The following is a 52,278-nucleotide window of genomic DNA, read 5'->3' as shown; positions in this document are numbered from 1 at the left end:
AGAACAGCATCAGCAGGGCGTAGGCCATCAGCGTCACCAGCGCCGTGCCGATCAGGTTGAGCGCGAAGCCGGCGCGGATCATCGACTGGATGCGCAGGTGCCCGGTGGCGAAGACGATGGCGTTGGGCGGGGTGGCCACCGGCATCATGAAGGCGCAGCTGGCGGCGATGGCCGCGGGCACGGTGATCAGCAGCGGCGAGATGTCCAGAGACAGGGCCAGCGCGCCCAGCAGCGGCAGGAAGGCCGCGGCGGTGGCGGTGTTGGAGGTGATCTCGGTGAGGAAGATGATCACCAGCACCACGCTGCCGATCAGCGCCAGCAGCGGGAAGACCGCCAATCCGCCGAGCTGGTCGGCGATCCACTCCGCCAGCCCCGAGCGGCTGATGGTGCCGGCCAGGGCCAGGCCACCGCCGAACAGCAGCAGGATCCCCCAGGGCAGCTCGCGGGCCTCTTCCCAGCTCATCAGTCGTTCGCCGGGGGCGCGCCCGGCCGGCGTCAGGAACAGCAGCAGGCCGGCGGCGATGGCGATGCCGGTATCGGAAAGCCAGTCGAGCCCCGCATCGTTGAGCAGCGGGCGGCCGACCCAGGCCGCGGCGGCCAGCAGGAAGAGCGTGCCCACCCGGCGCTCCGGCGACGTGATGCCGCCCAGCCGGTCGAGCTCGTCGTCGATCAGGGCGGCGCTGTCCTCGCCGGCCGTCAGGGCGAAGCCACGGCGGGTCAACCACCACCAGGCGCAGGCCATCATCGCCACGCTGATCGGCAGGCCGACCAGCATCCACCGGGCGAAGCCCAGGTCGATGCCCCGCTCGTCGGCCAGGTAGCCGGCGAGCAGGGCATTGGGTGGGGTGCCGATCAGCGTCGCCACGCCGCCGATGCTCGCCGAGTAGGCGATGGCCAGCAGCAGGGCGGTGGCATAGCGCCCCAGTGCCTCGGGGTCGCTGTCGTCGAGCAGGCTGACCACCGACATGCCGATCGGCAGCATCATGATGGTGGTGGCGGTATTCGAGACCCACATGCTGAGAAACCCGGTGGCCAGCATGAAGCCGCCGATCTGGCGCCTCGGGTGGCGCCCCACGACCCGCAGCACTCGCAGGGCGATCCGCCGGTGCAGGTTCCAGCGTTGCATGGCGATCCCCAGCAGGAAGCCGCCGAGGAAGAGGTAGATGATGGGGTTGGCGTAGCTCGCCGCGGTCTCGCGGATCTCGCCGATGCCCAGCGCGGGAACCAGCACCAGGGGCACCAGCGCGGTGGCGGGAATCGGGATCGCTTCCGTGGACCACCAGGTGGCCATCAGCAGGGCCAGACCGACACAGGACCAGGCCGGCTCGGGCATTCCCGCCGGGGCCGGGGCGAGCAGGCAGATCACCAGCCACAGCGGGCCCAGCCAGAGGCCGATCCGGCCGGCACGCGAGGGCGGCGACGGCGTCGGGCTGCCAGTCGACATGCGGTTCTCCTCGTCTCGCGGCCGCCGGTCGGGGCGCCGCCCTGCGGCGCTTTCCGGGGGCCGGCGGCCGGGTGGCGGGCAAGCACATGGCAATCAAGGGTTTGGGACGCATCCCCCGGCAGTATAGAATGCGCTGTCCATGCAACGCTCGTCGGGAAGCTATCCATGACCACCACCACCGCGCTGATCCTGCTCGGCCTTGCCCTGGCCGTCGTGGCCGGCCTCGGGGCCTATGCCGTCACCCTGTGGCGGGAAGTGAAACGCCGCCGGGACTTCCGCGAGGAGGAGCTGCGCCGGGCCCACGAGAACTGTCTCGAGAACCTCGAGCTGGTCGCCTCGGCCCTGATGCAGCAACAGGTGGACATCACCGAGGGCGCCTGGCGCTGCAAGACCCTGCTCGAGATCCTCGACCCCAGCCTGATCGAGCGTCCCGAGTTCCGCGCCTTCGGCGAGGTGCACAGCCGCACCCGCCACCTGCATACCCATTCCGCCCGCCAGGCCCTGAGCCCCAAGGCCCGCTTCCACGAGGACCGCGAGCGACTGGCCGTCGAGGACGAGCTGCGCGATGCCGTGCTCGAGGCGGCCGGCGCCGTGGTCAGCTTTCGACGGGGCTGGCCCGGGTCGCTGCATTGATCCCGGTCAAGGCCGTCGATATTCGTGCTCGATGGCCCTTTTGATTGCATCATCCGCCAGACTTCGGCAAGCTTGCCACCGAGCCGTAGATGGCTGAAATGTGGAAGGAGTCCGCAGTCATCTCGCGGCATTGACTGGCTGAAAAGGCATATCCGTGCTTTCTTGGTCGGGGAGGGTGGGGTTTGCTCGCCTCGCCTGAAATTGCAGATCGGACCCACTGCTTACTGGATGGTTTCGCTGACGTTGCCCATACCAGATTTGTGTCAAGAAGGAGTCTTACATGAAGAAATCAACGACTGGCTTACTGCTCGGTTCCGCTCTGGTTGTCGGCCTTTCCGGCTGCGCCAGCTCGGCCTCTCAATCCTCCGGCATGGGGGATTCCGCGTCCTCCGATCGTGCCTGGTACAAGCACCCCTTCGTCTGCGGCCTGGCCGGCGGCGTGGTCGGTGGCGGCATCGGCTATGCCACCAGCAGTGAGTCCGACGAGGACCAGGGGGCGGCCATCGGCAGCACCGCCGGTGCCACCATCGGTGCGCTGCTGTGTGCCGAGCCCAACCGCACTCCGGCGGCCGAGCGCGAGGCGCGCGACACCGATGGTGACGGCGTCATCGATGCCAACGACCAGTGCCCGGGTACCCCGGCCGGTGTGGCCGTGGATGCCGTCGGCTGCCCGCTGGATTCCGACGGCGACGGCGTGCCGGACTTCCAGGACCAGTGCCCGGGTACCCCGGCCGGTGCCGAGGTCAACGCCCTGGGCTGCGAGGAAGACCTGGTGCTGCGTGACGTCAACTTCGAGTTCGACTCCGCCACGCTGACCATGGGCGCCGAGCAGATCCTGGCCGGTGTCGCCGAGAAGCTGCGTGCCAACGAGAACGTTCGCGTGCGTGTCGAGGGTCACACCGATTCCGTGGGCAGCGATGCCTACAACGAGGATCTGTCCCAGCGTCGTGCCGACTCCGTCGCCGACTACCTGGCGACCCAGGGTGTCGACCGCAACCGCATGCGCACCATCGGCTATGGTGAGTCGCAGCCGGTCGCGACCAACGATACCGATGCCGGCCGCGCCGAAAACCGCCGCGTGGAGCTGGGCGAGTGGGAGTGATCCCGCGCTGAGCCCCCATGCCCCGACGAGCCGGGGCATGGCGAGTCTCCGGGAGGCGCCTTCGGGCGCCTCTTTTCGTGCCGCCTCCCCGCCGGCCATGGCGTCGAGGGGGGGCGTCTGCTAGGCTAGGCGGCGCTTTCTCGAGCGCCCCGACGACCATTCTTTCTGGCGACACGTGATCCCTGGTATGGATCACCACTGCGCACAAGGAACCTCTTCATCATGCCCATCGTGACCCTGCCGGACGGCAGCCAGAGATCCTTCGACGAACCGCCCAGCGTGATGCAACTGGCCGAGAGCATCGGCACCGGCCTGGCCAAGGCCTGCGTGGCCGGCCGCATCGATGGCGTGCTGGTGGATGCCGCGGACGTCATCGACCATGACGCCGAGGTGGCCATCATCACCGCCCGTGACCCGGAAGGGCTGGAGATCATTCGCCACACCTGTGCCCACCTGGTCGGCCACGCCGTCAAGCAGCTCTATCCCGATGCCAAGATGGCCATCGGGCCGGTGATCGAGGACGGGTTCTACTACGACATCGACTTCGGCCGCTCGGTGACCCCCGAGGACCTCGAGGCCATCGAGCAGCGCATGAAGGCGCTGATCGAGACGGGCTATGACGTGGTCCGCGAGTACGTCGACCGCGACCAGGCCATGCTGACCTTCCTGCACCGCGACGAGCCGTACAAGCAGGAGATCGTCCGTGAGATTCCCGAGGGCGAGACCATCCGCCTCTATCATCACGAGGAATACACCGACATGTGCCGGGGCCCCCATGTGCCCAATACCCGGCACCTCAAGGCGTTCAAGCTCACCAAGCTGGCCGGTGCCTACTGGCGGGGGGACGCCGAGCGTCCCATGCTGACCCGTATCTACGGCACCGCCTGGGGCGACAGGAAGCAGCTCAAGGGCTACCTCAAGCGCCTCGAGGAGGCCGAGAAGCGCGACCACCGCAAGCTGGCGCGCAAGCTCGATCTCTTCCATATGCAGGAAGAGGCCCCCGGCATGGTGTTCTGGCATCCGCGGGGCTGGACGCTGTGGCAGGTGGTCGAGCAATACATGCGCCAGGTCTACAAGGATGGCGGCTATCAGGAGATTCGCTGCCCGCAGATCATGGATGTGTCGCTGTGGAAGAAGTCCGGCCACTGGGACAACTACGCCGACGGGATGTTCTTCACCGAGTCGGAAAAGCGCGAATACGCGCTCAAGCCGATGAACTGCCCGGGGCATGTGCAGGTGTTCAACTCCGGCCTGCGCAGTTACCGCGAGTTGCCGGTGCGCTACGGCGAATTCGGCGGCTGCCATCGTAACGAGCCGTCCGGTGCCCTGCATGGCCTGATGCGCGTGAGGGGCTTCACCCAGGATGATGGCCACGTCTTCTGCACCGAGGGGCAGATCGAGTCGGAGGTCACCAGCTTCCACCGCCAGGCCCAGAAGGTGTATGGTGACTTCGGCTTCGAAGACATCGACGTGAAGCTGGCGCTGCGCCCCGATAAGCGTCTCGGCGACGATGACGTGTGGGATCGCGCCGAGGACGCCCTGCGCAGCGCACTCAAGGCCTGCGGCGTCGCCTGGGACGAGTTGCCGGGGGAGGGCGCCTTCTACGGTCCCAAGATCGAGTACCACATGAAGGACTGCCTGGGCCGGGCCTGGCAGGTCGGCACCATGCAGGTCGATTTCATGATGCCCACCCGCCTCGGCGCCCAGTACGTGAACGAGGAGGGCGATCGCCGTGCCCCGGTAATGCTGCACCGCGCCATCGTCGGCTCGATGGAGCGCTTCATCGGTATCCTCATCGAGCACTATGCCGGCGCCATGCCGCTGTGGCTGGCCCCGCAGCAGGCAGCGGTGTTGACCATCACCGATGCCCAGCGGGATCATGCCCTCGACCTCGAGCGGCGCCTGCAAAAAATCGGCCTTCGCGTCAAGGCGGACTTGAGGAACGAGAAGATCGGCTTTAAAATCCGCGAGCATACGTTGCAGAAGGTCCCCTATCTCCTGGTGGTGGGAGATAAGGAAGTCGAGGCCGACTCGGTCGCCGTGCGCACCCGCAGCGGCGAAGATCTCGGTATCATGACGGTGGACGCCTTCATCGACCTGGTACGGGCCGAGCGGCAATAGCGACATCTTCCTTAGGCGAAAGTGGAGACGGAACCATCAAGCGAAGCAACCCTAGAGGGCGCCCGCAGGACAAGCGCCCCCCGATGAACGAGCGCATTACCGAGGATCAGGTTCGCCTGATCGACAGCGACGGCGAGCAGCTGGGCATCGTGCCCACCAGCGAAGCGCTGGAGCGTGCCGAAACGGCCGGTTTGGACCTCGTCCAGATTTCCAATGCCGATCCCATCGTCTGCAAGATCATGGATTACGGCAAGTTCGTCTTCGAGCAGAAGAAGCAGAAGGCGGCACAGAAGAAGAAGACGAAGCAGATTCAGGTCAAGGAAGTCAAGTTCCGGCCTGGCACCGACGAGGGCGACTACCAGGTGAAGATGAAGAACCTGGTGCGTTTCCTCGAAGGTGGCGACAAGGGCAAGGTCACGCTGCGCTTCCGCGGTCGCGAGATGGCCCATCAGGACCTCGGTCGCAAGCTGATGGAGCGGATCGCCGCCGATCTCGAGGAGATCGGTACCGTGGAGTCCTTCCCCAAGATGGAAGGGCGCCAGATGATCATGATCATTGCCCCCAAGAAGAAGTGATCCGACGGCCCGGTCAACGGGTGGCCGGCGAGACGCCGGCCATCGGCCCCGGATTTTCTAAAGAATCTCGAGCGGAGTTCATCTCATGCCGAAAATCAAGAGCAACAGCGGCGCTGCCAAGCGCTTCAAGAAGACGGCCAACGGCTTCAAGCACAAGCAGTCGTTTCGCAGTCACATCCTGACCAAGAAGTCCACCAAGCGGAAGCGTCAGCTGCGTGGGATGAAGCAGATCCACGACGCCGACAAGCAGCTCGTGCAGCGCATGCTGCCGAACCTGTAACCCCTTGGTCGCAACCCTTTACCGTCAGGAGTAAGCCATGACTCGCGTCAAGCGTGGCGTCGTTGCACGTCGCCGTCACAAGAAGATCCTCAAGCAGGCCAAGGGCTACTACGGTGCCCGTTCACGCGTCTTCCGCGTGGCCAAGCAGGCCGTCATCAAGGCCGGTCAGTATGCCTACCGTGACCGTCGCCAGCGCAAGCGCCAGTTCCGCGCCCTGTGGATCCAGCGCATCAACGCCGGTGCCCGTCAGCACGGTCTGTCCTACAGCCGCTTCGTCGGCGGCCTGAAGAAGGCCGGCATCGAGATCGACCGCAAGGTGCTCGCCGACCTGGCCGTTCACGAGAAGGCTGCCTTTGCCGCCATCGTCGAGAAGGCCAAGGCTGCCCAGTAAGTGATCTCGATTCCGGGAGGGCGCGGACCACGGTGCGTGCCGTCCCGATGATCGTCGCAGGGGAAGAGCAGCCGCTCTTCCCCTGTTTTTTTTCGCATGCGACAAAGCAAGCTCACTACTTCGGAGCATCAACGGATGGACCACCTTCCCACTCTGGTCGCCGAGGCCCGCGACGCCATCCACGCCGCCGACGGCATGGCCGCGCTGGACGAGCTGCGCGTGCGTTATCTCGGCAAGAAGGGCGAGATCACCGCGCTGCTCAAGGGCCTCGGCAAGCTGCCGGCGGAAGAGCGCCCGGCCGCCGGCGAGCGCATCAACCAGGCCAAGCAGGCCCTGGCCGAGGAACTCGACGAGCGCCGTCAGACCCTGGAGAAGGCCGCCCTGGAAGCCCGCCTGGCCGCCGAGCGCGTCGACGTGACCCTGCCCGGTCGCGGCCAGCCGAGTGGCGGCCTGCACCCGGTGACCCGGACCCTGGAGCGCATCGAGGGGCTGTTCACCCGCATCGGCTACGACGTGGCGGTGGGCCCGGAGATCGAGGACGACTACCACAACTTCGAGGCCCTCAACATTCCCGCCCACCACCCGGCGCGGGGCATGGCCGACACCTTCTACTTCGATGCCACCCGGCTGCTGCGCACCCATACCTCGCCGGTCCAGGTGCGCACCATGAAGGAGGCCGAGCCGCCGATCCGCATCGTCTGCCCGGGGCGGGTCTATCGCAGCGACTCGGACCTGACGCATACCCCGATGTTCCACCAGGTCGAGGGGCTGCTGGTGGACGAGGGCGTCAGCTTCGCCGACCTCAAGGGCACCATCGAGGACTTCCTGCACGCCTTCTTCGAGCGCGAGGATCTCTCGGTGCGCTTCCGCCCGTCCTACTTCCCGTTCACCGAGCCGTCGGCGGAGGTGGATATCCAGTGCGTGATGTGCAACGGCGACGGCTGCCGGGTCTGCTCGCAAAGCGGCTGGCTGGAGGTCATGGGCTGCGGCATGGTGCATCCGGAAGTCTTCCGCCACTCCGGCATCGACACCGAGCGCTACACCGGCTTCGCCTTCGGCATGGGCGCCGAGCGCCTGGCCATGCTGCGCTATGGGGTCAACGACCTGCGGCTGTTCTTCGACAACGACCTGCGCTTCCTCAAGCAGTTCGCCTGACCGTCTCAAGAACACAGCGATAGGATTTGTCATGAAATTTTCCGAACAGTGGCTGCGTGAATGGGTCTCCCCGGCGCTGGCGACCCAGGCCCTGGCCGACCAGATCACCATGGCCGGCCTCGAGGTCGATGCCATCGAGCCCGTGGCGTCCGCCTTCGAGGGCGTGGTGGTGGCCGAGGTCGTCGCCAGGGCTCCGCACCCGGACGCCGACAAGCTCAGTGTCTGCCAGGTCGACGACGGCAGCGGCGAGCCGGTGCAGGTGGTCTGCGGCGCGCCCAACGTGGCCGAGGGCCAGAAGGTGCCCTTCGCCCGGGTCGGCGGGGTGCTGCCTGGCGACTTCAGGATCAAGAAGGCCAAGCTGCGCGGCGTCGAGTCCCGCGGCATGATCTGCTCCGCCTCGGAGCTGGGCCTGACGGAGGAGGCCTCCGAAGGCATCCTGGTGCTGCCGGTGCAGGCGCCGGTGGGCGAGGACGTCCGCGACTTCCTGGCCCTCGATGATCACACCATCGAGGTCGACCTCACGCCCAACCGCGGCGACTGCCTGAGCGTCAAGGGCATGGCCCGCGAGGTCGGCGTGCTCAACCGCCTGGCGGTCGAAGGGCCGAGTATCGCGCCGGTGCCCCCGGCCCACGACGAGACCTTCCCGGTGCGCGTCGAGGACGCCGAGGGCTGTCCGCGCTACCTGGGCCGGCTGATCAAGGGCGTCGACGTGACCGCCGAGACGCCGCTGTGGATGGTCGAGCGGCTGCGCCGTGGCGGCATCCGTGCCATCGACCCGGTGGTCGACGTCACCAACTACGTGATGCTCGAGCTCGGCCAGCCCCTGCATGCCTTCGACCGCGCCAACCTGCAGGGCGCCGTGGTGGTCCGCCAGGCGCGAGAGGGCGAGCGGCTGGTGCTGCTCGACGGCCAGGAGATCACCCTGAGCGGCGGGACCCTGATCATCGCCGACGAGCGCGGCCCGCTGGCCATCGCCGGCGTCATGGGCGGCGAGCACTCCGGCGTGAACGCCGAGACCCGGGACATCTTCCTCGAGTCGGCGCACTTCTCGCCGCTGGCCGTGGCCGGCCAGGCCCGCGCCTACGGCCTGCACACCGATGCCTCCCATCGCTTCGAGCGCGGCGTCGACTCGACCCTGGCCCGCGAGGCGGCCGAGCGGGCCACGGCCCTGCTGCTGGACATCACCGGCGGCGAGGCCGGGCCGCTGGTCGAGGTCGTCGACACCGACCGCCTGCCCGGCGAGCGCGAGGTGCTGCTGCGCCGGGCGCGTCTCGACCAGGCCCTCGACAAGGTGCTGCCCGCCGAGGACGTCGGCGAGATCCTCGAGCGTCTCGGCATGGCGGTGGAAGCCGGCGAGGAGGGCTGGCGCGCCCGGGTGCCGAGCTGGCGTTTCGATGTCGCCATCGAGGAGGACCTGATCGAGGAAGTGGCGCGCATCCACGGCTACAACCGCCTGCCGGTGCGCCGTCCCCAGGCGCGACTCGGCCTGCGCCCCGACCACGAGGCGCGTACGCCGCTTTCACGACTGCGTCGCCAGCTGGTGGCCCGGGGCTACTTCGAGGCGGTGACCTACAGCTTCGTCGCCCCCGAGCTGCAGGCGGCGCTGCTGCCCGAGGCGGTCTCGCCGACGCTGGCCAACCCGATCTCCAGCGATCTCTCGGTGATGCGGGCGAGCCTCTTCCCGGGCCTGGTGCGGGCCCTGCAGCACAACCTGAACCGCCAGCAGAGCCGGGTGCGGCTGTTCGAGACCGGCCTGGTGTTCCGCGGCGAGCTGGATTCGCTGAGCCAGGTGCCGATGCTCGGCGCCCTGGTCTGCGGCGCCCGCGAGCCCGAAGGCTGGAGTGGTGGCAAGGACAAGGTCGACTTCTTCGATCTCAAGGGCGACCTGGAAAGCCTGCTGGCCATGGGCGGCGAGCCCGAGGCCTGGCGCTTCGAGCCCGGCGAGCATGCCGCCCTGCACCCGGGGCAGTGCGCGCGCCTCCTCTACCGCGGCGAGGAGGCCGGCTGGATCGGCACCCTGCATCCGGCGGTACGCGCCAGGCTGGGGCTGAAGGTGGACGCGCTGCTCTTCGAGGTGCGCCTGGACGCCTTGACCCATGGCAAGGTGCCGGCCTTCCAACCGCTGTCGCGTTATCCGGAGGTGCGCCGCGACCTGGCCTTCCTGGTCGATGCCGACCTGCCGGTGCAGTCACTGCTCGACACCCTGCGTGCCCAGGCCGGGGAGTGGCTCGTGGAGGCGCGGCTGTTCGATGTCTACCAGGGCCAGGGCGTGCCGGAGGGGCGCAAGAGCGTGGCCCTGGGCTTGACCTGGCAGCATCCTTCGCGCACGCTAAATGACGAGGAAATCAACCAGTTGGTCGATGCCATCGTCGAGGAGTCACGGCTGCACCTGGGTGCCGAGCTTCGCGCATGACGACGAGGGAGGTCGGCCATCAGCGTGAGGAAAGCGACATGGGGGCGTTGACCAAGGCCGAACTGGCCGAACACCTGCACGCCGAACTCGGCCTGTCCAAGCGCGAGGCCAAGTCCATGGTGGAGGCCTTCTTCGAGGAGATCCGCGGCTGCCTGCGCGAGAACGAGCAGGTCAAGCTGTCGGGTTTCGGCAACTTCGACCTGCGCGACAAGCGCGAGCGGCCCGGACGGAATCCCAAGACCGGCGAGGAGATCCCCATCTCGGCCCGGCGCGTGGTGACCTTCCGGCCGGGTCAGAAGCTCAAGACCCAGGTCGAGGACTACCACCCCGAGGAGCGCTGACGCCCCGGCCATGGACGACGACGCCACCCCGCGGGGTGGCGTCGTCATTTCCTCGTCCTGCGACGCGCCTAGACGAGGCCGTTCTCCAGGGCCCAGCTGACCACCACCTTGAAGACATAGCCGAGCATGCCGGCGCCGAGCACCACGAAGAGCATGAGGGTGCCGAAGCGACCGGCCCGGGACTGCTTGGCCAGGTCCCAGATGATGAAGCACATGAACAGCATCAGTCCGCCGATCATCAGCGGGGTGATCCAGGCTTCGAAGGTCTGTTGCATCTCGCCTCCGTGGTGAGGGGGAATCAAGGCGAAATATGATACTCGTTCTTGCTGGCATTCGCAGGGGGCCAGGCGCGGCATGCTGCCTCAGCCCCGGGATGCGAGGCGGGGCCGCCCCGTGTTAGTATCCGAGCGAAATTCTCAGGTAATTCCACGACATGCCCATGCTGAAGATATTCGTCGGTACCATGTACGGCGGCGCCCTTGACGTGGCCGAGCAGGTCACGCCGCTGTTCGAGGAGGCCGGCTACCAAGTCGCCATCTACGACCAGCCGACCCTGGACGACCTGACCGGGTCGCCCACCGACCTGGCGCTGTTCTGCGTCTCGACCACCGGCAGTGGCGACTACCCCGGCAACATCGTGCCCTTCGTGCGCGAGCTGGAGAGCCAGAGCCCCGGCCTGGGGACGCTGCGCTACGGGCTGATCGCGCTCGGCGACAGCTCCTACGTCGACTCCTACTGCGGGGCCGGTCGCAGCCTCGACGAGCTCCTCCAGGGCCAGGGCGCGTCGCGCCTGGGCGAGCGTCTCGAGGTGGACGCCATGGAGACCTTCATGGCCGACGACGAGGCCCTGCCCTGGGTCGAGGAGTGGATCGAGGCCCAGCAGCTCAAGGTCGCCTGAGCATGGGCGCCTCGCCGACGCCGGAACGCCTGAGCCTGCTGGTGGGGCTCGCCGTCGTCATGCTGGTCAGCCTGCCGCGCTACCTGATGGACGGCCAGCAGAGCCGCCTGACGCTGCTGGGGATCGCCCTGGTAGTGGTGATCGGCGTGGCGCTGGCCCAGTGGCGCCTGCTGGCCGCCGAGGCTCGCGGGCGCCTGCCCGTCCTGCTCCGGCGCCTGGTGGTCTGCCTGGTGGCCGGGGTCCTGGTCACCGCGGGCTGGCAGCTGCTGGCGGCCGGCTGGCGAGGCTGGGCGCTGCTGGTCTCCCATGGCGCCACCGCGGGGTTGCTGCTGCACGCCCTCGGCCTCTGGTGGAAGCCGGCCGACGAGAGATAAGGCGTAACAGGGAAGAAGGAAGAAGAGCGAAGAGTCGAGAACCGCGATCGGCAGGGCTCTCCTGCCTGCTTCACGCTTCACGCTTCACGCTTCACGCTTCACCCTTCACTCCTCACTCCTCACTCCTCACTCCTCACTCCTCACTCCTCACTCCTCATTCCCTACGCTTAGCCCAGCGTATAGCAGGGCTCGTACTGGCCGGCGAGCTTCATGCGACCCTGGGCCACGAAGGAGCCCAACAGCTCGTCCAGCCGGGCCATCAGCTCGGGCTCGGCGCTGAGTCGGAAGGGGCCATGGGCCTCGATCAGGCGAATGCCGCGTTCCTTGACGTTGCCGGCGACGATGCCCGAGAAGGCCCGGCGCAGGTTGGCGGCGAGCTCGTGTACCGGCTGGTTGCGGTGCAGGGCCAGGCCGGCCATGGACTCGTGGGTGGGATCGAAGGTCTCCTGGAAGTCCCGGGCCACGGTCAGCCGCCAGTTGTAGTAGAAGGCGTCCTGGCGGGCGCGGCGGTACTCGGTGACGTCGTCGATGCCCTTGCGCATGGTGCGAGCGACCTCGATGGGGTCGTCGATGATGATGCGGTACAGGCGGCGCACGGACTCGCCCAGGGTGTAGACCAGGAATTCGTCGATGCGCCTGAAGTAGTCGGCGGAGTCCGCGGGACCGGTCAGGATCACCGGCAGCTCCATGTCGGCGTTGTCCGGGTGCAGCAGGATGCCGAGCAGGTAGAGGATCTCCTCGGCGGTGCCCACGCCGCCGGGGAAGACGATGATGCCGTGACCCAGGCGCACGAAGGCCTCCAGGCGCTTCTCGATATCGGGCATCACCACCAGTTCGTTGACGATCGGGTTCGGCGCCTCGGCGGCGATGATGCCGGGCTCCGAGACGCCGAGGTAGCGGCCCTCGCTGCGGCGCTGCTTGGCGTGGGCCACGTTGGCACCCTTCATCGGCCCCTTCATGGCGCCCGGTCCACAGCCGGTACAGATGTCCAGTTCACGCAGGCCCAGGTGGTAGCCGACGTGCTTGGTGTAATCGTATTCCTCGCGGCTGATCGAGTGCCCGCCCCAGCACACCACCAGGCTGGGGTCGCGGCTCGGTTTCAGGGTGCCGGCCTTGCGCAGGATGTGGAACACCGCATTGGTGGTGCCCTCGGCGCTGGTCAGGTCGAAGCGGTGGTGGGTCTGGATCTCGTTGTAGACGTAGACGATGTCGCGCAGCACCGAGGACAGGTGCTCGCGGATGCCGCGGATCATCTTGCCGTCGACGAAGGCCTCGGCGGGGGCGCTGGTCAGCTTGAGGCGCACCCCGCGATCCTGCTGGAGCACCTCGATGTCGAAATCGGGGTAGGTCTCCATCAGCGCGAGGCCATCGTCGGTGGGGTTGCCGGAGTTGAGCACGGCCAGGGCGCAGCTGCGCAGCAACTCATGGAGGCCGCGGCGGGAGGTGTCATGCAACCGGTTGACCTCGTGCTGCGAGAGGATCTCGAGGCTGCCTTCCGGGGAAATGGTGCTGGAGATGGTGTCGGCCATTCAGGGCGTCCGTGTCACTGGGGATAGAAGCGGGCGGGTAGGGCCCGCGGCTTGGCCCGCCGACCCTTGCGGCGGCGCCAATGGATGATGCCTTCATGCTACCACGCCGCCTGGCCGCGGGCAGCGCTGCGGTGCGGGGAGCGAGCTGGTAGAATGATGGCGTCCGGTCCCTGCCAGCGACGCTCGTGCCATGTTCAACGCCCAGTACTTCCGTACCTTCATCACTCTCGTCGAGACCGGCAGCTTCACGCGCACGGCCCGGCGCCTCGAGATGACCCAGCCGGGCGTCAGTCAGCATATGCGCAAGCTCGAACAGTACCTGGGCAAGCCGCTGCTGGACCGCCAGGGCCGGCGTTTCGTGCTCACCGAGGCGGGGCGGCGCGCCCATGACTATGCCCTGAAGCTGTTCGCCGAGCACGAGCAGTTCCGCCACTCCCTCGACGACGAGAGCCTCGACAGCGGCGAGTGTCGCCTCGCCTCGCCGGGCAGCGTCGGCCTGATGCTGTATCCCTTCATCCTGGGGCAGCAGCAGATGCACACCGGGCTGACGGTCAGCTACAGCTTCGCCTTCAATCACGACATCGTCACCGACGTGCTGGCCGGACGTCATGATCTGGGCATCGTCACCGAGGCCGTGCGCCACCCGGATGTCGACTGCGAGGCGTGGCACCAGGAACCCTTGTGCCTGGTGGTGCCGGCGGACTTCGCCGGCACCGGGCTGGCCGACCTGATGGGCATCGGCTTCATCAGCTATTCCGATGGCGTCAACCATGCCGGGGTGCTGCTTCGCCACAACTTCCCGGCGGAGTTCCGCTCGATGAGCCACTTCCCCCGCCAGGGCTTCACCAACGAGGTGAGCATGGTGCTGGACGCCGTGGCGCGGGGCCTGGGCTTCAGCGTGGTCTCGCGCCTGGTGCTGGAGACCTCGCCCTGGCAGCGCCAGGTCAAGGAGCTGTCGTTGCCCCATCCGATCCACGAGACCCTCTACCTGGTCACCCGGCGGGGCAGCCGCATGCCGCGGCGCTATACCCGACTGCTCGAGGCCTTCCGCGAGCATCGCCGCCACGAGCGCTACGGGCACGGCAAGCCGCCGATGCCCGAGGCCGGCGAGCGTCTGGGCTGAGTCGTCGCCTCCCGATCCTCCCGCCACGAAAAAGCCCCGCCATGGCGGGGCTTCTCGTTGCTGGGCGCCGGGCTCACTCGCGGTAGGCGTCGATGCTCGGGCAGGAGCAGATCAGCTGGCGGTCGCCGAGCACGTTGTCGACCCGGTTGACCGCCGGCCAGTACTTGGCGGCCTTGACCGACGCCGAGGGGAAGGCGCCGAGCTCGCGGGAGTAGGGGCGCTCCCAGTCGGCGTCCATCAGGTCGGCCATGGTGTGCGGGGCATGGACCAGCGGGTTGTCGTCCGCCGGCCACTCGCCGGCCTCGACCCGGGCGACTTCCTCGCGGATGGCGATCATGGCGTCGCAGAAGCGGTCCAGCTCGCAGCGGGACTCCGACTCGGTGGGCTCGATCATCAGCGTGCCCGGCACCGGGAAGGACATGGTCGGGGCATGGAAGCCGTAGTCCATCAGGCGCTTGGCGATATCCTCCTCGCTGATCCCCGAGGCCGCCTTGAGCGGGCGGATGTCGATGATGCATTCGTGGGCCACGGTGCCGTTGGCGCCCTTGTAGAGCACCGGGTAGTGCTCGCCGAGGCGGTGGGCGATGTAGTTGGCGCCGAGGATGGCCAACTCGGTGGCCTCGCGCAGGCCCCGCGCGCCCATCATCTTGATGTAGGCCCAGGAGATCGGCAGGATCGAGGCGCTGCCGAACGGCGCCGCCGCCACCGCGCCGGAATCCGCCTCGACGCCGTCCAGCGGGCGCACCACGTGGTTGGAGACGTAGGGCGCCAGGTGGGCCTTGACGCCGATCGGCCCCATGCCCGGGCCGCCGCCGCCGTGGGGGATGCAGAAGGTCTTGTGCAGGTTGAGGTGGCTGACGTCGCCGCCGAAGTCGCCGGGGCGGGCCAGGCCGACCTGGGCGTTCATGTTGGCGCCGTCGATGTACACCTGGCCGCCATGGCGATGCACGATCTCGCAGGCCTCGCGCACGCCTTCCTCGAAGACCCCGTGGGTGGACGGGTAGGTGAGCATGATCGCCGAGAGGGCCTCGCCGTGCTGCTCGGCCTTGGCGCGCAGGTCATCGAGGTCGATGTTGCCGTCCGCGTCGCACTCCACCACCACCACCTTCATGTGGGCCATGGCCGCCGACGCCGGGTTGGTGCCGTGGGCGGAGCTGGGGATCAGGCAGACGTCACGGTGTCCCTGGCCCTGGGCCGCCTGGTAGCGACGGATCGCCACCAGCCCGGCGTATTCGCCCTGGGCGCCGGAGTTGGGCTGCATGGAGATATGCTCGTAGCCGGTGATCTCCACCAGGAAGGCGGCCAGCTCGTCGATGATCTGCTTGTAGCCGGCCACCTGGTCCTTGGGCGCGAAGGGATGGATGCGCGCGAGCTCCGGCCAGGTGATGGGGATCATCTCGGTGGTGGCGTTGAGCTTCATGGTGCATGAGCCCAGCGGGATCATGGCGTGAGCCAGCGACAGGTCCTTGTTCTCCAGCCGCTTGAGGTAGCGCAGCATCTCCGTCTCGCTGTGGTAGCGGCGGAAGGTCGGGTGCGTCAGGAACTCGGACTCGCGGCGGCTGGCCGCCGGGATGCCGCTGCTGCCCTGGGCGACGATCTCGGCATCGAGGGCGGCCACGGACAGGCCATGCTCCTCCCCCAGCAGCACGTCGAACAGCAGGTAGAGGTCGTGGGCGGTGGTGGTCTCGTCGAGGCTGATGCCCACGTCGCCGTCCGCAAAGTAGCGCAGGTTGACGTCGTGAGCCATGGCGCGACCGTGGATCTTGAAGGCGTCCGCGCCGGTCAGCCGCAGGGTGTCGAACCAGCTGTCGTGGGCCAGGCTGATGCCGCTGCGCCTCAGGCCCTCGGCGAGGATGGTGGTCAGGCGGTGGATGCGCCCGGCGATGGTGCGCAGTCCCTCGGCACCGTGGTAGACGGCGTAGAAGCCGGCGATGTTGGCCAGCAGCGCCTGGGCGGTGCAGATGTTGGAGGTGGCCTTCTCGCGGCGGATATGTTGCTCGCGGGTCTGCATGGCCATGCGCAGGGCGGTGTGGCCGCGGTTGTCCCGGGAGACCCCGATGATGCGGCCGGGGATCGAGCGCTTGAGCTTGTCGGTGGTGGCGAAGAAGGCGGCGTGGGGGCCGCCGAAGCCCATGGGCACGCCGAAGCGCTGGGAGGAGCCGACTACCATGTCGGCGCCCAGGGCGCCGGGCTCTCGCAGCAGCACCAGCGACATGATGTCGGCGGCCACGCAGGTCATGATGCCCTTGCCCTTGGCCGCGGCCAGCAGCGGGGCGAGGTCGTGGACCTTGCCGCCGTCGCCGGGATACTGCAGCAGGGCGCCGAAGACCTCGTGGGCGGCCAGTTCCTCGGCCGGGCCGACGATCAGCTCGAAGCCGAAGTAGTGGGCCCGGGTGCGCACCACGTCGAGGGTCTGGGGGAAGACGTCGTCGGCGACGAAGAAGGCATCGCTCCTGGCCTTCTTGTTGGCACGCCGACACAGCGCCATGGCCTCGGCGGCGGCGGTGGCCTCGTCGAGCAGCGAGGCGTTGGCCAGGCTCATGCCGGTGAGGTCCATGACCATCTGCTGGAAGTTCAGCAGGCCTTCCAGGCGACCCTGGGAGATCTCCGGCTGGTAGGGGGTATAGGCGGTATACCAGCCCGGGTTCTCCAGCACGTTGCGCTGGATGACCGCCGGCAGATGGGTATCGTAGTAGCCTTGGCCGATGTAGCTCTTGGCCACGCGGTTCTGGCGGGCCAGGCGATAGAGATAGTCCAGGGCCTCGGCCTCGCTGCGCGGCGGATCCAGGTCCAGCTCACGGCCCAGGCGGATGCCTGCCGGCACGGTGCGCTCGATGAGGCTGGCCATGCTGTCCATGTCCAGCGTCGCCAGCATGGCGGCCACGTCGGCAGCCTCCGGGCCGTTGTGGCGACGGATGAAAGCATCATGATTGGCCAGGTCGGCCAGGCGGCGTTTGTCGAAAGCCATGGAATACCCTGTTTACGTTTCGTCACCCGAGTCCGGGCAGGAGAGCGGCAAGCGCGGACCCGGCCGCCGGCCGGGTCCGCCGGGAGGGATCAGTCGTCAGCGTCGGCCAAGGCCTGGTAGGCGTCGGCGTCCATCAGGTCGTCGAGGGCGGCGGCGTCCTCGATGCGCACCTTCATGATCCAGGCGTCCTCGTAGGGCGACTCGTTGATGGACTCCGGCGCGTCCTCGAGGGCCTCGTTGATCGCCACCACCTCACCGGACACCGGGGCATAAAGGTCGGATGCGGCCTTGACCGACTCGACGACCCCGAATTCGTCCCCCTTGGCCAGGGTGGCCCCGACGTCGGGCAGTTCGACGAATACCACGTCGCCCAGCGATTGCTGGGCATGATCGGTGATGCCGATGGTCACGGTGCCGTCTCCGTTGTCCAGCACCCACTCGTGGCTTTCGGCATAACGCAGGTTGGCGGGGATAGAGCTCATGACGATTTCCTATACGAAAAAGGTTTTCTGATGCGGGGGCATCCTAACGCCCTCGTGGCCGTTTGGCGAGCCCCGGCGCGCCTGGATTCCCCGTGACGGGGAGGGTCCACCCCCAGCTTAGGTGCCCGTCGCGGGTCTTGCCCAGTTCCGTGATGCCCCGGTGCGCCGGGCGCGGACGCCACGCCGTGCGTGGCCAGTCCTTGCCCTGGTGGAATCCCACGGCTAGAGTGGCAGCGTTTCCGATAAGAAACAAGTTTCTCCTCGGCGCCGCCGAAGGCCCTGGCTCCCGCCCCTAGGGCGGCCTCCAGGCCCGGAACGTGCAAATGAACAACGGGCCATGGCGCGGTTGTGACTATACTTTGTCCTGCCGGATCGAGAAATCACCAAATTTTCCAATAGGAGACTGGAGCGCCAACGGAAGTATCCGCTATGGTACGCGTGTTCGTATCAGCGTGGTTTCACCCGACCGCGAGCACATGCACGTTGGTGCATAACAACAACCAGTATAGGGAGACGAGACGTGGAAACCTTGACCAATCTACTGTCAGCCATCGAGGGGGTCGTATGGGGCCCCTTGATGCTGGTACTGCTGCTGGGCGTCGGCCTGTATCTGCAGGCGGGCCTGCGCTTCCTGCCCATCCGCAAGCTGGGCATGGGCTTCAGGCTCCTGTGGCAGGGACGTACCACCGCCAAGGGCGAGGAGGGAGAAGGTGAGGTATCGCCCTTCAACGCCCTGATGACCTCGCTGTCGGCGACCATCGGTACCGGCAATATCGCCGGCGTCGCCACCGCCATCTTCCTGGGCGGTCCCGGCGCGGTGTTCTGGATGTGGATCACCGCCCTGGTGGGCATGGCCACCAAGTTCGCCGAGGCGGTGCTGGCGGTGCGCTACCGTCAGGTGGACGCGGCCGGCGATCACGTCGGCGGTCCGATGTACTACATCCGCAATGGCCTGGGCAGGAAGTGGGGCTGGCTGGGCGGTGCCTTCGCGCTGTTCGGTGCCGTGGCCGCCTTCGGCATCGGCAATACCGTGCAGTCCAACTCCGTGGCCGACGGCCTGGGTGAATCCATCGGCATGCCGCACTGGATCACCGGCCTGGTGATCATGGTGCTGGCCGGTGCGGTGATCCTCGGCGGCATCAAGCGGATCGCCAAGGTGGCGGGCAAGCTGGTGCCGATCATGGCCATCGCCTACGTCGTGTGTGGCTTGCTGGTGCTGTTCATCAACGCCGACCAGGTCGGCAGCGCCCTGGGCATGATCTTCGGTCACGCCTTCACGCCGATCTCCGCCGCCGGCGGCTTCGCCGGGGCCGCCGTGGCCAAGGCGATCCAGTTCGGCGTCGCCCGCGGGGTCTTCTCCAACGAGGCGGGCCTGGGCAGCGCGCCCATTGCCCATGCCGCGGCGCAGACCAAGAACCCGGTGCGCCAGGGCCTGATCGCCATGCTCGGGACCTTCATCGACACCATCGTGGTCTGCTCGATCACCGCCCTGGCGATCCTGACCACCGCCTGGACCTCCGGCGAGACAGGGGCGGCCCTCACGGCCCTGTCCTTCAACGAGGCCCTGCCGGGTATCGGCCAGTACGTGGTGTCCTTCGCCCTGGCGGTGTTCGCCTTCACCACCATCCTGGGCTGGGCCTTCTACGGCGAGAAGTGCTTCGAGTACCTGTTCGGCGTGGCCTCGATCAAGTACTACCGGGTGGTCTACATCCTGGCGATCTTCGTCGGCTCCGTGCTGCCGCTCGGCTTCGTGTGGCTGCTGGCCAGCGTGTTCAACGCCATGATGGCCATTCCCAACCTGATCGCCCTGGCGCTGCTGTCGCCGGTGGTGTTCCAGCTGACCAAGGACTACTTCGAGGGCAAGCCGGTGCTGCCGGGCGAGGACCTCAACAAGTGAGCGACGGCGTGGCCGGCCCGGTGCCGGCCACGCCCGCTTTCCACTCATGGCAAGGGTGAAACGATCCGATGACCGAACAACGCAAGACCCCGCTTTACGATCTGCACGTCGAACTGGGCGGCAGGATGGTGCCCTTCGCCGGCCATGCCATGCCGGTGCAGTTCCCCCTCGGCGTGAAGAAGGAGCATGAGCACACCCGCCAGGCCTGTGGCCTGTTCGATGTCTCGCACATGGGGCAGGTGCTGCTGCGCGGGCCCGAGCCGGCCAAGGCGCTGGAGACCCTGGTGCCGGCGGACCTGGTCGGCCTGGCCGAGGGCATGCAGCGCTACGGGCTGTTCACCAGCGAGGAGGGCGGCATCCTCGACGACCTGATGATCGTCAATGCCGGCGACCACCTCTACCTGGTGGTGAACGCCGCCTGCAAGGAGCAGGACATCGCCCACCTGCGCCGCGGCCTGGCCGACCACGAGGTCGAGGTGCTGGACCGCGGTCTGCTGGCCCTGCAGGGGCCGAAGGCCGCCGCCGTCATGCGGCGCCTGTGTCCCGACGCCTGCCGGATGGTCTTTATGCAGCACGGCAAGTTCACCATCGAGGGAATCGAGGTGTGGATCAGCCGCAGCGGCTATACCGGCGAGGATGGCTTCGAGATCTCGGTCGCCGCCGAACAGAGCGAGGCCCTGGCGCGACGCCTGCTCGCCGAGGACGAGGTCGAGCCGATCGGCCTGGGCGCGCGGGATTCACTGCGCCTCGAGGCGGGGTTGTGCCTGTACGGCCACGATATCGATACCAGCACCACCCCGGTGGAGGGGGGCCTGATCTGGGCCATCGGCAAGCCGCGCCGGCGGGGCGGCGAGCGCCCCGGTGGCTTCCCGGGGGCCGACCTGATCCTGCACCAGGTCGCCGAGAAGGACCACCAGCGCAAGCGGGTGGGCCTGCTAGGGGAGGGTCGGGCGCCGGTCCGCGAGGGCGCCGAGCTGTTCGACGCCGAGGGCAATCGCATCGGCGCGGTGACGTCGGGCGGCTTCGGCCCCAGCGTCGGCAAGCCGGTGGCCATGGGCTACGTGACCATCGCCCAGGCCGAGGTCGGCACCGTCGTGCATGCCGAGGTGCGCGGCAAGCGGTTGCCGATGACGGTCAGCAAGATGCCCTTCGTCACGCCGGGCTACTATCGCGGCTGAGCTTATACCGTTATCTTGCAATGGCGCTACCTGCGGCCATCCCGAGCGGGGTGGCCGCTTTCCGTTGTGTCGCTGGCGTGGATCGGGGCGCCCCATCAGGGGCCGGCCGGCGTGATCCAGCGAAAGGTCAGGCCGATGCGCAGCTCATCGCCCCGGCGTGGCAGCAGGGCATGCTCGAGCGCCGCCTGGGTGCCGGGGCCCATCAACAGCAGGCTGTCGTGGGGCTGGTCCACATTGAACGCCGGGGCGCGGCGGTCCTTCCAGCGGAAGCGCAGCGGGCGGTCGGCGCCCAGCGACACGCCCACGATCAGCGGTGCGGGACCCAGCTCCGGCTCGTCATCGCTGTGCCAGCCCATGCGCTCACGGCCGTTGGCATAGCGGTTGAGCAACACGCTGTTGAAGCGGGCCGGGTAACCGGCCACGGCCAGGCGCCGGATCACGGCATCGCGGATGGCCACGACCGTCGGGTGCCAGGGCGCCGGGTGGAAGTCGCGACCCGAGTAGCGATAGCGGGCGTCGCCCATCCACACCTGGCGGCGCGGGATCGGGTGCTCGCGGCCGTAGAGGCGCAGCCGTGGTTGCTGCCAGTCCAGCTCGCGGTCCAGGCGGGCGAGGGCGCGGTCCGCGGCGGGGTCGCCGAGCAGGTCGGTGAAGCGAATCAGCGCCGGCGAGGCCAGCAGCGCCGCGCCGTGGGGAGGATCGATCGGGGCCATGCCCCGAGCATGCCAGCCCGCCGGCTAGCCGGCCAGGGCCAGGCTCGCCTGGGCGAAGGCATAGCCGATCGCCGCCCCGGCGGCCACGTCGCTGAGGTAGTGCAGCCCCAGGCCGACCCGCGACACCGCGATCAGCGCCACCAGCGGCACCAGGGCGGGCAGCAGGGCGGGGCTGTGGGCCGCGACCAGGATCAGGAACATCACCGCGTGGATGGTGTGCCCGCTGGGGAAGCTGTAGCGGTCCAGGGCGGGTTCCTGGCAGCGGATGGTGGTGAAGGTAATGAAGGGGCGTTCGCGGCACAGGCGGGTCTTGACCAGGCGATAGAAGACGATGGCCGCCACGGCCGTCAGGGCATACTGGCCGGCCAGTCGCCAGCCCGCCTGGCCGTGCAGCCAGGGCTGGGCGAGGATCACCGCGACCCAGAGCGGCCAGTCGCCGAGCTTGCTGGCCAGGCGCAGGGTGGCGAGCCAGGGCCGGTGGATGCTGAAGCCGGCCAGTCGCTGGCAGAGTTGCCACTCCAGCAGGTCGAGGCGTTCAAATACCGCAGGGGCGCGTGGTTTCATCGGACATCTCCCGGGCAAGGTTCAGGGCGGCGAGGAAGTCGTCGGTGATGGCCGGCCAGCGGTAGTGCAGCGCCCGCTCCCGGGCGGCACGCCCCAGCCGGCCATAGCGGGCCGGCTGCTGGCACAGCGTGACGGCGGCCTCGAGGAAGCCGGTCTCGTCACCGACGGTCAGGCTGACGCCGTTGACCTCATCCTCGATCAGCTCGGCGCCGGCGGCGTGGCGGAAGGCCACCGTGGCCAGGCCGCTGGCCATGGCCTCGAGGAGCACATTGCCCCAGGTCTCGGAAATGGACGGGAAGATGAAGAGGTCGGCGCTGGCATAGTGGCGCGCCAGGCTCGCGGCGTCGATGAAACCGGTGAAGTGGACCTCGGGCAGCGCCTTCTCCAGCGCCGCCCGGCCGGGGCCGTCGCCGACCGCGACGAGGGTCATGTCCGGGCGGGCGGCGAGCATGGCCGTGAAGGTGTCGCGCAGCAGGGGGAGGTTCTTCTCGGGGGCCAGCCGGCCCACGTAGAGGGCCACCGGCCGATGCTCATCGCTGCCCCAGGCCTCGCGCAGGGCCGGGTCCCGGTGGCGGGGCGAGAAGTGCTCGCCGTCGATGCCCCGCGCCATCACCCGCACCCGTTCGAAGCCCCGGGCGCTGAGGCTGCGGGCCTGGGCCCGGGTGGGCACCAGGGTGGCCCCGCAGCGGTTGTGGAAGCGCCGCAGCCGCCGGGTGACCAGGGAGGACAGCCAGCCGACGCCATAGTCGCGGCAGTAGTGGTCGAAGTTGGTGTGCCAGCCGCCGACCACGGGGATGCCCAGTCGCTCGGCCACGCCCAGTGCCGACCAGCCCAGCGGCCCCTCGGTGGCGAGGTAGACGACGTCGGGGCGCTCGGCCTCCCACAGGCGACGGATGCGGCGCGCCGCGGGCAGGCCCAGGCGCACCTCCCGGTAGCCGGGCATCGATACGCCGCGGACCTGGAGCTCGGCGGCAATGCCCTCGGCGACATGCGGGCCAGCGGCGGGGCGCGGACGGATCAGCTGCAGCGTCTTGCCGCGCCGCCGCAGGTCGTCGCTGAGGCGGCCCAGGGTATGGGCCACGCCATTGATATCCGGTGACCAGGTTTCGCTGACCAGGCAGATGCGCATGTCGTCCCTCGTGGCGTCGCGGGCCGGGATGGCCCCCGTCAATCACGACGATGCCCGAGGCGCGTGACAGCGGGGCGACAGCGCGGTGAAGCGGCGATGACAGCCCCGTCGGCTCAGCGCAGCACCGTGGTCGGGTCGATGGGCTTGCCGCCGTGGCGCATGTCGAAGAGCAGGTCATGGCGTCCGCTGGCGGCATGCCGGCCGACTTCGCAGAGCGGCGCGCCGCGACGGACCTGCTTGCCGCTCTCGACCAGCAGCGTCTCGCACAGGGCGTAGACGCTCTGCAGGTTGTCGGGGTGATGGACGATCACCACCCGGCCCAGCTGGCGCATGCTGCCGGCGAAGCGCACCTGGCCAGCGGCGACGGCCTTGGCCCGGGCGCCCTCGTCGGTGGCCAGCAGCATCGGCTGAAGGGTGCCGCGGGCATCGGGGCCGAAGCGCCGGGCCACCCGGTAGTCGTCGAGGGGCCAGGGCCAGCCGCTGGCCTGGCGGGGCACCTCGCCGGGGTCCGGCAGCCGGGCCCGTGACGGACGGGACGCGGCCGGCTTGGTCGTGGGCCGGGCGGCCCGGCGGGCACCGCCCAGCGGCACCTGGATCAGCTGCCCGACCCTGAGGTCGGTGGCCGCGATACCGGGGTTGGCCGCCTCCACGCGGCCGGGGACCGTGCCGAAGCGCCGGGCGATGGCGGTATAGGTATCGCCGGGGCGCACCTGATAGCGGTAGGGGCCGCCGGAGGGCGCCCGCTCGCGGCCGCTGGGCACCAGGATGCGTTGCCCCACGGCGAGTCGACGGGGATCGACGCCGGGATTGAAGCGGCGCAGGCGGACCAGCGGCACCTCGGCGCGCCGGGCGATCTCGCCGAGGGTATCGCCGCGCTGGATGGTGATCCAGCTGCCGGCCAGCGGCGCGCCGCCGCGCAGGGCGCCCGAGGGCGTGCCGGCACAGCCCGCCAGCAGGATGACCAGCAGGATCAGGGCGAGTCGAGGGCGGCGTCCTTGGCCTGCCACAGGGCGTTGAGCCATGAGTGGAAGCGTTCCTTGTAGGTCGGGTCTTGGTGGTAGTCGCCTTGCTGCATCCAGGCCGGCACCGCCAGGCGCCGGGCCCGCAGGTGGATGGTTCGCTCGCGGCCGCAGAGGAAGTCCCAGAAGCGGGGGTCGGGATTGTCGTAGCTGATCGTCACGTCGAGGATGCCGCCGAGGCGGTCGCCGAGCAGGCCGAGGACCTGGGCGATGCCGCCGGCCCGGGGCGGCAGCAGGTGACGATAGGGGCTGCGCCGGGCGGCATGCTTGGCCGGCGTGAAGCGGGTGCCCTCGACGAAGTTGTAGATGGCGATGGGGCGCTCCCGGGCCTGGCGGCACATGCGCTCGGTCGCCTCCCGGTCGCGACGGGCCAGGTGCGGGTGACGTTCGCGCTGTTCCCGGGTCATGCGCCGCAACATGGGAAACTCCAGGGCCCAGAAGGCCAGGCCGACCACGGGCAGCCAGATCAGCTGGCGCTTGACGAAGAAGTGGGGCATGGGAATGCGCCGGTGCAGGGCCATGAACAGCACGAAGATGTCGGTCCAGCTACGGTGGTTGGAGAGCACCAGCCACCAGTCGTTGCGGGTCAGGCCGTCCGGCAGGTCCAGGCGCAGGTCGGGACCTATCCAGTGGCGCATCCACCAGAGGTTGACGTCGACCCACCAGCGGGCGACGGCGTTGAGGCCGGCGAGTACCCGGCGACGCAGGGGACGTCCCGGCGTGACCAGCTTGAGCAGGGTGAGCGCGATCAGCGGCACCGCCCAGAACAGGGTGTTGAGGGTCAGCAGCAGCAGGCTGACGATCCCCCTGAGGGTCGACATGCCGGTCTCCTTCGTCGTCATCGGGAAAGGCAATGCTAATGGATCACGGCGAGGGTGCCCAGAGGCGCGGGCAAGGCCCCCCGTCGGGGGCTCAGCGCTGCAGCTCGGGGAGGTCCCGGAACGCCTCCAGGGCCTCGGGGTTGGCGAGCGCCTCGCGGTTCTTCACCGGCTGTCCGTGGACGACGCTGCGCACGGCCAGCTCGACGAGCTTGCCCGAGCGGGTGCGCGGCAGGTCGTCGACCTGGAGGATCTTCGCCGGCACGTGCCGTGGCGTGGCGTTGGCACGGATGGTGTCGCGGATGCTCTGGCGCAGGGCGTCGTCCAGGGTCAGCCCCTCGCGCAGGCGCACGAAGAGTACCACCCGCACATCGTCCTGCCACTGCTGACCGATGCACAGCGACTCGAGAACCTCCTCGACCTTCTCCACCTGGCGGTAGATCTCGGCGGTGCCGATGCGCACCCCGCCGGGGTTGAGCACGGCGTCGGAGCGTCCGTGGATGATCAGGCCGTCCTCCGCGGTGATCTCGGCGAGATCGCCATGGGCCCAGATGCCGGGATAAGTGGCGAAGTAGGCGTCGTGATAGCGCCGGCCATCGGGATCGTTCCAGAAGCCGAGGGGCATCGCCGGGAACGGCCGGGTGCAGACCAGCTCGCCCTTCGCTTCGCGCAGCGGCCGGCCGTCGTCGTCGAGGACGTCCACCGCCATGCCCAGCCCGCGGCACTGCAGCTGTCCGCGGTAGACGGGGCGGATCGGGCAGCCCAGGGCGAAGCAGGAGACGATGTCGGTGCCACCGGAGATGGAGGCGAGCAGCAGGTCGGTCTGGATGTCGCGATATACATAGTCGAAGGACTCATGGGCCAGCGCCGAGCCGGTGGAGAGCACCGCGCGCAGCCGGGAGAGGTCGTGATCCCGGCCCGGGGCGAGGCCTTCCTTCTCGCAGGCCGCGAGATACCGGGCGCTGGTGCCGAACACCGTCACCCCCTCGCGTTCGGCCATCGCCCAGAGGGCATCGGGTGACGGCGCGAAGGGGGCGCCGTCGAACAGCACCAGGGTGGCGCCGCTGGCGAGTCCCGAGACCAGCCAGTTCCACATCATCCAGCCGCAGGTGGTGTAGTAGAAGAAGACATCGTCCGCGCCCAGATCGGTATGCAGGCGATGCTCCTTGAGGTGCTGGAGCAGGGTGCCGCCGGCGGCGTGGACGATGCACTTGGGCGTGCCGGTGGTGCCCGAGGAGTAGAGGATATACAGCGGCTGGTCGAAGGGCAGCGAAGCGAAGGCCAGGGTGTCCGCGTCTTCGGCCAGGAAGTCGTCCCAGGCCACCGCGCCCGGGATGTCAGCGAGCTCGGGTCGGTCGTCGAGGAAGGGGAAGACCACCACGGCCGCCAGGCCCTCGAGCGCCTCGGCGACCCGCGCCAGCCGCGGGCGGATATCGATCGCCTTGCCGTTCCAGGTGTAGCCATCGGCGGCGATCAGTACCCTGGGCGCGATCTGGCCGAAGCGGTCGAGTACCCCCTGGACGCCGAAGTCGGGTGAGCAGGAGGACCAGACCGCGCCGAGGCTGGCGGTGGCCAGCATGGCGATCACCGCCTGCTCCGCATTGGGCACCAGGCCGGCGACCCGCTCGCCGCGCGTCACGCCGCTGGCACGCAGCGCCGCGGCCAGGCGCGCCACCTGTCGATACAGCTCGCCGTAGCTCAGGGTACGCCGCCGGCCGCGTTCGTCCAGGGCGAGCAGGGCCGGGTGGTCGTCCCGGCGGCGCAGCAGGTTGGCGGCGAAATTCAGCCGGGCGTCCGGGAACCAGCGGGCGCCGGGCATCGCCTCGGGATCGACCAGCACCCGTTCGCCGCGGTGCTCGGCGACGATATCGAAGGTCTGCCACAGCAGCGACCAGAAGGCCTCGGGGTGGGCGAGGCTCCAGGCGTGCAGGGCCCCGTAGTCGCCCAGGGTATCGCCATGGGCGTCCTCGATGCGGCGCATCAGGTCCGTCATCTGGGTGGCCGCAATGGCCTCGGGGGACGGTTGCCAGACTGGGGTGGCCATACGCTTCCCTCCCGCGCCGTGCCGCGATGTCTACCCAGAGCTTAGCACCGGGGTCGACACGCTTTCCTGCAGCACCTCGCGCAGGGCCTGGGCGGCCACCGAGAGGTCATCGGCGCTGGGCGAGAGGATGCCCACCGCCCGCTCGATGATCGGCGCGTGCAGCGGCAGGCAGCGCGCGCCGAGTTCGTGCATCTGGTGGATACACAGCGAGGGGACGGCACTGACACCGAGACCGCTGGCGACCATGCGCCCGACGGTGGCGAGCTGATGGCTCTCGAAGGCCACCGGCAGCTCGATCCCCTGCAGGCGCAGCTGCTGCTCGAGGAGCCGGCGGACCATGGAGGGGCGCTGCAGGGTGATGAAGTCCTGGGTCAGCAGGGCCGGCCAGTCGATCGCCGTGCGCGCCGCCAGTGGCGAGCCGGCCGGGACCACGGCGACGAAGCGGTCCAGGTACAGCGGGGCGAAGTGCAGTGACTGGGCGGCCTCGGGCTCGAAGGCGATGCCCAGCTCGACGCGTCCCTGGTGGACCATGTCGATGACCTGCTCGTTGATGACGTCGTGGACGGTCACGTTGATGCGCGGATAGCGCCGGCGGAAGGCCATCAGCACGTCGGGCAGCAGGCTGCCGGCGAAGGACGGCATGGCGGCCACGGCGACGCGGCCCAGGCGCAGGGTGAAGCGCTGGCGCAACAGCTCCTCGGTGTTGTCCCAGTCGGCCAGCAGGCGCTTGGCCAGCGGGACCAGGGACTCGCCTTCCGGGGTCAGTCGCACGCTGCGGGTGCTGCGGGTCAGCAGTCGTCCGCCCAGGCTTTCTTCCAGGCCCTTGATGGTCAGGCTGAGGGCCGGCTGGGAGAGGTGGAGCCGCTCGCAGGCCTGGGTGAAGCTCAGGGTCTGGGCCACGGCGAGGAAGGCCCGGAGTTGCTTGACGGTCATGGGTGGCCTCCGCGGCGGCGTCGATTGATATGAAATATAAAATAATCGATAAGAAAAACAAACTTAACAAATATATTGCCTGCCGCGACACTGCCAGGACCGCGATAACAACCATCCTCCAACCATCTGAGGCAGCGATATGGCCGGATTCGACAAGCGTGTGCATTCCTATGAAGAGGCGATGGCCGGCATCGAGAGCGGTATGACCGTCATCGCCGGTGGCTTCGGGCTGTGCGGGATCCCCGAGAACCTGATCGCCGAGATCAAGCGGCGGGGCGTCAAGGGCCTGACCGTCTACTCCAACAACTGCGGCGTCGACGGCTTCGGCCTGGGCCTGCTGCTGGAAGACCGCCAGATCGGCACCATCCATGCCTCCTATGTGGGCGAGAACGCGCTCTTCGAGCAGCAGATGCTGGAAGGCGAGATCGAGGTGGTGCTGACCCCGCAGGGCACCCTGGCCGAGAAGATGCGGGCGGGCGGCGCCGGGATTCCCGCCTTCTACACCGCCACCGGTTACGGCACCCCCATCGGCGAGGGCAAGGAGGTCCGCGAGTTCGCTGGCCGGCACTATATCCTCGAGGAATCCGTGGTGGGGGACTTCGCCATCGTCAAGGGCTGGAAGGCCGACCGCTACGGCAACGTCGTCTATCGCGACACCGCCCAGAACTTCAACCCGCTGGCCGCCACCGCGGGCAGGATCACCGTGGTCGAGGTCGAGGAGATCGTCGAGCCCGGCGAACTCGCACCGGATCAGATCCACACCCCGGGCATCTACGTCGATCGCATCATCCAGGGCAGTTTCGAGAAGCGCATCGAGAAGCGCACCGTCCACCAGGGCTGAGCGCGGCACGCGACCCCGCGGCCGGCCACCGGCCGGCGGCTTCTCCCACCAGAGACAAGAGGCAACAAGATGGCACTGACTCGCGAACAGATGGCAATGCGCGTGGCGCGCGAACTCGAAGACGGCTTCTACGTCAACCTGGGCATCGGCATTCCCACCCTCGTCGCCAACCATGTCCCGGACGACATCGACGTGATGCTGCAGTCCGAGAACGGCCTGCTCGGCATGGGGCGCTTCCCCACCGAGGAGGAGGTGGATCCGGACATGATCAACGCCGGCAAGCAGACGGTCACCGCCCGGCCGGGCGCGGCGATCTTCTCCTCGGCGGAGTCCTTCGCCATGATCCGTGGCGGCCACGTGGATCTCACCGTGCTGGGCGCCTTCGAGGTCGACCAGCACGGCAACATCGCCTCCTGGATGATCCCGGGCAAGCTGATCAAGGGCATGGGCGGCGCCATGGACCTGGTGGCGGGAGCCGAGAACATCATCTGCACCATGACCCACGCCTCCAAGCACGGCGAGTCCAAGCTGCTGGAGCAGTGCAACCTGCCGCTCACCGGTGCCGGCTGCATCAACCGGGTGCTCACCGACCTCGCCTACCTGGAGATCGAGAACGGTGCCTTCGTGCTCAAGGAGCGCGCCCCGGGCGTGTCCGTCGAGGAGATCGTCGAGAAGACGGCCGGCAAGCTGATCGTGCCGGATCACGTGCCGGAGATGACCTTCGCCGACTGACGAGGCTCGTCTCGTCTCGCCTCGGCCCGGACTCCGTGTCCGGGCCGAGGCGTGTCGAGATGTCGAAAAGATGACCATCCCAAGCGATACCCCGCTGCCAGGCCGGTCCCGGACGCTTGTCCGTCCCCGGTGCACAGCGTTATCCACAGAATCTGTGGATGGTCCGCTCAGCTGAGCTCGCAGCGGGTATGGTGGGGGAGCAGCAGCTCGACGGTGCGCTCCTGGTTGGCACTGACCTGCTTCTGGACGAGCGCCAGCCCGCCCAGGGACAGCCGATGCTCATCGCCCTCGGCGAAGGCCAGCCGACGGGGCTGCGTCGGGTAGAAGCGGTAGTCCAGCAGGGGGGAAATCGGCAAGACGCCATGGTGTCGGTCGGCGTTACCGGTCAGGCCACTGTCGCGCAGGCGGGCGTCCAGCCGGCCGATGTCCTCGCCGAGGCGTCCGCAGTCGAAACCCGGGTGATGCAGCCGGGGCCCCATCACCGCCAGCCAGCCGGCCAGCGGATGGGCGGCCGCGAGGGTCTGGTAACTGGCCCAGTCGGGCATCGGCCAGGGCCGGGCGCGACACAGCAGGTTCTGGCCTCGGGTCGCCTCGGGCGGAGCCTGTGCCACCAGTTGCTCCAGGGCCGCCCGGGGATGTCTCGAGAGGGTGCCGAGCTGCAGCTCGGCGAGCACCAGCCAGGCGCCCTCGTCGGGGGCGGCCAGCAGCGTCACCAGCAGTCCGCGGTCGGCCATGGCGTAGCGCTGCACCGGGCGGTAGCCGAAGCGCACCAGGGTCGGCAGCAGCGCCTCCATCGACCAGGGGCCATGATTGAAGGTCAGCAGGGCCAGATATTCCGGTGGGCTCTCCACCGGCCACAGCCGCAGCCCGCCAATATCCGGGTGGTGGTGGACATAATCCAGCCATAGCTGCTGAACGAACTCGTCACGTTGCATCCTGCCTTGCCCTCTGTACTGGTGCCCTGTGCGCTGCCTCTACGCAGTGTAAGCGGCGGGGGTGTGGGCAGATTCAACGAGGCAGAATGCCGGGTCCCGAAACGCGAAAACCGCCCGTAGGCGGTTCTCGGGACGTGGCGCCGGAGGCTCAGACGCTGGCGGTCAGCCACTCCTGGTCGCGGGCGTACTGGTCGAACTCGGTGAAGCCACCGACATGGGCCTGGTCGACGAAGATCTGCGGCACGGTCTCGACCGGCTTGCCGATGGTCTTCTCCATATCGGCCTTGGTGATGCCTTCCTCGTGGATATCCACGTAACGGAAGCCCTGGATGGCGCCGGCGCCTTCGAGCTTCTCGGCGAGTGCCTTGGCGCGCACGCAGAACGGGCAGGCGGGGCGACCGAAGATAACGACGAACATCAACTACTCCTTGCATCCGTGGATGCGTGAAAGGGGTCGGTAAAAAACTGGCGACATTGTGAACGAGCGCAGCGGATTTGGCCAATAGGCGAGGCCTGATGGGGTCATTACAAGGGACTATCGGCCGGGCCTCAGAAGGGTTCCAGCTCGCTGGCATCGGCGCGGCGCAGCAGGTTGCCGAGCTCGTCAAAGAGGGCGGGGCTGGTGACCAGCAGGTTCTCGCCGTAGAGCTCCTCGGGGATGCCGCCGGGACCGGGATAGAGATGGCCGGTGCGGGCCCCGGCCTCCCGGGCGATCAGCAGGCCGGCGGCGAAGTCCCAGGGCGAGACGCTCTCGTAGTAGGCATCGAGGCGCCCGCAGGCCACGTCGCAGAGGTCGAGGGCCGCCGAGCCGTTGCGCCGCACGTCCTGGCAGTGGGTGAGCACGGCCATCAGCCGGCGCATCAGCGGCGGGCGGCTGTCGCGCCGGTAGGGGAAGCCGGTCCCCACCAGGCTGCGTTCCAGGTGACGGGTGCGGCTGGCCTGGATCGGCTCGCCGTTGCACCAGGCGCCGCGGCCGTCCAGGGCCGTGAAGGTCTCGTCGAGGAAGGGCGCGTGGACCACCCCGAGCTTGAGATGTCCGCCGCTCACCCAGCCGATGGAGACGGCCACGTGGCGCAAGCCATGGGCGAAGTTCACGGTGCCGTCGATGGGGTCCACCACCCACATGTCCTGGGTGTGTTCGAGGGCCTCGCGGTCGGGGGCCAGCTCCTCGCTCAGGCGGTGCTCGTCGGGGAAGCTCGCCGCCAGTCGCTCACCGATATAGGTGTCCACCTCGACGTCGGTATCGGTCACCAGCTCCTGGCCATTCTTGAAGCGGTGCGCGATGCCGCCTTCCTCGCGGGCCTCGGCGATCAGGCGCCCGGCGTGGCGGGCGATGTCGACGGCGATCTCGAGGCGGTTCTCGGGGCTCATGACGGCTCCTCGGGCAGGGGGAAGGACGCCTTCATGCTAGCAGTTCGCCTGGTCCCTGCCGAATGCCGGGCCGAGCCCCTATACTGTCGCCCCGATAGTCTCCGGAGGATGACATGCAGGCATTGACAGCCGAACAATATGCCCGGCTGCAGCAGCTGGCCCGGGCCTGGGAACGGGCGTATCTCAGGGCGGCCAAGGCCGAGACGCGCTACAACCCCCGGCTGGGCGTGGATGCGCTGTGCTTTCAGCCCCATGCCCTGGCGGCGGGGCGCGAGGTGCTGCTCGGCGCGCTGATCACGCCGCTGTCGCTGTCGCTGGCGCTGGTGCCGCTCCAGGACGAGCCGCCCCCCGCGGCCGAGGCCCTGCGGCGGGTGACCCTGCCCTCCGGGGTCTATCCGTTCCGTCCCCTGGTCCTCGAGGCACAGCCCGGGCTGTGGGTCTGCGAACTGCTCGATGACCTGTCCGATGTCGGCTCGCTGCAGGAGGGCAGCCGCCTGGCCCAGCGATTGATGGAAAGGGTCATGACGCCGCCCTGAACTGGTGCTGTGCGTGGCTGGCCCTTATGCTGGACGGGCCCACCTCCCGGCAATCCTCAAGGAGTCGACATGACCGCAACTGCCCCTACCCCCCGCGTCGCCCTGGTCACCGGGACCAGCAGCGGCATCGGCGAGGCCGTGGTACGCCACTTCTGCGAGCAGGGCCACCAGGTGTTGGCCGTGGACTTCAATCCCGCCGGCCAGGAGCTCGCCGAGCGGGCCGGGGCCGTGTTCTTCCAGGCCGACCTGACCGATGGCGCGGCCTGCAAGGCGGCGGTCCAGGAGGCGCTGAAGCGCTTCGGCCACCTGGATATCCTGGTCAACAACGCCGGCATCCAGCACGTCTCGTCCATCGAGGACTTCCCCGAGGACCAGTGGCGCCGCATCATCGACCTGATGCTGACCGCGCCCTTCCTGCTGACCCAGGCGGCCTGGCCCTCGATGCGCGAGGGAGGCTGGGGGCGTATCGTCAACGTCGCCTCGGTGCATGCCCAGGTGGCCTCGCCGGGCAAGGCCGCCTACATCAGCGCCAAGCACGGCATGATCGGCCTGACCAAGACCGCCGCGCTGGAGGGCGGCAGCCAGGGCATCACCGCCAATGCGATCTGCCCCGCCTACGTGAAGACGCCGCTGGTCGACAACCAGATCGCCGACCAGGCCAGGCTGCACGGCATGGAGGAGCGGGAGGTGATCGAGCAGATCATGCTCAAGAACGCCGCGGTCAAGCGGCTGATCGATCCCGCCGAGGTGGCCGCGTTGGTCGGCTACCTGGCCTCGGACGCCGCCGGGGCGGTCACCGGCGCCAGCTGGAACATCGACCTGGGGTGGACGGCGCAATAAGCGTCAAGCGGGAAGAGTGGCGCGTTGCGCCTGGAAGAGCCGGGCTTCGCCCGGAGCTGTAAGATCGCCCGCTTCGCGGCCGCAAGCTGGAAGCTTGAAGACCCCCCTTGACTCGGGCTCTGGCGACCACTCGCTGCTTTCCAGCTTCCAGCTTCCAGCTTTATCGCCTTACCGGGCGCTTCTGCAGCTTGCGCTGCAGGGTGCGGCGGTGCATGCCCAGCGCCCTGGCGGTGGCGGAGATGTTGCCGTCGTGTTCCTGCAGCACCTTCTGGATGTGTTCCCAGGTCAGGCGGTTGATCGAGGGCGGGTGGTCCGCCACCTCCGCCTCCGGGTCGCCCTCCTCCCTGGCCAGGGCGGCCAGCACCTCGTCGGCGTCCGCCGGCTTGCACAGGTAGTTCACCGCGCCGAGCTTGATGGCCTCCACCGCCGTGGCGATGCTCGAGTAGCCGGTCAGCACCACCACCCGGCAGTCCGGGGCCAGCTCCAGCAGCTCCGGCAGCAGCTTGAGCCCCGATTCCTGCTCCAGCTTGAGGTCCAGGGTGGCCAGCTCCGGCTGGTGCTGGCGGGCCAGGGAAAGGGCCTCGACGCCGTCATGGGCCACCAGGACCTCGAAGCCGCGCCGGCTCATGGCGCGATGCAGCACATGGCAGAACATCTCGTCGTCGTCGATGATCAGCAGGCGTTGGGCGATGTCTTGCATGGCATCCTCGCGGGGAATCGTTGACCGGGCGGCTCAGGCCGCGGGGTCGCTGCGGGGCAGGGTCACCTCGGTCAGGGTGCCGCCCTCGGGATGATTGTACAGGCGAACGCCGCCGCCGAAGCGATTGATGGTGGCATGGGTCAGGAACAGGCCGATGCCGAGCCCCTTGCTCTTGGTGGAGACGAAGGTGTCGCCCAGCTGGTCGGCGATGGACAGCGCCACCCCGGGACCATGGTCACGGATGTCGATCACCACCTCCTCGTCGTTCCAGTCGAGCTGGATGGTGATGTCGTCGGGGTTGGCGTCGGCGGCATTGTTGAGCAGGTTGGTCAGCGCCTGGTCGAGGGTGGCGTCCACCGCCAGCCGGGGCTGGCCTCGCCTTGCGGCGATCTCGAGGCGATGCGCCACGTCCGGGCGCAGCACCAGCCAGCGCTGCACCACGGCGGCGAGCCAGTCGCCGGCCTCGCGAACCTCGGGCTGGGCCATGCGGCGACGATCGGCGTTGTCCACCAGGTGGCGCAGGCGCGACTTGCAGATATCGACCTGCTGGCGCAGCAGGTCGATGTCGCTCTCCAGCTGGATGTCGCCCCGGGCGTCCTGGCGCATCTCCTTGAGCAGCACGGCCATGGTCGACAGCGGGGTGCCCAGTTCGTGGGCGGTGCCGGCGGCCTGGGTGGCCACGGCGAGCACCTGCTCGTTGCGCAGCACCGCCTCCCGGGTGCGCGACAGCGCCTGCTCCCGGCTGCGCAGGGCCCGGGCCATCTTGTAGAGGAAGAAGGTCACCAGGCCGGCGGACAGCGCGAAGTTCAGCCACATGCCCAGGGTATGCAGGTTGATGGTGGTCTCGGCGTGGGGCATGCCGAGCCGCGGCACCGGATGGTAGACGAACATCAGGAAGCTGTAGCCGGCCATGGCCGCGGCGGCGATGGTCCAGGCATGGCGCCAGGGCAGGGTGGCGGCGGCGATGGTCACCGGCACCAGGTAGTAGTTGATGAAGGGGTTGGTGGAGCCGCCGGTGAAGTAGAACAGCAGGGTCAGCCCGGCCACGTCGGCGAGCAGGTGGCTCAGGTACTCCCGGTGGGTGACCGCGCGGGGACGCCCCAGGCGCCACCAGGTGGCGACGTTGATCAGGCCCATCACCAGGATCACGCCGATCACCGCGGGGAGGTCCAGGGCGAAGCCAAGCCCCTCGACGCCGATGATGATGCCGGCCAGGAACCCCGTCCAGGTGATCCCGCGCACGATGGTCAGGCGCACCAGGTTGCGGTTGGGGGTGGACAGCGGCAGGGGCAGGGCGGCTTGCATGGGGACTCCGCGGGCGGTCGGTGCCGCGATGATAACCGATTGCCCCGGTACGATGCCTCTCCGGCTCCGCGGCGATGTGTCGCCCGGCTGTCCGTGGCGGGCCCAGCCTGTATATTGGAGGTTGCGAATTCTTGCCGATGGGCGTCGTTCGATGCGAAGACTGCTGATCCCGCTGTTGATTCTCGCCCTGGGCGTGGCGGCCTTCGTGGGGCTGAGGGTGACCCGGCCCGAGCCGGCCACGGTGACGCCCCAGGAGCGCAGCTGGCGGGTCGAGACCCTGACCGTGAGGCTCGCCGACCGGGTGCCGGTGTTGCCCCTGTACGGCGAGATCACGGCCCCGGAGCGGGTGACGGTCACCGCACCGCTCACCGCCCGGGTGGCCGAGCGTCCGGTGCGCGAGGGCCAGCGCGTCGCCGCGGGCGAGCTACTGGTCGCCCTCGACGATGCCGATACCGGCCCCCCGGTGGCGCGTGCCGAGGCCCGGGTCGCGGATCTCGAGGCGCAGATCGCCGCCGAGCGCATTCGCCACGACCGCGACCAGGCCGCCCTGGTGCGCGAGCGCGAGCTGCTGGACAACGCCCGGCGCCAGCTCGAGCGCAACCGCTCCCTGGTGTCGCGTAACCTGGCCTCCCAGGCGGTCCTCGACGAGGCCCGGGATGCCCTGGCGCGGGCGCGGGTCACGGTCAATGCCCGGGAGGGCAGCATCGCCGAGCACCCGGCCCGCCTCAAGCGCCTCGAGGCGGGGCTCGCCGAGGCGCGCGCCGGGCTGGCCGAGGCGCGCCGGGATGCCGAGCGCGCCCGGGTCATCGCCCCCTTCGACGGCGTCGTCACCGGTCTCGCCGCGGCCCCCGGGGAGCGGGTCAGCGAGGGGGCCGAGCTGCTGTCGGTCTACCCGCGGGAGGGCCTGGAACTCCGCGCCACCATTCCGCGGGCCTACCAGGCCGAGCTGGCGCAGGCGCTGGCCGAGGGCCAGCGCCTGGTGGCCCGCGGGGAGGGCGCCCGCTTCGTGCTCAGCGGCCTGGCCGGCGAGAGCGATCCCGCCGGCGTCGAGGCGATCCTGCGCCTCGCCGGCGACAGCGCGGGCCTGCGTCCCGGCAGCCTGGTGGACGTGCGCCTCGAGCGCCCGGTCGCCGAGGGTACCCTGGCCGTGCCGGCCAGCGCCCTCTACGGCGACGATGTGCTCTACCTGATGGACGCCGACGGGCGCATGCGCCGCCTCGTGGTGACCCGCCACGGCCAGGTGCCCGGCCCCGACGGCGAGAGCTGGGTGCTGGTGGCCGGCGCGGCCCTGGCCGACGGGCAGCGGGTGATCACCACCCACCTGCCCAATGCCGTCCAGGGCCTCAAGGTCGAGCGCGAGTCCGCCGGGGAGGGGGCATGAGCGGTCGCCGGGGGACGATCGGCTTCTTCGTCCATCATCGCGTGGCCGCCAACCTGGTCATGCTGGTGATGCTGCTGGGCGGGGCCCTGGGGCTGGCGCGGATGAACATCCAGTTCTTCCCGAGCTTCGCCCTCGACATCATCAGCGTGCGCACCCTGTGGACCGGGGCCGCCGCCGAGGACGTCGAGCAGGGCGTGACGATCCCCCTGGAGCAGCGCCTGCGCAGCCTCGACGGGCTCAAGCGCATGACCTCCACCTCGGCCCAGGGGGTGTCCAGCATCACCCTCGAGTTCCAGGAAGGCGCCGATCCGGTGCTGGCCCTCGACGACGTCCGCCAGCAGGTCGACGACTTCACCAACCTGCCGGCGGACGCCGAGCCGCCCCGGGTCAGCCGGGTGGCGCGCTACGAACCGGTGGCTCGCCTGCTGGTGCACGGCGAGGTCTCCGAGCGGGAGCTACGCCAGCTGGCCAATCGCTTCGAGGACGCCCTGCTGCAGGCCGGCATCGACCGGGTCGAGACCCAGGGACTCCCCGAGCAGCAGATCAGCATCGAGGTGCCGGTGGCGCGTCTGCAGGGCCTGCAGCTCAGTCTCGACGAGATCGCCGAGCGCATCGACGTGATGTCCCGGGACCTGCCCGCGGGGCTGCTCGGCCAGCAGGACAGCGCCCGCGAGCTGCGCTCCGTGGAGCAGCGCCGCAGTGCCGCGGGCTTCGCTGAGCTGCCGATCCTCAGCAGCGACCGGGTCCAGTTGCGGCTGGGCGACATCGCCACCATCCGTCGGGAATCCCGCGACGCCCAGGTCACCCTCAGCCAGGATGGGGGGCCGGCGGTGGAGCTGCAGCTGCAACGGGCCGAGAACGGCAACTCCCTGGCGGCCGCCGAGACCCTGCGGCGCTGGCTCGACGAGACCCGCCCGCAACTGCCGCCCTCGGTCCGGCTCGAGGTCCACGACGAGACCTGGCGGCTGATCGCCGAGCGCATCGGGCTGCTGATCAGCAACGGCCTGGGGGGGCTGGTGCTGGTGCTCGGGCTGCTCTACCTCTTCCTGCCGGCCAGGGTGGCGCTGTGGGTGGCCATCGGCATCCCCACGGCCTTCCTCGGGGCCATGGCGGTGTTCTGGGTGATCGGTGGCTCGGTGAACATGATCTCGCTGTTCGCGCTGATCATGGCGCTGGGGGTGATCGTCGACGATGCCATCGTGGTCGGCGAGGATGCCGATGCCCACTTCCGCCAGGGCGAGGCGCCCCGGCATGCCTCCGAGGGGGCCGCCCGGCGCATGGTCTGGCCGGTGCTGGCCTCGTCGTTGACCACCGTGGCGGCCTTCATGCCGCTGCTGCTGGTGGGCGGGGTGATCGGCAACATCCTCGGCGATATCCCGGTGGTGATGATCTGCGTGCTGGTCGCCTCGCTGCTGGAGTGCTTCGTGGTGCTGCCCGCCCACCTGCGCAACGCCTTCGTGCCGGGCCGGGGGCGCCGTGCCGGCCGGCTGGCGCGGCCCCGGGAGCGCTTCGAGGCCGCCTTCGACGCCTTCCGCGACGGGCCCTTCCGGCGCTTCTCGGCGCTGACCCTGCGCCACCGGGCCTCGACCCTGGCCGCGGCGGTGGCCGTGGTGCTGTTCACCCTGGGGCTGCTGATGGGTGGGCGGCTGGCCTTCAACTTCTTCCCTACGCCGGAACCCAACGTGCTCTACGCCAACGCCAGCTTCGTCGCCGGCACCGACCGGGACCGGGTCGACCGGCTGCTGGCGCAGATGGAGGCGAGCCTCGAGGCCACCGAGGCGGCCCTGGGCGGCGGGCTGGTGCAGCACGTGGTGACCCGCCACGGGGCGACCCTGGCCGGCGGCGAGGCCTCCCGCGCCGGCGACAACCTGGGCTCGCTGATGGTCGAGCTCACGCCCTCCGACGACCGCGACGTGCGCAACGCCGAGTTCATCCGCGCCTGGCGGCAGCGGCTGGCGCTGCCGGCGGGGCTGGAGACCCTGACCATCACCGAGCGCGCCGCCGGGCCACCCGGCAAGGACGTCAATGTGCGCCTGACCGGGGAATCGGCGGAGGCGCTCAAGCGTGCGGCCCAGTCACTGGCGCGCTCGCTGGTGGAGTTGCCCGGGGTCTACGACACCGAGGACGACATGCCCTGGGGCCGGGAGCAGCTGATCTACCGGGTCAGCCCCCGCGGCGAGGCCCTGGGCCTGACCACCCGGGAACTGGGCCGCCAGCTGCGCGCCGCCTTCGACGGCCGCCTGGTGCAGGTCTTCCAGGACGGCCCCGACGAGGTCGAGGTGCGGGTGCTGCTGCCTCGCCAGCAGCGCGAGCGCCTGGAGACCCTGGCGCGGCTGACGATCCGCACCCCGGACGGGCGCTTCGTGCCGCTGGACCAGGTCATGAGCCTGGACCATCGCCAGGGCTTCGAGGCGTTGCGCCATGCCGACGGCCGGCTGGCGGTGGAGGTCACCGCGGAGGTCGACAGCGAGATCAACAGCGTCGATCGCGTGCTCGCCGGGCTGGAGGCCTCGGTGCTGCCGGCGCTGATGCGCGACCACGGCGTGCGCTACAGCTTCGAGGGGCGCTCCGCCGACCAGCGGGAGACCTTCGCCGACATGCGCATGGGGCTGGTGGTGGGGCTGGCCCTGATGTACGTGGTGCTGGCCTGGGTCTTCGCCTCCTGGAGCCTGCCGCTGATCGTCATGGCGATCATCCCGCTGGCGCTGGTCGGCGCCCTGCTGGGGCACTGGCTGCTGGGGCTCAACCTGACCATGCTCTCGCTGTTTGGCCTGTTCGGCCTGTCGGGCATCGTGGTCAACAACGCCATCATCCTGGTGGCCTTCTATCGCCAGCAGCGTCGCCAGGGGCTGGCCATCGATGCGGCCCTCAACGAGGCGGTGGTGCAGCGGGTGAGGGCGGTGCTGCTGACCTCGCTGACCACCATCGGCGGCCTCACGCCGCTGCTCTTCGAGACCTCGCTGCAGGCGCAGTTCCTGATCCCCATGGCCGTGTCCATCGCCTTCGGCCTGGGGCTCTCGACCCTGCTGGTGCTGGCGGTGATCCCGGTGCTGCTCAGCTACCTGGAGCACCTGCGCTCGCGCCTGGGGCGCCATCCGGCGGGGCCGGTGCAGGGCGTTGGCCAGGACACCGCCTGACGGCCTCAGCGGCGGTCGGCGTCCTCGGCCAGGCGGGCCAGCAGGGCGGGCTGACGGGGCACCAGGCCGACCCTCAGGCCCAGGGGACGAAAGACACGGTTCATGCTGGCCATGGAGGCGTTGCCGGCGTCGCGTTCGAGATCGGACAGGGTGCGCCGGCTGACGCCCACCAGCTCGGCATAGGCGCCCTGGGACAGGCCCAGCACCTCGCGGCGCAGGTGGCGAAGCACCTGTCCCTCGCTGAGTTCGCCGCGCATCAGGCGCCGGAGCTGGTCCAGCAAGGCGGTCTCGCGCTCCTCGGGGGTCATGGGGGTCGGTTTCATGGTGCCAGTCCCCAGCGCGTCAGCCGCTGATCGAGGTGGCCGAGCCCCACGGCCGGCATGCTGAGGATGCGCTCGGGGACCCCGCGCGCCGCCAGGCGCTCCGCCAGGCCATGCAGGCCGGCCCCGAGGCGCTCCAGCTCGGCCATCAGGCGGTCCGGCTCGACCAGCTCGCCCAGGGCCCGGGCGATGGCGGGCCAGTCGAAGTCGCCGCCCTGTTCCAGCGGCGGGCCCCACTGGGTGGTGCGCGTCACCCCCTCGGGATCGGCCTTCATGGGGGCGAAGTCGTAGACCGGGGCGTGCCAGATGCCCTCCGGGCGCTTGAGCAAGGCCGCGTTGCGGCCGTGGTTGTCGGAGTTGCCGAAGGCCACGTTGAGCAGGTCGCGCCTGACCCACTCGATCACGAAGCCCTCCCGGTCGAAGGGCTCGCCCAGCTCGCGGACCCGATGCTGCTGCTCGAGCAGGGTGACCAGCCGCGCCAGCACCGCCGGGTGGCGCAGGTGGGTGCCCGGGGCCGCGCCGAGCAGGGCGTAGACGGACTCCAGGCCGAAGCGACACAGCCGCCCTTGGCGAGGCTCGACGTCGAAGCGGGGAAGCCACAGGGAGGGGTAGCGCTCGCCCTCGGTCAACTGGAGCCCCCGGCGGGACACGGTGTCGATGCCGAGCTCGGCCAGTTCCTGGTAGTAATGGTACTCGGCACGCAGGATGTCGCAGTCGTCGGCGCCGCGCCGGCCGCGGGGAAACTTCACCAGGCAGTGGGGATCGAGATTGGTCGGGTCGTCCTGCCAGGTGTCGATCCATACCCTGTCGTCGGGGGTGCGACGCACCAGCAGCTTGGGGGCCTCGCCGCCGGCACCGGTGGCCCCGCCGCTGGCGGCGCCCATCTGCTGGGCATACTCCAGGAAGTCGGTATGGCGCTCGATCACATCGCGCAGCGGGAAGCGCTGCGCCTCCAGGGTGCTGCCCGGGGGGCGAGGCGGCACGGCCTCGCGGATGCGCAGGTTGCCGACCGGCGCGATGGTGCCCTGGCGCAGCAGCTCGGTGTCCTGTTCGCCGGGGGCCAGGTCCTGGATGCCGAGGTAGTGTATCCAGTAGCGTCGGCTCGCCCCGGCCGGCATGATGTCCTCGAGAAAGCCGAACCAGCGCTCGCCGTGGTGGCGCATCATCAGCTCGACCGGCAGGGTCAGGCTGCAGGCGTGCTCGTCGTCATGGGACATCCACTGCAGGGCATGGTCCTGCAGGTAGCCGAGCCGGGCGGGACCGCGCGTGCCGCGTTCCGGATGCGGAAGCTCCAGCAGGGCCGCGTCATGCCATCGGCCCTGGCGGTAGATCTGGATGGTAAGCTGCATGCTGGACTCGTTGAGCAGAATAGTGCTCATAGTCTAGTCTATGACGTGGCAATGAGCATTGTACTGCGCAAAATATCGCAAGAGAGATAGTTTCTGAGTGAAATATAGCTCAAAGGAGGTGCCTTGATGCCCACTGTCCTGATCACCGGTGCCAACCGCGGCGTCGGCCTGGCCCTGGCCCGTCACTACCATGGCGAGGGCTGGCACGTCATCGGGGCCTGTCGGACCCCGTCACCGCAACTCGACGCAGTGGCCGAGCGGGTGATCGACGGCATCGATGTGACGTCGCCGGCGGATGTCGCCCGGCTGGCGGCGGCCCTTGACGGCCGGCGCCTCGACGTGTTGATCAACAATGCCGGCATGCTGCACGACGAGGCACTGGGCGAGCTCGACTTCGCTGCCATCCGCGCCCAGATGGAGATCAACGCCTATGCGCCGTTGCGAGTGGTCGAGGCGCTGCTGCCCTGCCTGGGCGAGGGCGCCAGGATCGCCAACATCACCAGCCGCATGGGCTCGATCGCCGACAACGATTCCGGTGGGCGCTATGGCTACCGCGCCTCCAAGGCGGCGCTGAATGCCTTCGGCAAGTCCCTGGCGGTGGATCTCGCGCCGCGGGGCATCGCCGTGGCCCAGTTGCACCCGGGGTACGTGAAGACGCGCATGGTGAACTTCGGCGGCCTGATCGGTCCCGAGGAGGCCGCCGCCGGCATCGCCGCGCGCATCGAGGCACTGACCCTGGCGACCAGTGGCGGCTTCTGGCACAGCAACGGCGAGCCCCTGCCCTGGTAGGGCGGGAGGCGTCGTCGCCTGCCGGAGGGGACGTGCTGTCGGCCCTTCGCGGTCGAGACCAGGGCCGACGACCGCCCGCGCTGACCGGGTCGGTCCTGGTCGCCTGCCTGCCCCGCGAGACGGATTGACCCGGGACTATCGGGCGGTGTCGTCCTGGCCGTCGCGCAGGTAGGCCAGCCAGTAGACCCCGGCCACCAGCAGGGTGCCGCCGACGATGTTGCCGGCCGTCACCAGGCTCAGGTTGAGCAGGGCAGCGGTCACCCCGATGCCCGATGGGGCCAGCCAGAGCCCCATCGGCAGGAAGAACCAGTTGGCCACCGAGTGCTCGAACCCCAGCGCCACGAAGGCACTGATCGGCAGCAGCAGTCCCAGCAGCTTGTCGGTGACGCTGTGGCCGCCCATGGCCAGCCACACGGCCAGGCAGACCAGCACATTGCACAGGATGCCCCGGGCGAAGGCCGCCAGCGGGCCGAGGGCGACCTTGGCCAGGGCGATCTCCCTCAGGGTGTCACCGAGGTCGCCGCCGCCCAGGGCGGCGAGGTCCGCCCACACGGCCAGCACGACGGTGCCCAGGCAGCCCAGCACGTTGCCGAGGTAGACCAGCCACCAGTTCCTGAGCAGCTCGCGCCCACGAATCTCGCCGCTGGCCCAGGCCATCGCCAGCAGGTTGTTACCGGTGAACAGCTCGGCGCCGGCCACCACCACCAGCGCCAGTCCCAGGCAGAAGCTCAGCCCGCCCAGCAGGCGGGTGATCCCGAAGCCCAGCTCGCTCCCGGTCACGACCACGGCGAAGAACAGTGCCCCGAGGGAGATGAAGGCGCCGGCGAGGGTCGCCAGCACCAGCAGGGTCAGCGCATCGGCCCGGGCCTTGGCCACGCCCATGCGGGTCACGCGATGGGCGATCTCCCGGGGCTGGTAGGCGTCGCCGAAGAGTGGGTCCCTGTCCATCGCTGTGCTCCCCCTGTCCGCCTGGCGTCCTGTCACTATAGCGTCCCTCCCGAGGCGGCCCTGGCAGCGGCCGCGACGGGGTGGAGGGGAGCGAGATCGAGCGCCTGAGGTTGATGGGCATCAAGGTTTGGCTGCCAGGTGGCGGCGCCTGTGGGGCGTGCAGCAACGGGGCTCCCGTCAAGCTCTGCCAGGTCGCAAAATTTTCACGCCTTCGTCACCCACCACCCCCCTACAAATGGACTATGTTGAATGTCCCACGGGGCGGCAAGAGGAGGCGGTCAATGCAGCATATCCAGTTGGAGCGACTACCCTGGCAGCACCTCGATCACCACAAGGCCGATGCGGCCGATGTGGTGTTCCTGATGCCTCCCGACGAGGAGGTGCGGGGCGTGGGCGTGGACCCGCGCCAAGGCATCTTCCTGCTGCTGAAGTCCAACCTGCGCGTCTTTCCCGTCTTTGACGGCAGCCGCGGCATCGAGCTGTGCGGTCTCCGGCTCCTGGCCGTGGTGGTCGACGACGCCAACGACCGTCGCGTGACCGAGTTCGTCACCGAACGCCTGTGGCGGGAGATGGGCGTCGCCGCCGGCTAGTCGTATCTCCCCTGGCGGTGTCGGGTTCCTGCCGGCACCGCCGGCTGTCCATGCCTGCCTGACGTCGTCCGCTCGATCCGCCGTCTGCCTCCATCCGACCCGCATCACCCGTCGCTCGCGGCCAACCGCTGGCCGACGTGCCCCCACCCGCCGCGTATCTCGACCTCGACCGGCGACAGCAACCGTGGCTGACGGTACAATCGGTGCACCGACGACACCGATAGCCCCGGCCGGCCCCTGACCCGGTCGGGGGAGCACCCATCAGCGACGAGACGCAATGTCCAACTCGACCCTCGCCCATGAAACCGGGCTTCGCCGTACCTTCGCGATCATCTCGCATCCCGACGCGGGCAAGACCACCATCACCGAGAAGATGCTGCTGTTCGGCAACGCCATCCAGCTGGCCGGCTCCGTCAAGAGCAAGCGTGACGACCGCCACGCCACCTCCGACTGGATGAAGATGGAGCAGGAGCGTGGCATCTCGGTGACCACCTCGGTGATGCAGTTTCCCTATGGCGGCCGCATCGTCAACCTGCTCGACACCCCCGGCCACGAGGACTTTTCCGAGGACACCTACCGCACCCTGACGGCGGTGGACTCGGCGCTGATGGTGATCGACGGCGCCAAGGGTGTCGAGGACCGCACCATCAAGCTGATGGAGGTCTGCCGCCTGCGGACCACGCCGATCCTGACCTTCGTCAACAAGATGGACCGGGATATCCGCGACCCCATCGAGGTGATGGACGAGGTCGAGGAGGTGCTCAACATCCAGTGTGCGCCCATGACCTGGCCGATCGGCATGGGACGCCACTTCAAGGGCGTCTACCACCTCTACAACGATGTCATCCACCTCTACACCCAGGGGCAGGGCAACCGCATTCCCGAGGACAGGCGCATCGAGGGCCTCGACAATCCCGAGGTCGATGCGGTGCTGGGCGAGGAGGCCGCCGAGGAGCTGCGCATGGAGGTGGAGCTGGTCCGGGGCGCGTCCCATGCCTTCGACCACGCGGCCTACCTGCGCGGCGAGCAGACCCCCGTCTACTTCGGCACCGCCATGGGCAACTTCGGGGTCCGCGAGATGCTCGATGGCTTCGTCGAGTACGCGCCGTCCCCCCAGTCCCGGGACACCGACCTGCGTACCGTCGAGGCGGAGGATGGCAGCTTCACCGGCTTCGTCTTCAAGATCCAGGCCAACATGGACCCCAACCACCGGGACCGCATCGCCTTCCTGAGGGTGTGTTCCGGCAAGTACGAGAAGAACATGAAGATGCGCCATGTGCGGATCGGCAAGGACGTCAAGATCGCCGATGCCCTGACCTTCATGGCTTCGGATCGCGCTCACGTGGAGGAAGCCTGGCCGGGCGACATCATCGGCCTGCACAACCATGGCACCATCCAGATCGGCGATACCTTCACCCAGGGCGAGGACATGCGCTTCACCGGCATCCCGCACTTCGCCCCGGAGCTGTTCAAGCGCGTGCGCCTCAAGGACCCGCTGAAGATGAAGGCCCTGCAGAAGGGCCTGCAGCAGCTCTCCGAGGAGGGCGCCACCCAGGTGTTCATGCCGCTGGACAACAACGACCTGATCCTGGGCGCCGTGGGCACGCTGCAGTTCGACGTGGTCGCCCATCGCCTCAAGCAGGAATACAAGGTCGATTGCCTCTACGAGGGGGTGAACGTCAACACCGCGCGCTGGATCTATAGCGACGATGCCAAGCGGCTCGAGGAGTTCAAGCGCAAGGCCAGCACCAATCTGGCCATCGACGGCGGCGGCTACCTGACCTATATCGCGCCGACCCGGGTCAACCTGCAGATGACCCAGGAACGCTGGCCGGAGATCCGCTTCAACCATACCCGGGAACATTAAAGCGAGAAGCTGGAAGAGCGCCGCTTCGCGGCGTGAAGAGGGGATAACGGCGCTTCGCGCCTTGAGAAGAGAGAAGAATAGCGCCTAGCCTATACGTCCTTCTTCCTTCTTCCTTCTTCCTTCTTCCTTCTTCCTTCTTCCTCCTGCCTATGCTGATCGACGCCCACTGCCATCTGGACTTCCCCGATTTCGACGCCGACCGCGAGGCGGTGTTCGAACGGGCCAGGGCGGTGGGCGTCGCGCATTTCGTGGTGCCAGGCACCACCCGCCGTCACTGGGACCGGGTGCTGGCGCTGGGGCGGCGGGAGGAGGTCAGCCCCTGCCTGGGGCTGCACCCCTATTTCATGGACGCGCATCGGGAGGATGACGTCGAGGCGCTGGCCCGGGCCCTGGATGCTCATCCCGAGGCGGTGGCGGTGGGGGAGTGCGGCATCGATGGGCGCTTCGCCGAGACCCTCGCGGCCCAGTGGTCGCTGTTCGATGCCCAGCTGCGCCTGGCCAGGACGCGCCGCCTGCCCGTGGTCATCCACTGCGTGCGGGCCAACGACCAGGTGGCCAAGCGGCTGCGCCAGCTGGCGCTCCCCGCGGGCGGACTGATCCATGCCTTCGCCGGTTCTCCCGAGCAGGCGCGGGCCTTTCTCGAGCTGGGCTTCGTGGTCGGCCTCGGCGGCGCGCTGACCCATGCGCGGGCCAGGCGGCTGCATCGAGCCGTGGCGGCCCTGCCGGACGATGGCTACGTGCTGGAGACCGACAGCCCCGACATGCCCCTGGCGGGCCACCCGGGCGAGCGCAACGAGCCGGCGCGCGTCGCCGAAGTGTGCCGCGCCGTGGCCGGGCTGCGCGGCCAAACGCCCGAGCGGGTGGCCGAGTCGAGCTCGGCCACGGCGCGGCGCCTGTTCGGCCTGCCGGCGGGCTGAGGCGGGGACCTACGCCTTGCCGGCCAGGCTCTCGGGGTCCAGGCGCTCCAGCGGGTAGGGCAGCTGCAGTTGCTTGAGTTTCTGGCCGGCCACGCGTAGCGGCAGGCTCGGCTCCCGGGTGCTCATCACCGCCAGCACTTCGGCCTCGCCGTAGGCATCCAGCTCGGCACACAGTACCTCGCCGAGCCGCTTGTCCTCGGCATCCTCGATGGCGCTGCCCGCCTCGGGGATCAGGCCCCCATCGAGCTGGCCGCGCACCAGGCGCTTCTTGACCTGGCCACGGAAGTGGGCCCGGGCCACCACCTCCTGGCCGGTGTAGCAGCCCTTCTTGAAGCTGATCCCGCCGAGCGCCTCCCAGTTGAGCATCTGCGGCAGGTAGGCGTCCTGCTGGGTCGCCTCCAGCCAGGCGAGTCCCGCCTGGATGTCGTGAAGGCGCCAGACGGCGTTGTCCACGGGGCTGGCCTGGGCCGCGAGCGTTTCCCAGATGGCCGGCGCCCGCTCGACCGGCAGGCAGGCCAGCAGCCGCGGCCGGGGGCCCGGATGGGCCAGGACCTGGAGGTCGTCCCGGTCGGCCTGGTGCCAGATCGCGGGCGGCACCACGTCGAGCAGGACCTCGGCCACGGCGGGGATCTCGCGGCCGATCAGGCCGATCAGCGCCAGGTCGTCGCGGGGCGTCAGGGTGGCCTTGTAGAAGGCGGCGAACTTCCTGAGGTGTTCGGTCAGCGACGGTACCAGGCTTCGGTGCATCAGCAGGCGGTAATGATCGGGCGCCACGCGCCACAGCTGGGCATTGGCCAGCACGCGGCCCTTGGGGGTGCAGAAGCAGGTCAGCGGCGCGAAGGCGCCATCGGCCAGGGCGACCTGGGCACTGGTCTGGCCCTGGAGGAAGCGTTCGGCATCCTCGCCGGCGACATCGAGGATGCCCAGCTGGGCCAACGGCGTCATCACGTTGGCCTCCATGGCGCGGCGGGCCGGCTCGGGGGTGTCGAAGACGACGCGATCGGCGCTTTCCCGCTGGCCCCCGAGGTGGGCGATCCAGTCGTTCATGTTAGGGTTCCTTGTCGTATCCGTTGACGGGCGTTTCTCGGGACATGCGGTCGAGCGGGCCGCATTGCAACCGCTGCCGCGTTTTGGGCGGCATGCTAGACTCGCCCCTGTTCGATTCCAGCCGTACAGGAGCCGCCGCATGGCGCACCAGTCTCTCAGTTTCCAGGGCGTCGAGAGCGCCGACCAGGTCAACCGCATCACCACTGCCCTGATGATGCTCGACGGCGTCGAGAGTGTCGAGGTGGGACGCCATGGGGCCGAGGTGGACGGCAAGGTGCGCCGCGAGGCGCTGATCCAGGCCGTGCAGGCCCTCAAGCTCGGCATCGAGGTGACATGATGGCCCGCGGCATCCAGATCGTCAGCCAGCGCAACCGTATCTTCCGCCAGCGCGTCGAACTCGAGGGCTTCGAGGAGCTGTTCGTCGACGTGCCCGAGGCCTTCGGCGGCGAGGACAGCGCCCCGGACCCCCACGACTACTTCGACCTGTCCCTGGGGGCCTGCAAGGCGATCACCGCCCAGATGTACGCGCGCCGCAAGGAGTGGCCGCTGGACGCGGTCAGCGTGGTGGTCAACCGCGATGAACGCGACGAGCGCCATGGAGTCTACCGACTCGACGTGGCCATGACCTTCCACGGGGCGCTGGACGCGGCCCAGCGGGCGCGGCTCGAGGAGATCAGCGACAAGTGCCCGATCCACCGCCTGATGACCAGCTCCACCGTGGAGATCACCACCCGTCTGCGGGGCTGATCCGTCGTATCCCGCCGGGCGCGATGCCGTCCCGGCGTCACCAGGAGAGCCGATGAGCAAGCCGTTCCGACTGCAAGCGAAGTTCCAGCCCGCCGGCGACCAGCCCACGGCCATCGAGAGCCTGGTCGGGGGGCTCGACGCCGGGCTGGCCCACCAGACCCTGCTCGGCGTCACCGGCTCGGGCAAGACCTTCACCATGGCCAACGTGGTGCAACGCCTGCAGCGCCCGACCATCGTGATGGCGCCCAACAAGACCCTGGCGGCCCAGCTCTACGGCGAGTTCAAGGCGTTCTTTCCCGACAATGCCGTCGAATACTTCGTCTCCTACTACGACTACTACCAGCCCGAGGCCTATGTGCCGTCCTCGGACACCTTCATCGAGAAGGATGCCTCGATCAATGACCACATCGAGCAGATGCGCCTGTCGGCGACCAAGGCGCTGCTGGAGCGCCGCGATGCGCTGATCGTGGTCTCGGTGTCGGCGATCTACGGCCTCGGCGACCCGGACCAGTACCTGAAGATGCGCCTGCACTTCACCCGTGGCGAGCTGATCGACCAGCGTGCCTTCCTGCGCCGCCTCGCCGAGCTGCAGTACACCCGCAACGGCATGGACTTCAAGCGCGGCACCTATCGGGTGCGCGGCGACGTCATCGACATCTTCCCGGCTGACGCCGAGGACGAGGCCGTGCGGGTCGAGCTGTTCGACGACGAGATCGACACCATCAGCCTCTTCGACCCGTTGACCGGCGAGGTGCGGGGCAAGGTGCCACGCATGACCATCTACCCGAAGTCGCACTACGTGACGCCCCGGGAGACCATCATGGGCGCCATCGACGCCATCAAGGAGGAGCTCGTCGAGCGGCTGGCCTGGCTGCGCCAGCACGACAAGCTGGTGGAGGCCCAGCGCCTGGAGCAGCGCTCGCTGTACGACATCGAGATGATGCTCGAGCTGGGCTACTGCAACGGCATCGAGAACTACTCCCGCTACCTGTCGGGGCGCAATCCCGGCGAGCCGCCGCCGACCTTCTTCGATTACCTGCCCAATGATGCCTTGCTGTTCATCGACGAGTCCCATGTCAGCGTTCCCCAGGTCGGGGGCATGTACAAGGGCGACCGCTCGCGCAAGGAGACCCTGGTGGAGTACGGCTTCCGGTTGCCCTCGGCGCTGGACAACCGGCCGATGACCTTCCAGGAGTGGGAGCGGATATCGCCGCAGACGGTCTTCGTCTCGGCCACGCCCGGGCCCTACGAGGCCGAGCATGCCGGCCAGGTGGTGGAGCAGGTGGTGCGGCCGACCGGTCTGCTCGACCCCGAGCTCGAGGTGCGGCCCGCCTCGACCCAGGTCGACGACCTGCTGTCGGAGATCCAGGCCCGGGCGGCGGTGGAGGAGCGGGTGCTGGTCACCACCCTGACCAAGCGCATGGCCGAGGACCTCACCGAGTACCTGGACGAGCACGGCGTGCGGGTGCGCTACCTGCATTCCGATATCGACACCGTGGAGCGGGTCGAGATCATCCGCGACCTGCGCCTGGGCAAGTTCGACGTGCTGGTCGGCATCAACCTGCTGCGCGAGGGCCTGGACATCCCCGAGGTCTCGCTGGTGGCGATCCTCGATGCCGACAAGGAGGGCTTCCTGCGCAACGAGCGCTCGCTGATCCAGACCATCGGCCGGGCGGCGCGCAACGCCCATGGCAAGGCGGTGCTCTACGGCGACCGGGTCACCGACTCCATGCGCCGGGCCATCGACGAGACCGAGCGGCGCCGCGCCAAGCAGCTTGCCCACAACGAGGCGCACGGCATCACCCCGGAGACGGTGTCCCGCTCGGTGGCGGATATCCTCGAGGCCGCCCAGGCCCCGGGGCGCAAGGGCAAGGGCCGCAAGGCCGAGCGCAGGGTCGCCGAGGGCGCGGCCATCTACGACCCGGACGACCTGGGGCCGGCGGAGCTGGCCCGCGAGATCGCGCGGCTCGAGGACGCCATGTTCGAGGCGGCCCAGGCCCTGGAGTTCGAGGAGGCCGCGCGGCTGCGGGATCGCCTGCACGAGCTCAGGGAGCGCCAGCTGGCCGTCGGTTGAGACGGCCGGCCAGCCGCCCCCGGGGATCGTCCCCGACCATGATTTATACCGTTATCTTCCTCGCCCCACCGCCCGCTACGACCCAGGCCTGGGCGGCGGACGCTGCCGAGGGCAGGACAAGTGCGCTATAATCCGCCTCCGTTCGAGCCCGCCGCCGGTGCCCCGGACCGGCCCGGAAGCGGGCGTGTCGACCCAGCCAAGGAGCGTCTTGCCCATGACCGTGATCCGCCAGGATGACCTCATCCAGAGCGTCGCCGATGCCCTGCAGTACATCTCCTACTACCATCCCAAGGACTTCATCGACGCCATGGCGGCGGCCTACGAGCGGGAGGAGAATCCCGCGGCCAAGGATGCCATCGCCCAGATCCTGATCAACTCGCGGATGTGTGCCACCGGCCATCGGCCGATCTGCCAGGACACCGGCATCGTCACCGTCTTCGTGCACGTCGGCATGAACGTGCGCTTCGAGACCGAGATGAGCCTGGACGACATGATCAACGAGGGCGTGCGCCGGGCCTACCGGCTGCCCGACAACGTGCTGCGCGCCTCGGTGCTGGCCGACCCGGACGGCAAGCGCGCCAACACCCAGGACAACACCCCGGCGATCGTCCACCACAAGCTGGTGCCCGGCGATACCGTCGAGGTGCATGTGGCGGCCAAGGGGGGCGGCAGCGAGGCCAAGTCCAAGTTCGCCATGCTCAACCCCTCCGACAACGTGGTCGACTGGGTGCTCGAGCAGCTGCCCAAGATGGGCGCCGGCTGGTGCCCGCCGGGCATGCTGGGCATCGGCATCGGCGGCACCGCCGAGAAGGCCATGGAGATCGCCAAGGAGGCGCTCCTCGAGCCCATCGACATCCAGGAGCTGCAGGCCCGCGGGGCCGCCAACCGCGCCGAGGAACTGCGCCTGGAGCTCTACGACAAGGTCAACCAGAGCGGCATCGGCGCCCAGGGCCTGGGCGGGCTGACCACGGTGCTGGACATCAAGGTCAAGGACTACCCGACCCACGCCGCCAACAAGCCGGTGGCGATCATCCCCAACTGTGCGGCCACCCGCCATGCCCACTTCACCCTGGATGGCAGCGGCCCGGCGGCGCTGCCGGCGCCCAGGCTCGAGGACTGGCCGGAGATCACCCGTGAGGCCGGCGACGACGTCAAGCGCGTCGACCTCGATGCCATCACCCCGGAGGAGGTGCGCACCTGGCAGCCCGGCGACACCCTGCTGCTCAACGGCAAGCTGCTGACCGGTCGCGATGCCGCCCACAAGCGCATGGTCGATATGCTCGCCAAGGGTGAGCCGCTGCCGGTGGATCTCAAGGGCCGCTTTATCTACTACGTGGGGCCGGTCGACCCGGTCGGCGACGAGGTGGTCGGCCCGGCCGGTCCCACCACCGCCACGCGCATGGACAAGTTCACCCGCACCATGCTGGAGGAGACCGGCTTGCTGGGCATGGTCGGCAAGGCCGAGCGGGGGCCGGCGGCCATCGAGGCCATCCGCGACAACCAGGCCGTCTACCTGATGGCGGTGGGCGGCTCCGCCTACCTGGTGGCGCAGGCCATCAAGAAGGCCCGCGTGGTCGGCTTCGAGGACCTGGGCATGGAGGCCATCTACGAGTTCGAGGTGGAGGACATGCCGGTGACCGTGGCGGTGGACAGCGCCGGCACCTCGGTCCACCAGACCGGTCCCGCCAAGTGGAAGGAGATCATCGCCGAACGCGCCTGACCGCGCCG

49 protein-coding genes are annotated in these 52,278 nt (G+C 69.0%); 28 read left to right on the top strand and 21 right to left on the bottom strand.

Annotated elements, in window-relative coordinates; translation table 11 throughout:
- Positions 1-1,444, bottom strand: a 1,444-nt coding sequence (locus tag QWY76_RS04290; protein WP_290309867.1) for an SLC13 family permease, incomplete at its 3' end; no start/stop codon positions are given.
- Between the two features lie 165 nt (positions 1,445-1,609).
- Between QWY76_RS04290 and QWY76_RS04285 the strand changes: the two genes are divergently transcribed.
- The 9 genes from QWY76_RS04285 (at position 1,610) to ihfA (ending at position 10,455) form a co-directional block, all read left to right on the top strand.
- The gene (locus tag QWY76_RS04285) at positions 1,610-2,077 is read left to right on the top strand and encodes a DUF2489 domain-containing protein (protein ID WP_290309866.1); all 468 of its coding nucleotides are present in this window, start codon (positions 1,610-1,612) and stop codon (positions 2,075-2,077) included.
- 280 nt (positions 2,078-2,357) lie between these two features.
- Positions 2,358-3,179 carry an OmpA family protein gene (locus QWY76_RS04280; protein ID WP_290309865.1) on the top strand — a complete coding sequence of 274 codons (822 nt, stop codon included), beginning with the start codon at positions 2,358-2,360 and terminating at the stop codon, positions 3,177-3,179.
- A 222-nt stretch (positions 3,180-3,401) separates the two neighbouring features.
- Positions 3,402-5,300, top strand: a complete 1,899-nt coding sequence (gene thrS, locus QWY76_RS04275) for a threonine--tRNA ligase (RefSeq protein WP_290309864.1) — start codon at positions 3,402-3,404, stop codon at positions 5,298-5,300.
- Positions 5,297-5,875, top strand: a complete 579-nt coding sequence (gene infC / locus QWY76_RS04270; RefSeq protein WP_435388948.1) for a translation initiation factor IF-3 — start codon at positions 5,297-5,299, stop codon at positions 5,873-5,875. The genes thrS and infC overlap by 4 nt, the downstream gene beginning before the upstream one ends.
- A gap of 85 nt (positions 5,876-5,960) precedes the next feature.
- On the top strand, positions 5,961-6,155 hold the full coding sequence (gene rpmI / locus QWY76_RS04265; protein ID WP_016854829.1) for a 50S ribosomal protein L35: 195 nt from the start codon (positions 5,961-5,963) through the stop codon (positions 6,153-6,155).
- Between the two features lie 37 nt (positions 6,156-6,192).
- On the top strand, positions 6,193-6,546 hold the full coding sequence (gene rplT, locus QWY76_RS04260; protein ID WP_021817421.1) for a 50S ribosomal protein L20: 354 nt from the start codon (positions 6,193-6,195) through the stop codon (positions 6,544-6,546).
- Between the two features lie 135 nt (positions 6,547-6,681).
- Complete coding sequence (gene pheS / locus QWY76_RS04255; protein ID WP_290309863.1) at positions 6,682-7,701, top strand: phenylalanine--tRNA ligase subunit alpha; 1,020 nt, start codon at positions 6,682-6,684, stop codon at positions 7,699-7,701.
- A 31-nt stretch (positions 7,702-7,732) separates the two neighbouring features.
- Complete coding sequence (gene pheT / locus QWY76_RS04250) at positions 7,733-10,114, top strand: phenylalanine--tRNA ligase subunit beta (protein ID WP_290309862.1); 2,382 nt, start codon at positions 7,733-7,735, stop codon at positions 10,112-10,114.
- Between the two features lie 38 nt (positions 10,115-10,152).
- Positions 10,153-10,455: an integration host factor subunit alpha gene (gene ihfA / locus QWY76_RS04245; RefSeq protein ID WP_183385408.1), complete on the top strand. Its 303-nt coding sequence runs from the start codon at positions 10,153-10,155 to the stop codon at positions 10,453-10,455.
- Between the two features lie 68 nt (positions 10,456-10,523).
- Here ihfA and QWY76_RS04240 read toward each other — a convergent pair whose 3' ends face one another.
- Positions 10,524-10,730 (bottom strand): DUF2788 domain-containing protein, encoded by a 207-nt coding sequence (locus tag QWY76_RS04240; protein WP_290309861.1) that lies wholly within the window; start codon positions 10,728-10,730, stop codon positions 10,524-10,526.
- Between the two features lie 158 nt (positions 10,731-10,888).
- Here QWY76_RS04240 and QWY76_RS04235 point away from each other — a divergent pair, with 158 nt between their 5' ends.
- Together QWY76_RS04235 and QWY76_RS04230 are read left to right on the top strand one after the other, a co-directional pair.
- Positions 10,889-11,353, top strand: coding sequence for a flavodoxin (locus QWY76_RS04235; protein WP_290309860.1), 465 nt, complete (start codon positions 10,889-10,891; stop codon positions 11,351-11,353).
- Between the two features lie 2 nt (positions 11,354-11,355).
- The gene (locus tag QWY76_RS04230; RefSeq protein WP_290309859.1) at positions 11,356-11,727 is read left to right on the top strand and encodes a hypothetical protein; all 372 of its coding nucleotides are present in this window, start codon (positions 11,356-11,358) and stop codon (positions 11,725-11,727) included.
- 167 nt (positions 11,728-11,894) lie between these two features.
- Here QWY76_RS04230 and ppnN read toward each other — a convergent pair whose 3' ends face one another.
- Positions 11,895-13,256, bottom strand: coding sequence for a nucleotide 5'-monophosphate nucleosidase PpnN (gene ppnN / locus QWY76_RS04225; RefSeq protein WP_290309858.1), 1,362 nt, complete (start codon positions 13,254-13,256; stop codon positions 11,895-11,897).
- A 190-nt stretch (positions 13,257-13,446) separates the two neighbouring features.
- Between ppnN and QWY76_RS04220 the strand changes: the two genes are divergently transcribed.
- Entirely contained in the window at positions 13,447-14,379 is a 933-nt protein-coding gene (locus tag QWY76_RS04220; protein WP_290309857.1) for a LysR family transcriptional regulator, read from the top strand.
- A gap of 73 nt (positions 14,380-14,452) precedes the next feature.
- Here the strand turns inward: QWY76_RS04220 and gcvP are convergent, their stop codons facing one another.
- On the bottom strand, positions 14,453-17,347 hold the full coding sequence (gene gcvP / locus QWY76_RS04215) for an aminomethyl-transferring glycine dehydrogenase (RefSeq protein WP_290309856.1): 2,895 nt from the start codon (positions 17,345-17,347) through the stop codon (positions 14,453-14,455).
- Between the two features lie 89 nt (positions 17,348-17,436).
- Entirely contained in the window at positions 17,437-17,829 is a 393-nt protein-coding gene (gcvH, locus tag QWY76_RS04210) for a glycine cleavage system protein GcvH (protein ID WP_290309855.1), read from the bottom strand.
- Between the two features lie 520 nt (positions 17,830-18,349).
- Between gcvH and QWY76_RS04205 the strand changes: the two genes are divergently transcribed.
- Both QWY76_RS04205 and gcvT read left to right on the top strand, forming a co-directional pair.
- The gene (locus QWY76_RS04205; RefSeq protein ID WP_290309854.1) at positions 18,350-19,726 is read left to right on the top strand and encodes an alanine/glycine:cation symporter family protein; all 1,377 of its coding nucleotides are present in this window, start codon (positions 18,350-18,352) and stop codon (positions 19,724-19,726) included.
- A gap of 68 nt (positions 19,727-19,794) precedes the next feature.
- Positions 19,795-20,904 (top strand): glycine cleavage system aminomethyltransferase GcvT, encoded by a 1,110-nt coding sequence (gene gcvT / locus QWY76_RS04200; RefSeq protein WP_290309853.1) that lies wholly within the window; start codon positions 19,795-19,797, stop codon positions 20,902-20,904.
- 95 nt (positions 20,905-20,999) lie between these two features.
- Here the strand turns inward: gcvT and QWY76_RS04195 are convergent, their stop codons facing one another.
- The 7 genes from QWY76_RS04195 to QWY76_RS04165 all read right to left on the bottom strand — a co-directional run bounded on the left by QWY76_RS04195 (position 21,000) and on the right by QWY76_RS04165 (position 28,124).
- Positions 21,000-21,617, bottom strand: coding sequence for an alpha-ketoglutarate-dependent dioxygenase AlkB family protein (locus QWY76_RS04195; RefSeq protein ID WP_290309852.1), 618 nt, complete (start codon positions 21,615-21,617; stop codon positions 21,000-21,002).
- Between the two features lie 24 nt (positions 21,618-21,641).
- Positions 21,642-22,181: a phosphatase PAP2 family protein gene (locus QWY76_RS04190; RefSeq protein WP_290309851.1), complete on the bottom strand. Its 540-nt coding sequence runs from the start codon at positions 22,179-22,181 to the stop codon at positions 21,642-21,644.
- Positions 22,153-23,310, bottom strand: coding sequence for a glycosyltransferase family 4 protein (locus QWY76_RS04185; protein ID WP_290309850.1), 1,158 nt, complete (start codon positions 23,308-23,310; stop codon positions 22,153-22,155). Before QWY76_RS04185 ends, QWY76_RS04190 begins: the two co-directional genes overlap by 29 nt.
- Before the next feature lie 113 nt (positions 23,311-23,423).
- Positions 23,424-24,332, bottom strand: a complete 909-nt coding sequence (locus QWY76_RS04180) for a LysM peptidoglycan-binding domain-containing protein (protein ID WP_290309849.1) — start codon at positions 24,330-24,332, stop codon at positions 23,424-23,426.
- A complete protein-coding gene (yihG, locus tag QWY76_RS04175; RefSeq protein WP_290309848.1) occupies positions 24,281-25,150 on the bottom strand; it encodes a 1-acylglycerol-3-phosphate O-acyltransferase, YihG family in 870 nt (289 codons plus the stop codon). The genes QWY76_RS04180 and yihG overlap by 52 nt, the downstream gene beginning before the upstream one ends.
- Positions 25,151-25,241: 91 nt before the next feature.
- A complete protein-coding gene (locus QWY76_RS04170) occupies positions 25,242-27,191 on the bottom strand; it encodes an acetoacetate--CoA ligase (protein WP_290309847.1) in 1,950 nt (649 codons plus the stop codon).
- A gap of 30 nt (positions 27,192-27,221) precedes the next feature.
- A complete protein-coding gene (locus QWY76_RS04165; RefSeq protein WP_290309846.1) occupies positions 27,222-28,124 on the bottom strand; it encodes a LysR family transcriptional regulator in 903 nt (300 codons plus the stop codon).
- Between the two features lie 139 nt (positions 28,125-28,263).
- On the opposite strand from QWY76_RS04165, the gene QWY76_RS04160 reads away from it, so the two are divergent.
- On the top strand, positions 28,264-28,965 hold the full coding sequence (locus tag QWY76_RS04160) for a CoA transferase subunit A (protein ID WP_290309845.1): 702 nt from the start codon (positions 28,264-28,266) through the stop codon (positions 28,963-28,965).
- 69 nt (positions 28,966-29,034) lie between these two features.
- The gene (locus QWY76_RS04155) at positions 29,035-29,697 is read left to right on the top strand and encodes a CoA transferase subunit B (protein WP_290309844.1); all 663 of its coding nucleotides are present in this window, start codon (positions 29,035-29,037) and stop codon (positions 29,695-29,697) included.
- Between the two features lie 167 nt (positions 29,698-29,864).
- Here QWY76_RS04155 and QWY76_RS04150 read toward each other — a convergent pair whose 3' ends face one another.
- The 3 genes from QWY76_RS04150 to QWY76_RS04140 form a co-directional block, all read right to left on the bottom strand.
- Positions 29,865-30,632, bottom strand: coding sequence for a VOC family protein (locus QWY76_RS04150; protein ID WP_290309843.1), 768 nt, complete (start codon positions 30,630-30,632; stop codon positions 29,865-29,867).
- A gap of 148 nt (positions 30,633-30,780) precedes the next feature.
- Entirely contained in the window at positions 30,781-31,050 is a 270-nt protein-coding gene (locus QWY76_RS04145) for a GrxA family glutaredoxin (RefSeq protein ID WP_290309842.1), read from the bottom strand.
- Positions 31,051-31,181: 131 nt separating this feature from the next.
- Positions 31,182-32,003, bottom strand: a complete 822-nt coding sequence (locus QWY76_RS04140; protein WP_290309841.1) for an inositol monophosphatase family protein — start codon at positions 32,001-32,003, stop codon at positions 31,182-31,184.
- Positions 32,004-32,116: 113 nt separating this feature from the next.
- Here QWY76_RS04140 and hybE point away from each other — a divergent pair, with 113 nt between their 5' ends.
- Together hybE and QWY76_RS04130 are read left to right on the top strand one after the other, a co-directional pair.
- Positions 32,117-32,539: a [NiFe]-hydrogenase assembly chaperone HybE gene (gene hybE / locus QWY76_RS04135; RefSeq protein WP_290309840.1), complete on the top strand. Its 423-nt coding sequence runs from the start codon at positions 32,117-32,119 to the stop codon at positions 32,537-32,539.
- A gap of 69 nt (positions 32,540-32,608) precedes the next feature.
- A complete protein-coding gene (locus QWY76_RS04130; protein WP_290309839.1) occupies positions 32,609-33,379 on the top strand; it encodes a 3-hydroxybutyrate dehydrogenase in 771 nt (256 codons plus the stop codon).
- A 160-nt stretch (positions 33,380-33,539) separates the two neighbouring features.
- Here QWY76_RS04130 and QWY76_RS04125 read toward each other — a convergent pair whose 3' ends face one another.
- Positions 33,540-34,079: a response regulator transcription factor gene (locus QWY76_RS04125; protein WP_290309838.1), complete on the bottom strand. Its 540-nt coding sequence runs from the start codon at positions 34,077-34,079 to the stop codon at positions 33,540-33,542.
- 33 nt (positions 34,080-34,112) lie between these two features.
- Positions 34,113-35,384: an ATP-binding protein gene (locus QWY76_RS04120; protein WP_290309837.1), complete on the bottom strand. Its 1,272-nt coding sequence runs from the start codon at positions 35,382-35,384 to the stop codon at positions 34,113-34,115.
- A gap of 151 nt (positions 35,385-35,535) precedes the next feature.
- Here QWY76_RS04120 and QWY76_RS04115 point away from each other — a divergent pair, with 151 nt between their 5' ends.
- On the top strand, positions 35,536-36,765 hold the full coding sequence (locus QWY76_RS04115; RefSeq protein ID WP_290309836.1) for an efflux RND transporter periplasmic adaptor subunit: 1,230 nt from the start codon (positions 35,536-35,538) through the stop codon (positions 36,763-36,765).
- Complete coding sequence (locus QWY76_RS04110; RefSeq protein ID WP_290309835.1) at positions 36,762-39,902, top strand: efflux RND transporter permease subunit; 3,141 nt, start codon at positions 36,762-36,764, stop codon at positions 39,900-39,902. The genes QWY76_RS04115 and QWY76_RS04110 overlap by 4 nt, the downstream gene beginning before the upstream one ends.
- 5 nt (positions 39,903-39,907) lie before the next feature.
- Here the strand turns inward: QWY76_RS04110 and QWY76_RS04105 are convergent, their stop codons facing one another.
- Together QWY76_RS04105 and QWY76_RS04100 are read right to left on the bottom strand one after the other, a co-directional pair.
- Positions 39,908-40,225 (bottom strand): helix-turn-helix transcriptional regulator, encoded by a 318-nt coding sequence (locus QWY76_RS04105; RefSeq protein ID WP_290309834.1) that lies wholly within the window; start codon positions 40,223-40,225, stop codon positions 39,908-39,910.
- Complete coding sequence (locus QWY76_RS04100; protein ID WP_290309833.1) at positions 40,222-41,571, bottom strand: type II toxin-antitoxin system HipA family toxin; 1,350 nt, start codon at positions 41,569-41,571, stop codon at positions 40,222-40,224. The genes QWY76_RS04105 and QWY76_RS04100 overlap by 4 nt, the downstream gene beginning before the upstream one ends.
- 123 nt (positions 41,572-41,694) lie before the next feature.
- Between QWY76_RS04100 and QWY76_RS04095 the strand changes: the two genes are divergently transcribed.
- Entirely contained in the window at positions 41,695-42,360 is a 666-nt protein-coding gene (locus QWY76_RS04095; RefSeq protein WP_290309832.1) for an SDR family oxidoreductase, read from the top strand.
- 135 nt (positions 42,361-42,495) lie between these two features.
- Here QWY76_RS04095 and QWY76_RS04090 read toward each other — a convergent pair whose 3' ends face one another.
- Entirely contained in the window at positions 42,496-43,308 is an 813-nt protein-coding gene (locus QWY76_RS04090; protein ID WP_290309831.1) for a formate/nitrite transporter family protein, read from the bottom strand.
- Between the two features lie 281 nt (positions 43,309-43,589).
- Here QWY76_RS04090 and QWY76_RS04085 point away from each other — a divergent pair, with 281 nt between their 5' ends.
- The 3 genes from QWY76_RS04085 to QWY76_RS04075 all read left to right on the top strand — a co-directional run bounded on the left by QWY76_RS04085 (position 43,590) and on the right by QWY76_RS04075 (position 46,682).
- Positions 43,590-43,898 (top strand): hypothetical protein, encoded by a 309-nt coding sequence (locus tag QWY76_RS04085; RefSeq protein WP_290309830.1) that lies wholly within the window; start codon positions 43,590-43,592, stop codon positions 43,896-43,898.
- 277 nt (positions 43,899-44,175) lie between these two features.
- Positions 44,176-45,765 (top strand): peptide chain release factor 3, encoded by a 1,590-nt coding sequence (locus tag QWY76_RS04080; RefSeq protein WP_290309829.1) that lies wholly within the window; start codon positions 44,176-44,178, stop codon positions 45,763-45,765.
- A 149-nt stretch (positions 45,766-45,914) separates the two neighbouring features.
- On the top strand, positions 45,915-46,682 hold the full coding sequence (locus QWY76_RS04075; protein WP_290309828.1) for a TatD family hydrolase: 768 nt from the start codon (positions 45,915-45,917) through the stop codon (positions 46,680-46,682).
- Between the two features lie 9 nt (positions 46,683-46,691).
- On the opposite strand, the gene ygfZ is transcribed toward QWY76_RS04075, so the two are convergent.
- The gene (gene ygfZ, locus QWY76_RS04070) at positions 46,692-47,729 is read right to left on the bottom strand and encodes a CAF17-like 4Fe-4S cluster assembly/insertion protein YgfZ (RefSeq protein WP_290309827.1); all 1,038 of its coding nucleotides are present in this window, start codon (positions 47,727-47,729) and stop codon (positions 46,692-46,694) included.
- A 139-nt stretch (positions 47,730-47,868) separates the two neighbouring features.
- Between ygfZ and QWY76_RS04065 the strand changes: the two genes are divergently transcribed.
- The 4 genes from QWY76_RS04065 (at position 47,869) to QWY76_RS04050 (ending at position 52,270) form a co-directional block, all read left to right on the top strand.
- The gene (locus tag QWY76_RS04065) at positions 47,869-48,066 is read left to right on the top strand and encodes a hypothetical protein (protein WP_290309826.1); all 198 of its coding nucleotides are present in this window, start codon (positions 47,869-47,871) and stop codon (positions 48,064-48,066) included.
- On the top strand, positions 48,066-48,476 hold the full coding sequence (locus QWY76_RS04060; protein ID WP_290309901.1) for an OsmC family protein: 411 nt from the start codon (positions 48,066-48,068) through the stop codon (positions 48,474-48,476). Before QWY76_RS04065 ends, QWY76_RS04060 begins: the two co-directional genes overlap by 1 nt.
- 52 nt (positions 48,477-48,528) lie before the next feature.
- Positions 48,529-50,550, top strand: coding sequence for an excinuclease ABC subunit UvrB (uvrB, locus tag QWY76_RS04055; protein ID WP_290309825.1), 2,022 nt, complete (start codon positions 48,529-48,531; stop codon positions 50,548-50,550).
- A 214-nt stretch (positions 50,551-50,764) separates the two neighbouring features.
- Positions 50,765-52,270: a fumarate hydratase gene (locus QWY76_RS04050; protein ID WP_290309824.1), complete on the top strand. Its 1,506-nt coding sequence runs from the start codon at positions 50,765-50,767 to the stop codon at positions 52,268-52,270.
- Positions 52,271-52,278 lie beyond the last annotated feature (8 nt).

This window comes from Halomonas maura (assembly GCF_030409305.1).
Lineage (GTDB): Bacteria > Pseudomonadota > Gammaproteobacteria > Pseudomonadales > Halomonadaceae > Halomonas > Halomonas maura.
This window is presented reverse-complemented; position numbering and strand designations above follow the sequence as displayed.

What these genes read in the sequence shown, in the direction of transcription:
- QWY76_RS04285 (WP_290309866.1), top strand. Translation starts at nt 1,610, where the DNA reads ATGACCACCACCACCGCGCTGATCCTGCTCGGCCTTGCCCTGGCCGTC.
- QWY76_RS04280 (WP_290309865.1), top strand. Translation starts at nt 2,358, where the DNA reads ATGAAGAAATCAACGACTGGCTTACTGCTCGGTTCCGCTCTGGTTGTC.
- thrS (WP_290309864.1), top strand. Translation starts at nt 3,402, where the DNA reads ATGCCCATCGTGACCCTGCCGGACGGCAGCCAGAGATCCTTCGACGAA.
- rpmI (WP_016854829.1), top strand. Translation starts at nt 5,961, where the DNA reads ATGCCGAAAATCAAGAGCAACAGCGGCGCTGCCAAGCGCTTCAAGAAG.
- rplT (WP_021817421.1), top strand. Translation starts at nt 6,193, where the DNA reads ATGACTCGCGTCAAGCGTGGCGTCGTTGCACGTCGCCGTCACAAGAAG.
- pheS (WP_290309863.1), top strand. Translation starts at nt 6,682, where the DNA reads ATGGACCACCTTCCCACTCTGGTCGCCGAGGCCCGCGACGCCATCCAC.
- pheT (WP_290309862.1), top strand. Translation starts at nt 7,733, where the DNA reads ATGAAATTTTCCGAACAGTGGCTGCGTGAATGGGTCTCCCCGGCGCTG.
- ihfA (WP_183385408.1), top strand. Translation starts at nt 10,153, where the DNA reads ATGGGGGCGTTGACCAAGGCCGAACTGGCCGAACACCTGCACGCCGAA.
- QWY76_RS04240 (WP_290309861.1), bottom strand. Translation starts at nt 10,730, where the DNA reads ATGCAACAGACCTTCGAAGCCTGGATCACCCCGCTGATGATCGGCGGA.
- QWY76_RS04235 (WP_290309860.1), top strand. Translation starts at nt 10,889, where the DNA reads ATGCCCATGCTGAAGATATTCGTCGGTACCATGTACGGCGGCGCCCTT.
- QWY76_RS04230 (WP_290309859.1), top strand. Translation starts at nt 11,356, where the DNA reads ATGGGCGCCTCGCCGACGCCGGAACGCCTGAGCCTGCTGGTGGGGCTC.
- ppnN (WP_290309858.1), bottom strand. Translation starts at nt 13,256, where the DNA reads ATGGCCGACACCATCTCCAGCACCATTTCCCCGGAAGGCAGCCTCGAG.
- QWY76_RS04220 (WP_290309857.1), top strand. Translation starts at nt 13,447, where the DNA reads ATGTTCAACGCCCAGTACTTCCGTACCTTCATCACTCTCGTCGAGACC.
- gcvP (WP_290309856.1), bottom strand. Translation starts at nt 17,347, where the DNA reads ATGGCTTTCGACAAACGCCGCCTGGCCGACCTGGCCAATCATGATGCT.
- gcvH (WP_290309855.1), bottom strand. Translation starts at nt 17,829, where the DNA reads ATGAGCTCTATCCCCGCCAACCTGCGTTATGCCGAAAGCCACGAGTGG.
- gcvT (WP_290309853.1), top strand. Translation starts at nt 19,795, where the DNA reads ATGACCGAACAACGCAAGACCCCGCTTTACGATCTGCACGTCGAACTG.
- QWY76_RS04195 (WP_290309852.1), bottom strand. Translation starts at nt 21,617, where the DNA reads ATGGCCCCGATCGATCCTCCCCACGGCGCGGCGCTGCTGGCCTCGCCG.
- QWY76_RS04190 (WP_290309851.1), bottom strand. Translation starts at nt 22,181, where the DNA reads ATGAAACCACGCGCCCCTGCGGTATTTGAACGCCTCGACCTGCTGGAG.
- QWY76_RS04185 (WP_290309850.1), bottom strand. Translation starts at nt 23,310, where the DNA reads ATGCGCATCTGCCTGGTCAGCGAAACCTGGTCACCGGATATCAATGGC.
- QWY76_RS04180 (WP_290309849.1), bottom strand. Translation starts at nt 24,332, where the DNA reads ATGGCTCAACGCCCTGTGGCAGGCCAAGGACGCCGCCCTCGACTCGCC.
- yihG (WP_290309848.1), bottom strand. Translation starts at nt 25,150, where the DNA reads ATGTCGACCCTCAGGGGGATCGTCAGCCTGCTGCTGCTGACCCTCAAC.
- QWY76_RS04170 (WP_290309847.1), bottom strand. Translation starts at nt 27,191, where the DNA reads ATGGCCACCCCAGTCTGGCAACCGTCCCCCGAGGCCATTGCGGCCACC.
- QWY76_RS04165 (WP_290309846.1), bottom strand. Translation starts at nt 28,124, where the DNA reads ATGACCGTCAAGCAACTCCGGGCCTTCCTCGCCGTGGCCCAGACCCTG.
- QWY76_RS04160 (WP_290309845.1), top strand. Translation starts at nt 28,264, where the DNA reads ATGGCCGGATTCGACAAGCGTGTGCATTCCTATGAAGAGGCGATGGCC.
- QWY76_RS04155 (WP_290309844.1), top strand. Translation starts at nt 29,035, where the DNA reads ATGGCACTGACTCGCGAACAGATGGCAATGCGCGTGGCGCGCGAACTC.
- QWY76_RS04150 (WP_290309843.1), bottom strand. Translation starts at nt 30,632, where the DNA reads ATGCAACGTGACGAGTTCGTTCAGCAGCTATGGCTGGATTATGTCCAC.
- QWY76_RS04145 (WP_290309842.1), bottom strand. Translation starts at nt 31,050, where the DNA reads ATGTTCGTCGTTATCTTCGGTCGCCCCGCCTGCCCGTTCTGCGTGCGC.
- QWY76_RS04140 (WP_290309841.1), bottom strand. Translation starts at nt 32,003, where the DNA reads ATGAGCCCCGAGAACCGCCTCGAGATCGCCGTCGACATCGCCCGCCAC.
- hybE (WP_290309840.1), top strand. Translation starts at nt 32,117, where the DNA reads ATGCAGGCATTGACAGCCGAACAATATGCCCGGCTGCAGCAGCTGGCC.
- QWY76_RS04130 (WP_290309839.1), top strand. Translation starts at nt 32,609, where the DNA reads ATGACCGCAACTGCCCCTACCCCCCGCGTCGCCCTGGTCACCGGGACC.
- QWY76_RS04125 (WP_290309838.1), bottom strand. Translation starts at nt 34,079, where the DNA reads ATGCAAGACATCGCCCAACGCCTGCTGATCATCGACGACGACGAGATG.
- QWY76_RS04120 (WP_290309837.1), bottom strand. Translation starts at nt 35,384, where the DNA reads ATGCAAGCCGCCCTGCCCCTGCCGCTGTCCACCCCCAACCGCAACCTG.
- QWY76_RS04115 (WP_290309836.1), top strand. Translation starts at nt 35,536, where the DNA reads ATGCGAAGACTGCTGATCCCGCTGTTGATTCTCGCCCTGGGCGTGGCG.
- QWY76_RS04110 (WP_290309835.1), top strand. Translation starts at nt 36,762, where the DNA reads ATGAGCGGTCGCCGGGGGACGATCGGCTTCTTCGTCCATCATCGCGTG.
- QWY76_RS04105 (WP_290309834.1), bottom strand. Translation starts at nt 40,225, where the DNA reads ATGAAACCGACCCCCATGACCCCCGAGGAGCGCGAGACCGCCTTGCTG.
- QWY76_RS04100 (WP_290309833.1), bottom strand. Translation starts at nt 41,571, where the DNA reads ATGCAGCTTACCATCCAGATCTACCGCCAGGGCCGATGGCATGACGCG.
- QWY76_RS04090 (WP_290309831.1), bottom strand. Translation starts at nt 43,308, where the DNA reads ATGGACAGGGACCCACTCTTCGGCGACGCCTACCAGCCCCGGGAGATC.
- QWY76_RS04085 (WP_290309830.1), top strand. Translation starts at nt 43,590, where the DNA reads ATGCAGCATATCCAGTTGGAGCGACTACCCTGGCAGCACCTCGATCAC.
- QWY76_RS04080 (WP_290309829.1), top strand. Translation starts at nt 44,176, where the DNA reads ATGTCCAACTCGACCCTCGCCCATGAAACCGGGCTTCGCCGTACCTTC.
- QWY76_RS04075 (WP_290309828.1), top strand. Translation starts at nt 45,915, where the DNA reads ATGCTGATCGACGCCCACTGCCATCTGGACTTCCCCGATTTCGACGCC.
- ygfZ (WP_290309827.1), bottom strand. Translation starts at nt 47,729, where the DNA reads ATGAACGACTGGATCGCCCACCTCGGGGGCCAGCGGGAAAGCGCCGAT.
- QWY76_RS04065 (WP_290309826.1), top strand. Translation starts at nt 47,869, where the DNA reads ATGGCGCACCAGTCTCTCAGTTTCCAGGGCGTCGAGAGCGCCGACCAG.
- QWY76_RS04060 (WP_290309901.1), top strand. Translation starts at nt 48,066, where the DNA reads ATGGCCCGCGGCATCCAGATCGTCAGCCAGCGCAACCGTATCTTCCGC.
- uvrB (WP_290309825.1), top strand. Translation starts at nt 48,529, where the DNA reads ATGAGCAAGCCGTTCCGACTGCAAGCGAAGTTCCAGCCCGCCGGCGAC.
- QWY76_RS04050 (WP_290309824.1), top strand. Translation starts at nt 50,765, where the DNA reads ATGACCGTGATCCGCCAGGATGACCTCATCCAGAGCGTCGCCGATGCC.